The following is a 57,671-nucleotide window of genomic DNA, read 5'->3' on the forward strand; positions in this document are numbered from 1 at the left end:
TCGAAATTGCTGCCGCTCAGCGTGGCATTCACGTTATAGGCGCCGTTCCAGCTGCGGTTGATGCCGGTGCCTGGCGGGTGATGCGCGATGGTGCTGTCATAGATGGTACCGCGCAGGTACCCGGCCCCCAGTTTCAACATCATATCCCCGCGCAGATCAAAGCGATGTGACGCATTGAAGGCGAAATTCTCGTAATCGCCGTTGTTCTTGGGGCTGCTGACCACCCGCAACCCGCGATGCGCCGGCAGCAGTGACAGCGCCAGTTCGGTCCGCTCGGTGACATATCCCAGCTCGATCAGGGGATCGTCGCTCTGCGCCCAGAAATAGTGGCTGCTGTGGGTATGGGTAAACGGCGCATAGCTGGCGAAATTTCCGAAATTCACCGTCTTGCGCCCAATTGCCAGATAGAACGGGCTCTGGTTCAGGTCGCCCAGCGCGATCCAGTACTTGCGCAGCTGCGTCGCGTCCTGTCCGGGATATTCGACCTCGGTATACTCGCCCTGCACAAAGGCGGTGACCCAGGGCAGGGTCAGCGTCGCGTTCAGCGAGGCCTCGTTCACCACGCCATATGTGTCCGAGGTGCCCAGCGTGTGGGTCGGCGGCAGGCGCGACAGGATCGGGAACTTGCCCGTGGTATTGGTGCTTTCGTGGATGACGCTGCCCAGGAAACGACCGCCCAGATACAGGCGGTAATCCTGCAGCGCGCCGCTTTGCCGGGCGCGCAGGGCCAGTACCGTCTTGTTGGTCACATCGTCCTGACGGTCGAACATCCGCGCCGCATAGCCCGCATCGGTCGACACCGCCCCCGGCACGATGTCATAGCGACCGTCCCAGGTTTGCGCCTGCCCGGAACCTGCGGATAAAATTGTTGAAAAACAGACGGCAGATGCCATCGCCAAATGTCTGAACATCGCTTCAAACCCCTCTAATCACACAACAGAAAGTACAGACCCCAAGGACCGGGTATCACAGTACCGTGATCGAACCGTCCCCCTAATCCCCAATCCCGCGCCTCTACCTGTCAGTGTGACGTCAATGTATCGGTTTGGGTCGCGTCCAGAGAGCGCTGGATCCACGCCAAAGGATAGCGTTGGATACCGCCGGAATGCAGAAAGGGAATCGCTCATGGACCGCAAGCTTCTTCTCATCATCCTCGACGGCGTGCCCTATCGGAACTTCCGGCGTTTGTTCGGCAATCTCGAAGGCTGGGTGCAGAGCGGCGAGGCGCGGGTGTGGAAACTCCGCGCGGTGCTGCCCTCGATCTCGGCCAGCTGCTATGCCTCGATCCATACCGGGGTCACCCCGCAGGAACATGGCTGTACCGGCAATGGCAATGTGTTCCGCCTGTCGCACAAGGATATCTTCAGCCAGGTGCGCGCGGGCGGTGGTGTCACCGGCGCGGTCACCCACAGTTTCTGGTCGCAGTTCTTCAACCGTCACCCGTTCGACTACGTGCGCGACGTGGAATATGACGAGCCTGAAAGCGACACGATCAACCATGGTCGGTTCCACACCATGACCGGCTATGGCCATGACAACCAGATGACGCCCTCGGATGTGGACCTGTTCGCAACGCTCACCAATCTTTGCCTGCGCTTCGGGCTGAGTTACGGCATCCTGCACACCTGCACGCTGGACAGCATGGGGCACCGGTTCTTTCACGACTGTACCGAGATGGACCATGCCTGTTTCGTGATGGACGAGATGCTGGCCCCCTTCATCCCGCGCTGGCGGCAGTTGGGCTATGACGTGATCGTCACCGCCGATCACGGCCAGGACGAGCGTGGCCATCACGGCGGTCGCCACCCGCTGCAGCAGGAGACCGCGCTTTACTACTTCGGCGATGCCGAGGGGCCGGACCCCGAGACGGTGATCGACCAGCTGCAACTGGCGCCCACGATCCTGGACCGCCTTGGCGCGCCGATTGCCGAGACAATGAAGGCCGGGTCTTTCCTGACCTAACAGGGCGTGGCAGGCTGGCGGTGTTTCGATCAACCGCTTTGCACACGGAGATATCGCGATGCGCCGCCTGCTGCTGGCCCTGTTGCTTGCCCTGCCCCTGCCCGCCCTGGCCGATGACGGCTGTCACGACCTGTGGTTCACCCGCAATCTGATCATGGATCGGGCCGGGTATTGTTTCGGCTCGACGCTGGGTCAGGCAGCGTTCGACAATCGCGGCTGTATCGGCAAATCCGTCAGCCTAGGCGCCGCCGAACAGCGGCTGGTCGCACACATCCGCGCGCTGGAGCAAAGCCATGGATGCCGGGTGAATACCGGTCAGACCTGGTTGGATCTGGATGACGTGTTCTGGCGGCGCCAACTATGGGTCCTGCCTGTACGCGATGAGTTCGAAAGTGCCTGTCTGGGCTGGCTGGGGCCGGTGATCGCATTACGCGCCGGACCGGGCCATGGCACCGCGCAGATCGGCCAGATCCTGCCCGGTGACACCGTCGGCTATGCCCACATCCCGGTCGACGGCTGGACCTATGTCACCGCCCACGCCCCGGATTGGCAGGTCAAGAGCGGCGGCTGGCTAGACCTCTCGATCCCCGAGCAATGCCGGGATTTCGCGGGCTGAGCCTAATCGTAGGGCCAGAGCCCCTGTCCCAGCGCCTCGATCGCCAGGGTGATCCGCTCGAAACTGTCGGCGGCGCGGGTGACACTGGAGCGCGCCCGCAGATAGCCATGCACCAGCCCCTCTTCGTTGATCCAGGCGGCGCGGCCCCCGGCGGCGGCGATGGCGGCGCAATAGTCGCGGCCATCGTCGCGCAGCGGGTCGCAATCGGCGGTCACCGCAACAGTGGGCGGCAGGCCCGAGAAATCGCTGTCCGACAGCGGCGCCCAGGTGGAATCGCCCGCGGGCACAGGCCCATCGAAACGCACGGACTGGTAAAAGGCCACATCCGCCGTGCTCAGCATCGGCGCCTCGGCATGTTCGCGGTACGAGGGCGCCTCGGGCCGGGCCGACAGCAGCGGATAGATCAGCACCTGCCCCCAGATCTCGCGGCGCTGACCGCGCAGGCGATGCGTCACCGCGGCCATCAGATTGCCGCCGGCGCTGTCACCGGCCAGCACGATGGGATCGCCGAACTCGGTCTCGGCCCACCCCACGGCCGTCAGGCAATCGTCCAGCTGCACCGGGTGGTGATGTTCCGGGCAGAGCCGGTAATCAACCGCCACCACGCGATAGCCGGTGCTGGCACAAATCTCGGCGCAGACATCGTCATGGCTGTCGAGCCCACCCAGCACAAAGCCACCGCCATGGGCATAGACCACGGTGCGGGTGGGCTGTCCGGCCCAATAGAGCCGGACCGGGACGCCATTGGCGTCGCGATCCACGGCCTGCACCCCCTTGGGCCTGCCCGCATGAAAGGCGCGGCACATGGCGTCATAGACCTGCCGCTGCGCCGCGATGCTCAACCCGGTGGCGTCCTCGGGATAGCTTTCAGAGGTGCGCCGGATAAAGGCCCATGTCTCAGCGTCGATCAGCCGGTCATATGCCACCAGTTGCGCGGCCTCGCTCACTCTGCCCACTCCCAGGGCCGGGTATAGGCGCCCAGCACTTTGGCCACCTCATCCTCGGTGGCGCCATGTGCGGCAAGCTGCGCCACCAGCCCGCGTTTCTTGTCGTCGATGACCGACACCACCCGCGCGGCCAGGCCCGCCTCGGTCAGGGCGCCATTATAGACGCGGGTGATTGCGTTCTTGCGCAGGTCGGGCTTGAACACCTTGCCCACGGCGGTCTTGGGCAGTTCCGGCAAGATGGTCATATGCTTGGGATGGGCGGCGCGTTCATGCACATGCACCTTGCAATGTTCCAGCAGCTCGGCCTCGGTCACCTTGCCGCCCTCGACCAGTTCGACAAAGGCGCAAGGCACCTCGCCCGCATGGGCATCCGGCTGGCCGATGGCACCGGCGAAGGCCACCGCCGGGTGGCCCAGCAGCGCCTCTTCAATCTCGGCGGGATCGATATTGTGACCGCCGCGAATGATCAGATCCTTGGCCCGGCCGGTGATCCACAGATAGCCATCCGCGTCAAAGCGGCCCAGATCACCGGTGCGCAGATGGGTTCCGTAATAGTAGAGGTCCTTGTTCTTGTCCTCTTCGGTATAGGTATTGCCGGCATAGACGCCCGGGTTCGAGATGCAGATTTCGCCGATCTCGTCCACCGCGCATTCGACGGGGCCGTCGGGCGTGCCCTTGATGATCTTCACATCCGAATAGGGGAACGGAATGCCGATCGAGCCGATCTTCTTCTCGCCGTCCACCGGGTTGCAGGACACCAGGCAGGTTGCCTCGGTCAGGCCGTAGCCCTCGACGATGGTGACGCCGGTCGCCTTTTCAAAGCGGCGGAACAGTTCCACCGGCAGCGGCGCCGATCCCGAAAACGCGGTCTTGACGCTCGAGATATCGGCATCGACCGGGCGCTGCATCTTGGCCGAAATGGCGGTAGGCACCGTGATGATGAATGTCACCTTCCAGCGCTCGATCAGTTTCCAGAAATTGTCGAACACACCGTCGCCGCGATAGCCGGCGGGGGTCGGGAACACCACATGCGCGCCCGAGGACACCGCCGCCATCACGATCACGTGGCAGGCAAACACGTGGAACAGCGGCAGCGGACACATGATAGTGTCCTCTTCGTTGAACAGCAGTGTATGGCCCAGCCAGCCGTTATAGATCATGCCGGAGTATTTGTGTTGCGCCACCTTGGGCATGCCGGTGGTGCCACCGGTGTGGAAATAGCAGGCCACCCGGTCACCGGTGGAATCGGCGAAGGTCAGCTCGGTCGGCTGCTTGCGCATCTCGCGGTTGAAGCTGAGGTAATCGGCATGGGCCAGATGTTCCTTGTCCGCCATCTTGGGGCGCACCAGCGGCACGATCCAGGATTTCGGCGGCGTCAGATAGCGGTTCAGATCAACCTCCAGCACCGTATTCACATGCGGGGCGTGGCGCACCGCCTCGGCCACCTTCTGCGCGATATCGGTCTTGGGGAAGGGTTTCAGCGTGACCACCACCTTGGCATTGGTCTCGCGCAGGATCGCGGCGATCTGCTCGGGTTCGAGCAGCGGGTTGATCGGATTGACGATCCCCGCCACGGCACCGGCCAGCATGGTGATCAGCGTCTCGCTGGTATTGGGCAGCACATAGGCCACCACATCGTTTTCGCCGATGCCTAGGCTGCGGAACAGATTGGCGGTCTGGTTGACCTTGGACAGCAGCTGCGACCAGGTCAGGGTTTCGGCCTTGTCCGTGGGCCCCGAGAGCAGCTGATAGCTCATCGCCTTGTGCCCCGGGAACCGGGTGGCTGTCCGCGTCAGCAGCTGGTGCAGCGTGGCGGGAACGTCCCGCGCCTCCCACGGCATTTCGTTTTCGACACGTGCGCGGTCTTCGAGCCCGGCAAACGGCATGAGCAATCCTCCCCAAAGGCCCGTTACCCGGGCCATTCCATCCTTGTTCCCAAGATGCGAAGAAACGCATCCCGGCGCAAGCTGGCGCTTAGCGCGATGCACCCTGGAAAGCGCCCGTGACGCAACGGCGGATGACAGGTGACGTTACGACCCGGGCTCCGGCCGGGCGACAAGAAAGGGGCAACCCGATGGGCTGCCCCTTCCCTCCCCGCCCAGTGAGTGGTGTCAGTCTTGCGGGATACGCAGCATCTGGCCGGGATAAATCTTGTCGGGATGGCTGAGCATCGGGCGATTGGCCTCGAAAATCTCGGCATAACGGCTGCCCTTGCCCAGCGTCTTTTCGGCAATCGCCCACAGGGTGTCGCCCTTGGCCACGGTGTGAAAGACCGGCTCGCCGCCACCGCCGGTGGTCTGGTCGTCGACCGCGCCCACGCCTTCGACATTGCCGACCGCCAGGATGATCTTTTCCTTCAGCTCATCGCTGGCCGCCGCGCCTTCAAGCCTGACGGTATCGCCCTCGACCGAGATCTCGACACCGCTGGCATCCAGACCCAGATCCGCGATCTCCTTTTGCAGCGCCTCGACCTGCGGCTCTTCCTCGCCGCCGCCAAAGAGTTTCTTGCCGCTATCCTTCACAAAGCTCCACAGACCCATGCCGGTTCTCCTTCGGTTCCATCTGGCGCCGAAGATGCCCCTGCTGCTTGGCCCGGATAAGGGGAATTATTCGGCCGCCAAACCATCGGTGAACTGAAGCCGTGCCAGCCGGGCATATAGCCCGCCGCCCGCGACCAGCTCGTCATGGGTGCCCTGAGCGACGATGCGGCCCGCTTCCAGCACCACGATGCGGTCGGCCTTTTTCACTGTCGCCAGCCGGTGCGCCACGATCAGCGTGGTGCGATCGGCGCTCAACCGTTCAACCGCCTGCTGCACGGCGCGCTCGCTTTCGGCATCAAGCGCCGAGGTCGCCTCGTCCAGGAGCAGCACCGGCGCGTCGCGCAGGATGGCGCGGGCGATGGCGATACGCTGTTTCTGACCGCCCGACAGCATCACCCCGCGCTCGCCGACGAAACTGTCATAGCCTTCGGGCAGGGCCGCGATGAACTCATGCGCGGCAGCGGCGCGGGCGGCCTCCTCAACCTCGGCATCGCTGGCCGAAGGCCGGCCAAAGCGGATGTTCTCGCGCGCCGAGGCCGCGAAGATCACCGGGTCCTGCGGCACCAGCGCGATGTGGCGGCGGAAATCGGCGCGTGAGAGCGTGGTCAGATCCTGCCCATCGAGCAGCACCCGGCCCGATTGCGGATCATAGAACCGCTGAATCAGCTGGATCACCGTGGTCTTGCCCGCGCCCGAAGGCCCGACAAAGGCCACTGTCTCGCCCGGCCGCACGGTCAGGCTCATGCCGTCAAGCGCCACCTGATCGGGCCGCGCCGGATAGCGGAAGGTCACGTTGTCAAAGGCGATCTCGCCCTGCACCGGCAGCGCCAGCGCGGCGGGCTGCACGGGGTCGTTGACGGAATCGGCGGCATTCAACAGCTCGACAAGACGCTCGGTCGCGCCTGCGGCGCGCTGCAACTCGCTCCAGATCTCGGAGAGTGCCGCCACCGCGCCCGCCATGATCACCGAATAGATCACGAACTGGATCAGCGTGCCCTCGGTCATCACTCCGGCACGCACGTCGTTGGCGCCCATCCAGAGCACCCCGACGATGCCCGAGAAGACAAGGAAGATCACGATCACCGTCAGCACCGCGCGCGTGGCGATGCGGCGGCGCGAGACGTCATAGGCGGTCTCGGTCACCTCGGCGAACGCGGCGCGGCTGGCGGTCTCGTTGGTATAGGATTGAACGGTCTGCACCGCGCTCAGCGCCTCGCTCGCATTACCGGAACTGGCCGCGATCCAGTCCTGGTTCTCGCGGCTGATGGCGCGCAGGCGGCGGCCCAGCACAAGGATCGGCACCAGCACCGCAGGCACCAGAAGCAGCACCAGCCCCGTCAACTTGGCCGAGGTCAACAGCATCAGCACCAGACCGCCCGCAAACAGCAGCATGTTGCGCAGCGCGATCGAGGCCGAGGAGCCCAGCACCGACTGGATCAGTGTGGTGTCGGTGGTGATCCGGCTCAAGACCTCGCCGGTCATGATGCGCTCGTAGAATTCCGGACTCATGCCGATCACCCGGTCGAACACCGCCTTGCGGATATCGGCCACCACGCGTTCGCCCAGCCGGGTGACCAGCGCGTAACGGATGCCGGTGCCCAGCGCCAACACCGCAGCAATGCCCAGCGCGGCCAGGAAATAGACATCCAGCAGGTCGCCATTCTCGATGCGGAAATTATCGACCACCCGGCGCACCGCCAGCGGCAGGGCCAGCGACATGCTCGCCGTCAGCACCAGTGCCATCAGCGCGCCCGCCATCAGCGCCTTGTAGGGCATCATGAACGGCCAGAGCGCGGACAGAACGCCAACCTTCTTCGAGCCTGCGCGCTCTTCGCTGGCGACGGGGGAGGTGGGTCTGCGTGCCATTGGTTGCGATATCCTGCCTTGGGTCCGGATGCGCCCGGCAACCCGGGCTAGGTCCAGCTTCATGGCCGCGCGATCCATCAGGGTCAAGCAATCAGCGCGCACGGACCCCTCAAAAAGGTCCAAATGACGCAACCGGGCAGATAAGTCAGGGCTGATGCGTTGGAGCGGGCGGCGGGAATCGAACCCGCTTCATCAGCTTGGAAGGCTGAGGTAATAGCCAGTATACGACGCCCGCTCAGCAAGGGGATAGCTATGACATGCTCCCGGTGGCGTCAAGGCCCGGATTGAGCGGTTTCGCCCGCCGACATCCGGCCCGGATACACGAGTGAATTGATGGTACGGGCGGCCGGATTTGAACCGGCACGGCCTATACGGCCCAGGCATTTTAAGTGCCATGTGTCTACCATTCCACCACGCCCGCAACTCGTGAATCCGGAAGGGGAGGCCGGCATTGCTGCCGGCCGTCAGGTCCAGGTGGAACTCGATAACAAACTCTGGAAAAACAGCAAGGCAAACGCCCTGAAACTCGTAAGAAACTCTAACCAACCACCGGCCCCAACCGGATCCTCCTCCCTCTAAGCAGATAGCGGGCCAATCTCAATGTGACGCAGATCACGACGGGCGAAAAAAATGGATTTTTTCGGCCTTCAGATGTCTTTTCCCTTGGGTTCCAGGGGGCCGCCGGGGGCAACAAGACCACGTTCCGGCAGCCAGGGGTTAAGCTCAAGCGCCTGGTTCAGAACCGAACGGGCCTCGTCGATCCGCCCCAACCCCATCAGTGTCAGCGCCCGCCCACTCATCGCCGCGACATGGTTTGGCGACAGGGCCAGCGCCCGGTCGAGGTCGATCAGCGCGGCGGCAAAATCCTGGCGCAGAAAATTGGCAAAGGCGCGCTGATTATAGCCCTCGGCATAATCGGGGCAGTAGGCGACCAGCCGGTCGAACTCACTCAAGGCCCCCAGCAGATCCCACGCGCGCCGCCGCGACATGCCATTGTCTAGGATTGCCTGCGCCGCCTCGTCCGGCGCATCGGCCCAGATTTCCCACATCCGGTTCGAGATGGTCCGTGCCTGCATCTCGTTGGGTGCGGCGCGGATATCCTCGATCAGATGTGCGATCCGCTCCGAATGGTCGGGGGCGGTGGGACAATCCGACGCCAGCGCGGCGCCGGGAGCGAGCAGGAAACAGGCAAGGGCAAGATGTCTCATGCGCCAATGCTGACGCAAACGGGGTTTGGGTCAAGTAACGCTTTCGAGCGCGCCCAGCATCCCGGGCTCCTTCACCGCCTCCATCGCAACAAAGGTTGAGGTGCTGGACACATGCGGCAGCGACGAAATCCGCTCGGCCAGAACCGCGCGATACTCCGTCATCGAGCGGGTGCGCACCTTGAGCAGATAGTCGAAATTCGACGCGATCATATGGGCCTGCTCGACTTCGCCGATCCGGCGCACCGCCGCGTTGAACTCGGCCAGCGCCTTTTCCCGGGTATCGCTCAGCCGCACCTCGACAAAGGCCACGTGATCCAGGCCCAGCCGGATCGGATCGACCAGCGCCCGGTAACCCGTGATGATGCCGGTGGCCTCTAGCCGCTTCAACCGCGCCTGGGTGGGCGTTTTCGACAATCCGATTCGCCGCGCCAGATCGGCGACCGAGATGCGCCCGTCGCCGGCCAGCTGGTTCAGAATCGCTCGGTCGTAGCGATCCAGGTCAGGAAGGTCCATTTGCACCAGTGTATCCCCTCTCTTTGGTTTATTCGCCTATGGCTTGGCAGTTTTCAGGCGAAAATACCTGCCCTTTCAAAGTATCTTACGCCAACTGAACCGGAGGCACCATGACCCACGCCCTGCGCACCCATATCGACAGCCAGACCTATGCCGATCAATCCGCCCTGCTCGACCAGTTGGTCGCGCAAGCCGCCCTGTCCGAGGTCGACCGCGCCGCCATCTGCGCCGCCGCCGCCGGGCTGGTGCGCGATATCCGCTCCAGCACCGCGCCGGGGCTGATGGAGGTGTTTCTCGCCGAATATGGCCTGTCGACCGACGAGGGCATCGCCCTGATGTGCCTGGCCGAGGCACTGCTGCGTGTGCCCGATGCCGACACGATCGACGCGCTGATCGAGGACAAGATCGCGCCCTCGGACTGGGGCAAGCATCTGGGTCATTCCTCCTCCTCGCTGGTGAATGCCTCGACCTGGGCGCTGATGCTGACGGGCAAGGTGCTGGACGAGCGCAAGGCAAGCCCGGTGGGCGCGCTGCGTGGCGCCATCAAACGGCTGGGCGAACCGGTAATCCGTACCGCAGTATCCCGCGCGATGAAGGAGATGGGCCGCCAGTTCGTGCTGGGCGAAACCATCCAGTCGGCGATGAAACGCGCCTCGGGCATGGAGGCCAAGGGATATACCTATTCCTATGACATGCTGGGCGAGGCCGCGCGCACCGAGGCCGACGCCGCGCGGTATCACCTGAGCTATTCGCGCGCCATTGCCGCGATTGCCGAGGCCTGTACCCATGGCGATATCCGCGCCAATCCGGGTATCTCGGTCAAGCTGTCGGCGCTGCATCCGCGTTACGAGCTGGCACAGGACGCCCGGGTGATGGACGAACTGGTGCCGCGCCTGCGCGCGCTAGCGCTGCTCGCCAAGGCAGCCGGCATGGGGCTGAACGTGGATGCCGAAGAGGCCGACCGGCTGTCGCTCTCGCTGCAGGTGATCGAAGCGGTGATGGCCGAACCCGCACTGAAAGGCTGGGACGGGTTCGGCATCGTGGTACAGGCCTATGGACCGCGCGCCGGTCTGGTGATCGACACGCTTTACGAGATGGCCCAGCGCCACGATCGCAAGCTGATGGTGCGGCTGGTCAAGGGCGCCTATTGGGATACCGAGGTCAAGCGCGCCCAGGTCGAAGGCGTCGACGGCTTCCCGGTCTTCACCCAGAAGTCCGCGACCGACGTGTCCTATATCGCCAATGCGCGCAAACTGCTGAGCATGACCGACCGGATCTATCCGCAGTTCGCCACCCATAACGCCCATACCGTGGCCGCGATCCTGCATATGGCCAAGGACGGCCAGCCCTATGAATTCCAACGCCTGCATGGCATGGGCGAGACGCTGCATAACCTGGTGCTGACCGCCAACAAGACCCGCTGCCGCATCTATGCGCCGGTGGGGGCACATCGTGACCTGCTGGCCTATCTGGTGCGGCGCCTGCTGGAGAACGGCGCCAACAGCTCATTCGTCAACCAGATCGTGGACGAGAATGTACCGCCCGAGGTGGTCGCCGCCGATCCGTTCGAGACGGTGAAGGCACCAGCCAAGCCGCTCAAGCGCGGCCCGGAGCTGTTTGCGCCCGAACGCCCGAACTCGATGGGCTTTGACCTCGGCCACCAACCCACGCTGGATGCGATCGACGCGGCACGCGATCCGTTCCGCAGCCATCGCTGGCAGGCCGGGCCGCTGCTGGCCGAGGAGGCCTCGCCCGAGGCCGAGGAGGCCGTGGTCAACCCCGCCGACCCGCATGATGTGCCCGGCAGCGTGGCCCCCGCAAGTGCGGCGGATGCCGAACTGTCGCTGGCCCGCGCCCAGCCCTGGCAAGCCCCGGCAGCCGAGCGCGCCGCCGTACTGAACCGCGCCGCCGACCTTTACGAGGCGCATTATGGCGAGCTTTTTGCGCTGCTGCATCGCGAGGCGGGCAAGACCCTGCCTGACGCGGTGGCCGAGCTGCGCGAGGCGGTGGATTTCCTGCGCTATTACGCCGCCAATATCCCCGACGCGGCGTCTGCGGGCATCTTTACCTGTATCAGCCCGTGGAACTTTCCGCTGGCCATCTTCTCGGGCCAGATCGCGGCGGCGCTGGCCACCGGCAACGCGGTGCTGGCCAAGCCCGCGCCGCAGACCCCTCTGATCGCCCATCGCGCGGTGCAGTTGCTGCACGAGGCCGGAGTGCCGCGCGATGCGCTGCAACTCTTGCCGGGTGGTCCGGCGGTGGGTGCGGCGCTGACCTCGGACCCGCGGGTTTCCGGCGTGGCCTTCACCGGCTCGACCGCGACGGCGCAGAAAATCCGCGCCGCCATGGCCGCGAACATGCGCCCGGGCACGCCGCTGATCGCGGAGACCGGCGGGCTCAATGCGATGATCGTCGATTCCACCGCGCTGCCGGAACAGGCGGTGCAGGCGGTGATCGAAAGCGCCTTCCAGTCGGCAGGCCAGCGCTGTTCGGCGCTGCGCTGCCTCTACCTGCAGGAGGATATCGCCGAGGACGTGCTGACCATGCTCAAGGGCGCGATGGATGCGCTGAACCTGGGCAACCCCTGGGCGCTGTCGACCGACAGCGGCCCGGTAATCGACGAGGCCGCGCGCAAGATCATCACAGACCACGTTGCGGGTGCCCGTGCCGAGGGACGGGTCCTGAAGGAACTGGCGCTGCCGCCCGAGGGCACATTCGTAGCCCCCACCCTGATCAAGGTTGCGGGCATCGGCGCGCTCGAGCGCGAGATATTCGGCCCCGTGCTGCATGTGGCCACCTTCCGCTCGAACGAGCTGGACCAGGTGATCGCGGCGATCAACGCCACCGGCTATGGCCTGACCTTTGGCCTGCAAACCCGGATCGACGACCGGGTGCAGCATGTGACCGAGGCGGTGCATGCGGGCAATATCTATGTCAACCGCAACCAGATCGGCGCCATCGTCGGCAGCCAGCCCTTTGGCGGCGAGGGCCTGTCGGGCACCGGGCCCAAGGCGGGCGGGCCGAATTACATGGCGCGGTTCTGTGCGCCGGACCGGCAGCAGGCAGCGGCCGACTGGGCCGCGCCCATGGCCACCCTGCCCCGTGCGACCGGCACGCCCGCGCCAGTGCGGGTGCAGAGCCTGCCCGGCCCAACCGGAGAATCGAACCGGCTGAGCGAGATGGCGCGCCCACCGCTCCTGTGCCTTGGCCCGACGGCCGCGACGGTTGCCACGCAAGCGCAGGCGGTCGAGGCGCTGGGCGGAACCGCCATCCGCGCCACCGGCGCGCTGGCAGCGGAGGCGCTGGAGACAGTCGAGGGCATCTCGGGCGTGATCTGGTGGGGTGACGAAGAGACCGCGCGTGCCTATGAGCTGGCGCTATCGCGCAGGTCCGGTCCGATCCTGCCGCTGATCCCCGGCCTGCCCGACGGTGCCCGGGTGCTGGCCGAACGCCATGTCTGCGTCGACACCACCGCTGCGGGCGGCAATGCCGCGCTGCTCGGCGGTATGGGCTGAGAAAGGGCGCGCTCCCGCCTGCCGCCGGATCTTGCGATCCGCGGCAGTTGGGCCGGGCGCGCCGCCGACGCGGCGCGCCCGGCGCCCCTTGACCTCTGCCGCGTTTGACCGCAGCGTCGCGGAATGTTCCCGATCCGCGATCACAACCCCTCGGGCCGTACGCCCTATGTCGTCTACCTGCTGCTGGCGGCCAATATCGCGATCTTCCTGGCCACGCTCGGCATCATGGACGATCCCCGCCTGATCGGCAGGTTTTACTATGACTATGCGATCATCCCCGCCCGTATCTCGGACGGGGACGGATGGCAGACGCTGGTCACCTCGATCTTTCTGCATGGCGGCTGGATGCATCTGGGCGGCAACATGCTGTTTCTGTGGATCTTTGGCGACAATCTGGAAGACGAGATGGGGCATCTGGGCTTTGCGCTTTTCTATCTTGCCGCAGGCATTGGCGCCGGACTGATCCATGTGCTGAGCGGGCCGGGGTCGATGGTGCCGACCATCGGCGCCTCGGGCGCGATTGCCGGAGTGATGGGAGGGTATCTGCTGCTGTTCCCCCGTGCGCGGGTCGATATCCTGCTGATCCTGTTCGTCTATTTCCGCATTTTCACGATCCCGGCCTTTGTGATGCTGGGGGCCTGGCTTGGATTCCAGTTCCTGGGCGGGTTCAGTTCCGATCCCGATACCGGCGGTGTCGCCTATTGGGCGCATACTGGCGGGTTTGCGGTTGGGTTGGTTCTGACGCTACCGCTGTGGTTGAAGCGTGGCGGACGCGGATTCTGGCAGTGTACCGACGGCCACCCGCCACATCCCGAGCAGAAGTACCGCCTGTCGCCCAGCCGAATCCCGAAGATACCGCGCAGCTAAAAGGCGCGAATGCAAAAACCCGGCCATCGGCCGGGTGCAAGATTTTTCGACGAAAAATCTCTGCCGCGGCTCAGCCGCGGATCACCTTGGCGAAAGGATCGAAGATATTGCCATTGGCGCAGATCACCTCGCCGCTGTCGAGGATCGAGTCCTCGGGATCGAGCGCCTCGATCAGGCCGCCGGCCTCCTTGACGATGATGATGCCCGCCGCCACATCCCAGGCATTGAGGCGCCGTTCCCAGAAGCCTTCGTAGCGGCCCGCCGCCACATAGGCCATGTCGAGCGCGGCCGAGCCCCAGCGCCGCACACCGGCGCAAACCGGCATCAGCCGCGCCAGATCCTGCAGCGTCAACGGCAGGTCGGCACGCCCGCCAAAGGGCAGGCCGGTGGCAAAAACCGCCTCGATCATCCGATGCCGACCCGAGACGCGGATGCGCTGGTCGTTCATCCAGGCGCCTTCGCCCTTTTCGGCAAAGAACATCTCGTCCTTGGCGGCGTCATAGATGACACCCGCGACAACCTTGCCCTTGTGCTCGAGCGCGATGGAGATCGCCCAATGCGGCAGGCCGTGCAGGAAGTTGGTGGTGCCGTCCAGCGGATCGACGATCCAGCGCCGGGTCGGGTCCTCGCCCTCCTCGACGCCACCTTCCTCGGCAATCCAGCCATAAGTCGGGCGGGCATTGCGCAGCTCTTCCTTGAGGATCGCCTCGGCGGCGATATCGGCCTTGGACACGAAATCACCCGCGCCCTTCATCGACACCTGCAGGTTCTCGACCTCGCGGAAGTCCTTCACCAGCGACCGGCCTGCCTTGCGGGCGGCCTTGATCATGATGTTGAGGTTCGCACTGCCAATCATCGGGGAGCTCCTGTTCGGTCAAGCCGCGCGTATACTCGTGCAGACACGGCTTGCCAAGGGGCTGCATGTGCAAGGCGGATACCGTACCGGCGCATGGCGCGGCGTCATGGGAACGTCACGGTTTGCAGCGCCGGTGCCGCACCCTAGACTGGTTGGGCATAAAGGAGCTTTCCCATGACCGACCGCATGTATCGCATCGCCCTGGCCAGCCGCCCGACCGGCGCGCCCGAGGCCGCCAATTTCTCGCTCGAAGAGGCGCCCGTTCCCACCCCCGGCCCCGGAGAGGTGCTGGTGCGCGTCCATTACATGTCGCTGGATCCGTACATGCGGGGCCGGATGGACGATGCCAAATCCTATGCCGCGCCGGTACCGATCGGCGGCACGATGGAGGCCGGCGGCGTGGGCGAGGTGATCGCCTCGAACGATCCGGGGTTTGCGCCCGGCGATTTTGCATTCGGCATGTTCGGCTGGGCCACCCATGGGGTGCAGCCGGGCAAGATGCTGCGCAAGATCGACCCCAAGGTGATGCCGATCACCACCGCGCTGGGGGTGCTGGGCATGCCGGGGTTCACCGGCTGGTTCGGGCTGATGGAACATGGCCGGCCCAAGGCGGGCGAAACCCTGGTGGTGGCTGCGGCCACCGGGCCAGTAGGGTCGATGGTGGGACAGGTTGCCCGCCTGGCCGGGTTGCGCACGGTGGGCGTCGCGGGGGGCGCCGACAAGTGCCGCATCGCCACCGAAACATTCGGCTTTGACGCCTGTCTCGATCACCGCGCCTATGACAGCGCCGCCGATCTGCGCCGGGCGCTGGCCGCAGAATGCCCGGACGGGATCGACATCTATTTCGAGAATGTCGGCGGCAAGGTGTTGGAGGCCGTGCTGCCGCTGATGAACAATTTCGGCCGTATCCCCGTTTGCGGCATGATCAGCTGGTACAATGCCGGCGGTCTGGGCGCAGGTGCATCGGATCCGGGGCTGACCGGCCCTGCGATCTGGCGCTCGATCCTGGTGAAGTTCCTTTCGGTCAACGGGTTCATCATCTCGAACCATTTCGACCGTTACCCTGCCTTCCTGGCCGAGATCGCTCCGAAACTGGCCAGCGGCGAGATCCGCTATCTCGAGGATGTGGCAGAAGGGCTGGAAAACGCGCCTGCCGCCTTCATGGCCATGCTCAGGGGCGGCAATACCGGCAAACAGATCGTCAAACTGATCTGACCCTATCCGGGCTGCGCTTTGGGTCTTTGCCCCGAGAGACCGAAGCGCAGCATCCATAAATTGCAAATTTGAACGATTCTCTACCACAGGATGTGATCCCGGTCACATCCCCATCCTCCTTTTCCTGTCATCGTGCCCCTGCTCGCACCCAGATTTGAGCGAGCGCAAAGTCTAAAGTTCAAGTCAATTTGGGCAGCGGCATTGCCGTTTCGCGCCCGGAACCGGAGGAAGAAACATGACGACATATCACGAGTTTTCCCAGGAAGACATCCAACACATCATCGATGCCGGTCAGGCCCACCATGACAGCGTGAACCTCAAAGCGATGGGGCCGTCCGATGCGATGCTGCACGCCTCGCCGCTGGTGTTGGGCGAGACCTGCATCTCGGTCACGGTCGAAAATCACTCGGTCTGCCTGAACCTGCCGATCATCGATAAGAAGATCTGCTTTCCGATCCCGGTGTCGGTCCCCAACGGCACCGCAGCCAAGGCCTGTCTGAAGATCTGCACGACCATCGGCATCCCGACCGGTGTCTGCGTCACGATCTCGGCTCTGGGCATGCAGATCGTGCATCAATGCTTCGGCAAGTGCTGAGCCAGTAGCGTCAAACGGGGCCTTGTCCTGGACAAGGCCCCTCTACCGGCTTTGCAGCTTGCGCGCCTCGCTGCGCGCCAGCGTAACCAGTTCCTGAACGAATGGCTTTTCCAGATCTTCGCTGCGCACCGCCGCGTAAAGCCGCCGGGTGATACCCGTCTCGGTCAGGGGGCGGGTGACATAGTCCGAGCTGTATTTCACCTCGCGCACCACCCAGTCGGGCAAGACCGACACGCCCCGGTTCGACGCCACCAGCAGCAGGATCACCGCCGTCAGCTCCACCTGGCGCACTTGCGCCGGTTCCACCCGCGCCGGGATCAGCAACTGGCTGAACACGTCCAGCCGCGTGCGCTCCACCGGATAGGTGATCAGCGTCTCACCCCGGAAATCCTCGGCCTCGACCCAGGGTTTGGCTGCCAGCGGATGGGTCGAGGCAGCGACAAAGACCGCGTTGTAATCGAAAAGCTCGACAAACTCGACACCGGCGATCTCTTCGGGGTCCGAGGACACCACCAGATCCACCTCTTCCTTTTGCAGTGCGGGCAGCGCGTCAAAGGCAAGTCCGGGGCGGATATCCACATCCACATCCGGCCAGTTCTTGCGAAAGGCCTCGAGCACCGGAAACAGCCATTCGAAACAGGCATGACATTCGATGGCGATATGCATCCGCCCCGAACGGCCATCGCGCAGCGACGAGAACTCGGCCTGCATCGCCTCGACCTGGGGCAGGATCTGTTCGGCCAGCCGCAGCAGGCGCATCCCCGCCGCCGACAGTTTCATCGGCTTCGAGCGGCGCACGAACAGCTCCACCCCGGCCTGATCCTCCAACCCCTTGATCTGATGGCTCAAGGCCGACTGGGTGATGTTCAGTTGATCGGCGGCACGGGCCAGCCCGCCGCAATCATGGATCGCCTTGATGGTCCGCAAATGCCGGAATTCGATATGCATCCTAAAGTATCACTCATGTTGTTCTTGAGTATTATGAAGTTGTCTCACAATGCTGCGAGTGCGACAAGAGGCGAAACACCGCCCCTTGCGCAGGATGACCGCCCAAATGACCGCCCCTCAGATCTCCTTCGAATTCTTCCCGCCGAAAAACCTCGAAGCCTCGTTCCGGCTGTGGGATACGGTGCAGGTGCTGGCGCCGCTGGCGCCCCGTTTCGTCTCGGTCACCTATGGCGCCGGCGGCACCACCCGCGAGCTGACCCGCGATGCGGTGGCCACGCTGCACAAATCCTCGGGCCTCAACGTGGCCGCGCATCTGACCTGCGTTCAGGCCAGCCGCGAGGAAACCCTCGCCATTGCCGACAGTTTTGCCCAGGCCGGTGTCACCGACATCGTCGCCCTGCGCGGCGACCCGCCTCAGGGCGAGGGCCGCTTCACGCCCCATCCCGGTGGATTTGCCAATTCGGTGGAATTGATCCAAGCCCTGGCCGAAACCGGCAAATTCGCCATCAGGGTCGGCGCCTACCCGGACATCCACCCCGAAGCCAGCAACGCCCAGGCCGATATCGACTGGTTGAAGGCCAAGCTGGACGCAGGGGCGGATGAGGCGCTGACCCAGTTCTTCTTCGAGGCGGAAACCTTCTTCCGCTTCCGCGACGCCTGCGCCAAGGCGGGCATCGACAAGCAGATCACGCCCGGCATCCTGCCGATTGAGAACTGGAAGGGCGCGCGCAACTTCGCCCGCCGCTGCGGCACCCACATCCCGGCCTGGGTCGAGGACGCCTTTGACAAGGCCACCCGCGACGGGCGCGAGGACCTGCTGGCCACCGCCATCTGCACCGAGCTCTGCTCGGAGCTGATCGAGGGCGACGTCGACAAGCTGCATTTCTACACGCTGAACCGCCCCGAACTGACCCGCGATGTTTGCCACGCCCTTGGCGTCACGCCCAAGGTGGCCCTCCAGAACGTCGCGTAACGGTTGAGCATCTCGCACCCCCTGATAGCGTTCCTGCGACCCTGACCCGGAGGAACGCGCCATGACTTTCGCCAACGGACCCGAAGAGCTGCTGGGACCGGCAGACATGGCCCATATGTCGGGCCTCGACTTCATGCAGGGCATTCTGGACGGGCGCCTGCCCGCGCCCCCCATCGCCCGCACCATGGGGTATCATTTGCATTCGGTCGACATGGGGCGCGTCGCCTTTCGCGGCACCCCGACCTTCGATGTCTGCAACCCGCTGGGCGCGGTACATGGCGGCTGGTACGGCACCCTGCTCGACAGTGCGATGGCCTGCGCGGTGCAGACAATGGTGCCGCAGGGCGCCGCCTATACGACGCTGGAATACAAGATCAACATAATCCGCGCGATCCCGACAGGAACCGAGGTCGAATGCACCGGTATCGCCGATCATGTGGGCCGTTCCACTGGCGTCGCCCATGGCGAAATCCGCGGCGTCACCGATAATCGCCTCTATGCGACCGGATCGACAACCTGCATCGTCCTGAACCTGCCGCGCGGTTGAATTCGAGTATTTCCGACCAGAAAGAAGCAGCAGGTCCTGCCCTTCATTTCGCTGCAGATACTCCCGCCGGTGGCGTCCGCCCCATCAACCGGGCCCCGGATCGAACACCGGATGCAACCGCGCAACAGACGCCCGCCCGAGGCGGCGGCACGCCGCCGAGATATCGTCTTGCGCCGCAGGCGCGCAATCTGGCAGCGGCCCGCTCAGCCGAAACTGCGAGAGCGCAGGTAGGGGGCCGGCAGGCCCTCGGGCAGCGTGTCGCCGATCACACTTTCATGCAACCGCTCGCTGGGGTCGCGACCCACGGTACGGGCCGAGCGCAGCAGGAAAATCTTGCCCCAACCACTCCAGGTACCGACCGATGGCGCGTTGGGGTCGGTGGGAAAGCGCGCGTGCCAGTCCTTGGGCAGCGGCAAGCCCAGATGTTCGGCGCGTTCCAGCATCCAGACCAGCGAGAGATTGGCCAGCGGCCGGGCACGCTCATCCCCGCCCAACTGCCCGCCCACATCGCCATGGGTGCCCCGGAACCACACCTGCTCCACATGGCCACGAAACTCGGGCTTGCAGTCCCACAGGATGGGCTCGAACACGTTGCGCGTTTCGTTCAGCGCCAGCGCGTGATAGCCATGGCGCACGCTGCGGCCCAGGTGGTGACTGTGAAAGGCGTGCCGCTGTTCCGACAGGCGCCACAGCACCGGCAACCGCAGGCCCAGCGCCTTGACCGTGTCCCAGACCCCGACCATTTCGATCATGACATCCCGGTGACAGTAGAGGTCGCGAAACACCTGTGCATGCGGTCCCTGGACGTCGCATTCGTAATGGCGATAGGCCTGCCGGATATTGCGCACGGTGGCATGTTCGGCCTTTAACAGCCCCACCATGTCGATCACCCCGGCCAGGCTGCGCACCGCATAGGCACCGCGCGAATACCCGATCAGGAAAATACGATCCCCGGGCCGATAGCGCGAGGCGAGATAGCCATAGGCCCGGCGGATCTGGCGGTTCAGCCCGCGGCCCATCATCACGTCTGGCGTGGTGCGCCAGCTGGTCCATTGCACACCCGCCTCGTAGAAGACCGAAACCCGCGCGCCCATCTCGCACATCAGCCGATAGGTCTGGCCCGCATGGGTCTCGCGCCCCGGCTCCAGCGTCGACATGGTCCCGTCGAGGATGATCACATGGGTTTGCGGTCCGCGCTGGCGCACCTCGCCCGAATGGGCGGCGCTGAGCGGCCGCCCGAGCCATCCCAGGAGCTTCCTACTCAGCCGCGACAGGTTCAGCATTCAGCATTTCCCATAGCCTGAGGGGGGTAAAGGGCATATCGGCCTGCCGCACCCCCCGATCCCAGATCGCATCCTGCACCGCGTTCGCCACCGCGGCCAATGCACCGACCGTACCGGCCTCGCCAGAGCCTTTCATCCCCATGGGATTGGCAGTCGACGGAACCGGCACCGAGGTGAATCCGATGATGGGAACCTCATGTGCCCGCGGCAAGGCATAATCCATGAACGTTGCCGTGAGCAGTTGTCCCTCACCGTCATGCACCACATGTTCGCAAAGCGCCTGACCGATCCCCTGCGCCACCCCGCCATGCACCTGCCCCTCGGCCAGCAAGGGGTTGATCAGGTTGCCGAAATCGTCCCAGACCCGGTAGCGGTCCACATGGGCCTGGCCGGTTTCGGGGTCGATCACGATCTCGGCAAGATGGGCGCCGTTGGGATAGGAGCGCCCCGGCAGTTTGGCCCGCGCCGCATGGCGCAACAGGTCGGACCGCCCATCGGCCCGCGCCATCGCAGCGGCCTCCAGCAGCGAGGGGGTCAGGTTCGATCCCGGCGCGCGGAATGTCTCGTGGTCGAAATGCACCGCCTCGGGCGCCACCCCCATCTTGTCGGCCAGATAGGGGGTAAAGGCCGCCACCATCGTGTCGACCGTCGTCAATGTCGCATTGGTCTGCACCGTCACAGAGCGCGAGCCGCCGGTGCCGCCGCCCTGGGCAATCCGGTCGCTGTCGCCCTGCACCACCCGGATTCGATCCATCGGCAGGCCGGTCTGGTCGGACAGAAACCGGGCATAGACGGTTTCGTGCCCCTGTCCGTTCGATTGCGTGCCCACCATCAGATCCACGGTGTCATCCTCGTTGAAAGCGATCTCTGCGCCTTCGGAAGGATCGCCCAGAATGCTTTCGATATAGTAACACAGCCCGATGCCGCGCAGCAGGCCACGTTTGGCATCGGCGGCGCGGCGCGCGGCAAAACCCTGCGCCTCGGCCTCGGCCAGCCGCAACAGGCGGTCGAACTCGCCCACGTCATAGGTTTCACCGGTCGCGGTCTGGTAGGGAAAGGCCTCGGCCCGGATGAAGTTGCGCCGCCGGATCTCCCAGGGGCTGACCCCCAGGTCACGCGCGGCCCGGTCCATGACCCGTTCCAGCACATAGATCGCCTCGGGCCGGCCCGCCCCGCGATAGGCATCGACCTGGGTCGTGTTGGTGTAATAGCCCTCGACCTGCAACCATGCGGTCTGGATATCGTAGACCCCGGTCAACACGCGCGAGAACAGCTGTGTCTGGATCGCCTGGCCAAAATGGCTGTTATAGGCACCCAGGTTACAACGGGTGCGGACCCGGTAGGCGGTGATGCGCAGATCGGCGTCAAAGGCCAGCTCCGCCAGCGAAGTCAGGTCGCGGCCGTGATTGTCGGACAGCATCGCCTCGGTCCGGTCCGAGATCCAGCGCACCGGGCGGTTCAGCACCCGTGCCGCATGGGCGACGGTGAAATATTCGGGGTATGGCATCGCCTTCATGCCGAACCCGCCGCCCACATCGGGGGTGGTGACACGCAGCGCCTCGGGGTCGATCCCCAGCTTCTCGGCCAATTGCGCCTTCATCCCCCAGACGCCCTGCCCGCCATAAGCGAAATGCAGCCGCCCCTCGGCCATCTCGGCATAGCAGCCGCGCGGCTCCATCGAATTTGCGATGATCCGGTTGTCATCGACCCGCAGCGAGACCACATGCGCAGCACTGGCAAAGGCGACCTCGGTCGCGGCCTCATCCCCCAGCCCCCAGTCAAAGGCGCGATTGTCGGGGGCCTCGGGGTGGATCGCCGGGCCGCCGGGCACCGGTTTCGTCACCACCGGTAGATCGCGGATATCCATGCCCATCGCCTCGATCGCGTCGCGGGCCTGATCGGCGGTTTCGGCCACCACCATGGCCACCGGCTCACCCACAAAGCGCACATGATCTCGCGCCAGCATCGGCCGTTCCGGCGCCGCGCCCTGGCTGCCGTCGCGATTGGCCATGGTGGTGCCGCTCAGCCCTACCTTGACCCCTGCCGCCTCGAGATCGGCAAGCGTAAGGACCAGATGCACGCCCGCCATCTGGCGGGCGGCGCCCAGGTCCAGATCAAGGATTTCGCCATGCGCCACCGGCGAGCGAAAGAACATCGCCACCAGCGCATCACCCGGTGCCGCATCACCGATGTAACGCCCCTGACCGGTCAGAAAGCGATGGTCCTCGACCCGGGTAACCGGTTGGCTCTTGCCGAATTTTTCCATTGGGTTCCCTTTCGCTGCCTGCCTGCCTCACCCGAGACTAGCCTGACCTCCGGGCTTGTCCAGCCGTCCCGCCGCGGCACAGGCATGCACATGCTGAGACCTGGACGGATCGACATGCGCAAGCGCATGGATTTGTATCAGCAAAAGGCGTATAAGCCCGCATGTCCAGTTGGAACTCGGATGCGTGCTTCCCTTTTATCGCCCCGCTGAGCGGCGGGGGGGAGAGCCGCCATGATGTCCATGTCAAAGGCTCTGGCCCGCCCATCCTGGTGTTGCAGGAGCTGCCCGGGATCGGCCCCGAGACGCTGGCGCTGGCCGATCGACTGGTCGCGGCGGGGTTTACCGTCTACCTGCCGCATCTCTTCGGCACGTTCGGCAAGACCACCCCCCTGCGCAACATGGCCCGCCTGTTCTGTGTCCGACGCGAGTTCAACATGTTCCTCAAGGGCCGGCAAAGCCCGGTTGCCACCTGGATGCGGGCCCTTGCCCGCCACATCCGCGAGCGCGAAAACGCCGCCGGGATCGGCGTGATCGGCATGTGCCTGACCGGCAGTTTCGCCCTGACCCTGATGGCCGATGACGCGGTCCTGGGCGCGGTTGCCAGCCAGCCCGCCCTGCCCCTGTTCGGCGGCGATGCCCTGCATATGGATGCTGAGGACATCGCCGCGGCGCGCGCCGGCATGTCCGCCAGGGGTCCGGCGCTGGCACTGCGGTATCGGGGGGACAAGATGGCCCCGGCGCGGCTGATGCGGAACCTTGAAACCACCTTTGGCGACGGGCTGGACACCGTCGAATACCCCGGCAACCAACATTCCCTTCTGACGCTGCATTTCCACCAACCGGCCTATACGCGGGTCGAGGCCTATTTCCGCGAACGGGCTGGGCGCCTGACCGGGACCCGCGCCCAGATGATCAAGAAGCCACGAGCGGAACTGCCGCGCGGGCCTGCGCAGGCGCGCGCGCTCTTCGCAGACAAGATGATAGCGTTCCAACCCCGGCGCCTCGACGCCAGGCAGGCAGCGCACCAGCCCATGCCGCGCCATCAGCATGTCGCTGGCAGGTGCGCGCGCCAGCGCCAGCCCCACCCCCTCGGCCGCCAGCGCCGCCGCCATCACCGTGTTGTCGACAAACAGGAACTGCCCCGCCGCCGGTGACAGGCGCAGCGCCTCGAAGAGGCGCAACCACCCCGCCCGATGGGCCGAAACATCAATCAACCGATGCCGCAACAGATCCTCCGGACGGGTGATCCCAGCCGCCAGATCGGGATGCGCCACGGGATAGAGCCGCTCGCCCATCAGATCGTCGGCCTGCCCCCCGAACAGCGCCGGGTTGCCGAACACGATCTGCATATCCGCCACCGAGCCCTGGAAATCGGCCACGTCATTGCCGGTGCTCAGCCGCAGGTCGATACCTGGATGCGCCGCCATAAACCCGCCCAGCGCGGGCGCCAGCACGCCTTGCGCAAACAGCAGGATCGAGCGGACATAAACGATCTGCTCGCCCCCAGCCCCGAACAGCCCCGCCGTCGTCGTCTCCAGCATCAGCAGCGACTGCTGCACGCCCGGCAGATAGGCCCGGCCCGTTTCGGTCAACACCACCGAATGCGCACGCCGCTCGAACAAGGCCGCGCCAAGGTGCCCCTCCAGCGCCTTGACCTGCTGGCTGACGGCCGCCGCCGACATGTTCAGCTGCGCCCCCGCCCGGGCAAAGCTCTGCGTGCGCGCCGCCGCCTCGAAGACACGCAACCAGTTGAGCGAGGGGATCCGCGATACCATGCGCACAAGGCTAAGCTGAACTTATGCTGACCGGCAAGACTTACCGTTCTGAGCCCGGCCTCTGCACCGCTACCCTCCAGCACAGCGAACAGACGGAGACACCGATGCCCAACCCGATCCCGACCGACCAAGGCCGCCTTTCGACCACCCAAACCGCGCAGTATTGGCAGGATGGTTTCCTGCACCCGCTCCGGGTGATGTCCGAAGGTGAGGCCGCCACCCTGCGCGCCGAACTAGAACAGATCGAACGCGACTGGCTCGCCGCCGACCTGCCGCTGCCGCTCAACATGTACAAGCGCGTGAATGCCCATGTGGTGATGCCGCTCGCCGCCCGCATCGCCCGCGACCCGCGCATCCTCGACCTGGTTGAAGGTGTACTTGGCCCCGACCTCCTGGTCTGGTCGGCCGAATTCTTCATCAAGGAACCGCGCACCACCCATGTGGTCGGCATGCACCAGGACCTGACGTATTGGGGCATGGGTGAAACCCCCGATCAGGTCACCGCCTGGCTGGCGCTGTCACCCGCGACGGTGGAAAGCGGCTGCATGGATTTTGTGGCGGGCAGCCACAAGAACCCGATCCTGCCGCATACCGATACCTATTCCGAACACAACCTTCTGTCGCGCGGGCAGGAGATTGCCGTCGACGTGGCCGAGACCGACAAAACTCATATAGAACTCGCGCCGGGACAGATGTCGCTGCACCACGGGCTGACCATCCACGGCTCCGGCCCCAACCGCTCGGACGACCGCCGCATCGGCATGGCGATCCGCTATCTTAACCCAAATGCCCGCCAACTGGTGGCCGAGCGCGACTATGCCATGCCCGCGCGCGGCACAGACAGTTCGGGCAATTTCATCCCTGTCGAAGCACCCGCACGCCTCTTCGCCCCCGAGGCGCTGGCGCTTTACGAGCGCATCCGCGCGGATCAGGCCAAGGCCCTGGCCCAGGGCGCCAGCAGCGCGGTGCCGCTGTACCAGACAACCGGATAAACCCCCAGCGGTGCATCCGGACCCAGGGGTGCGCCGTTTGAGTATTTGTGACCAGAAAGAAGCAGGAAACGAAGCGCCCCGATCCGGCGGCCGTCCGTCCGCAAGGGGATAATCCTGCCGCGGGATGGGGGCGGCTTCTTCCTGGTGCGGTCATCGGCTCTCCAGACTGTACCGCTCTCCCAGCCTGTGGCGATTCCGGTTAACAAAGACTTGCCGCTTCTTTCTGGTCAAAAATACTCATTTCCGACCCCTCCACCCGCGATCCGGCCCGAAGCAACAAGAAAACATGACCAGCCGCCTTTTCCTTCGCCCCGCCATTGGGTAATTGATGCCTCGATAGACCGAAGGGATCCCCACGATGGCGATGGAAAAGACATTCGACGCGGCCGAGGCCGAGGCCCGCATCACCAAGGCCTGGGAAGAGGCCGGCGCCTTCAAGGCGGGCGCCAACCGTTCGCGTGACGAAAGCTTCACCATCATGATCCCGCCGCCCAACGTCACGGGCGCGCTGCATGTGGGCCATGCGTTCAACAACACGCTCCAGGACATCCTGACCCGCTGGCACCGGATGCGCGGTTTCGACACGCTCTGGCAGCCCGGTCAGGACCATGCGGGCATCGCCACCCAGATGCAGGTGGAAAAGATGCTGGCCGCCACCCAGCAACCCTCGCGCCGCGAACTGGGCCGCGAGGAATTCCTCAAGAAGGTCTGGGAGTGGAAGGGCCAGTACGGCGGTACCATCGTCGAACAGTTGAAGCGCCTCGGCGCCTCCTGCGACTGGTCGCGCAATGCCTTCACCATGGCGGGCGCCGCCGGCGACCCGCGCACCGGCCATGAAAATTCGCCGAATTTTCATGATGCGGTGATCAAGGTCTTTGTCGACATGTACAACAAGGGCCTGATCTATCGCGGCAAGCGGCTGGTCAACTGGGACCCGCATTTCGAGACCGCGATCTCGGACCTCGAGGTCGAGAATATCGAGGTCGCGGGCCATATGTGGCATTTCAAATATCCGCTCGCGGGTGGCGCCACCTATACCTATGTGGAAAAGGACGAAGACGGCAACATCGTGCTCGAGGAAGAGCGCGACTATATCTCCATTGCCACCACCCGGCCCGAGACCATGCTGGGCGATGGTGCCGTGGCCGTGCACCCCTCGGACGAACGGTATGCGCCCATCGTGGGCAAACTCTGCGAAATCCCGGTCGGCCCCAAAGAGCACCGCCGCCAGATCCCGATCATCACCGATGAGTACCCGGACAAGAATTTCGGCTCGGGCGCGGTCAAGATCACCGGCGCGCATGACTTCAACGACTATGCGGTGGCCAAGCGCGGCGGCATCCCGCTCTACCGCCTGATGGACACGCGCGGCCAGATGCGCGCCGATGGCGCGCCTTACGCCGCCGAGGCGGGCAAGGCGCAGGACTATGCGCGCGGGCGGGCGTTCACCGAAAACGAGATCGACGTGATCAACCTGGTCCCCGACCACCTGCGCGGCCTCGACCGGTTCGAGGCACGGGCGAAAGTGGTGGACGAAATCACCAGCGAAGGCCTCGCCGTGATGACCGTGGCCTCCGACCCGCGTCTGGGCACCACCGCGTTGAAACCCGGCGCCGAGGGGGCGGATGCCATCGTGCCGCTGGTCGAGGCGAAGCCCATCATGCAGCCCTTCGGTGATCGCTCCAAGGTGGTGATCGAGCCGATGCTGACCGACCAGTGGTTCGTCGACGCCGAAAAGGTCGTGGGCCCCGCGCTGGACGCGGTGCGAGACGGCACGGTCAAGATCATCCCTGAATCGGGCGAAAAGACCTATTACCACTGGCTGGAAAACATCGAGCCCTGGTGCATCTCGCGCCAGCTGTGGTGGGGGCACCAGATCCCGGTCTGGTATGGGCCGAATAGAGATGATCTGGGCGCTTCATATAAAGCGTTTTGTGCCGCAAGCGAGCAGGACGCGCTTTTGCTCGCTCAAAACTACTATGGCGCGAACGTCGAAGTGGATTTTGACTCAGGTCCCGAGGAACTTTCCGGAGGAATTGCCTTCGGAACGATTGAGGGTCCGGGGGGGCAAAAGACACTGCAAAGCGTTTCTCTAACACGCGACCCCGACGTGCTCGACACCTGGTTCTCCTCCGGCCTCTGGCCCATCGGCACGCTGGGCTGGCCCGAGGATACCGACGAGATGCGCCGGTACTTCCCGACCTCGGTCCTGATCACCGGCTTCGATATCCTGTTCTTCTGGGTCGCCCGGATGATGATGATGCAGCTGGCCGTGGTCGATCAGGTGCCGTTCCACACCGTCTATCTGCACCAGCTCGTCCGCGACGAGAAGGGCAAGAAGATGTCCAAGACCACCGGCAATGTCATCGACCCGCTGGAGATCGTCGACGAATTCGGCGCCGACGCATTGCGCTTTACCAACGCCTCGATGGCGGCGATTGGCGGGGTGCTGAAACTGTCGAAAGAGCGGATCACCGGCTATCGCAACTTCACCACCAAGCTGTGGAACGCCATCCGTTTTGCCGAGATGAACGAGGTCTTTACCGACGCCGTGCCGCAGCTGAGCGCCGCCGAGCTGGCGCCCAAGGCCGCCGTCAACCGCTGGATCATCGGCGAAACCGCCCGTGTGCGCGAAGAGGTGGACGCGGCGCTGGACAGCTATCGCTTCAACGACGCGGCCAACGCGCTTTACGCCTTTGTCTGGGGCAAGGTCTGTGACTGGTACGTGGAACTGTCCAAACCGCTGTTGCAGGGCGAAGACACCGAGGCCCAGGCCGAGACCCGCGCCACGATGCGCTGGGTGATGGATCAGTGCCTGGTCCTGCTGCACCCGATCATGCCCTTCATCACCGAAGAGCTTTGGGGGCTGACCGCCGAGCGGGCCAAGATGCTGGTGCATGCCGACTGGCCCACCTACAAGGCCGCCGATCTGGTCGATGACGCCGCTGACCGCGAAATGAACTGGGTGATCTCGGTGATCGAGAACACCCGGTCCGCCCGCGCCCAGATGCGCGTGCCCGCTGGCCTCTATGTCCCTATGATCGTGACGGAAATCGACGATCACGGACAGGCCGCCTGGGACCGGAACGAGGCGCTGATCAAGCGTCTGGCGCGGATCGACAGCCTGACCAAGGCCGATGCGATGCCCAAGGGCTGCATCTCGATCGCCGCCCCCGGCGCGGCCTTTGGCCTGCCGCTGGCCGAGATCATCGACATCGGCGCCGAAAAGGACCGGCTGGAAAAGGCCAAGGGCAAGCTGGCCAAGGAGCTGGGCGGCCTGCGCGGACGTCTCAACAACCCCAAATTCGTGGAATCTGCTCCCGACGAGGTGGTTGAAGAGGCGCGCGAGAACCTTGCCGCCCGCGAAGAGGAAGAGGCGCGGCTGAACGAGGCGCTGGCGCGGCTGGCCGAACTCGGCTGATCCTGTCTCGGTGCCACAAGTGGCCATGAATACCCCCATCGGTGTCGCCACCGGTGGGGGTTTTTGTTATGCTGCCCGCATGCTGAACACATTGCGCAGCCTGATCGAACGCCAGATCCTCAAGGCCCGGGCCGAGGGCAAGCTCTCGGGTCTTGAGGGCGAGGGCAAACCCCTGCCCGACCGCAGCCAGGAGGCCTTGAGCGACCCGGCTGTTGCGGCCGGTTTCCGGATCATGGCGCAGGCCGGTGTGATCCCCGAGGAGTTCTCTGTGAAAAAGCAGCTCGATGACGCACGCGCGGCCTTTGCCCAGCTGAGCGACCCGGCAGAGCGCAAAGCGGCCATGGCACGGATCGCCGATCTCGAGATGCGCTACAACATGGCGCGTGACGCACGGCGCGCCTTTCTGAAATAGGATCACGCAAGTCGGAGTTATCCATGTATGATCGTCCGCAAGGGTGTAGGGCACTCAACGGGGGATCGGATCATGGAGCGTCGTCTCTGCGCCATTCTGGCCGCCGACATGGCAGGCTACAGCCGCCTGATGGAGCGCAACGAAACAGATGTTCTGAACCGTCAAAAGCTCTATCGGCGCGAGCTGATCGACCCGGCCATCGCGCAGGCCGGCGGCCAGATCGTCAAGACCACTGGCGACGGCATGCTGGCGCGCTTCGATACCGCGCAGGCAGCGTTGCGCTGCGCCCTGGAGATCCAACAGGCGATGCAGCAGCGCGAGGAGGATACCCCCCGTAAGGAGCGCATCCAGTATCGTATCGGTATCAACATCGGCGATATCGTCCTGGAAGACGGGGATATATTCGGCGACGCGGTCAATGTCGCCGCCCGGCTGGAAGCGATTTCCGAACCCGGCGCGATCTGCGTCTCGGATATCGTGCACCAGATAACCCAGGACCGTGTATCGGAGCCGTTCACCGATCTCGGCCTGCAAAAGGTCAAGAACATCACCCGCCCGATCCGGGTCTGGCAATGGGTGCCCGATGCCGACCGGGACCAGAGCCACGACCCGCAGCCCTCTCATGTCCAGCATGTCTCGTTCTGTATCGCAGGGGACGGCACGCAACTCGCCTGGGCCCGGGTCGGCAAGGGCCCAAGCGTCCTCAAGGCGCCGAACTGGCTCAACCATCTCGATTATGAATGGCGCAGCCCGCTCTGGGGGCCATTCCTGGAACAGATGTCACAGCGCTGCGATCTTGTCCGCTTCGATCAGCGCGGCAACGGGCTGTCGGACCGGGACCCTCACGAGATTTCCGAGGATGCGATGATCTCGGACATGCGCAGCATCGTCCAGGCGGCCGGACTGGACCGTTTCCTGTTGTTCGGCATTTCGCAAGGCTGCGCCTTTTCGGTCCGCTATGCCGCCGAAAACCCGGACAAGGTCGCGGGCCTGATCCTTGTCTCCGGCTATCTTCGCGGCTCGCTCAAACGCGGCTCGCCCGAGCAAGCGGCGATATCCGAGGCGACCAATGTCCTGATCCGCGAGGGTTGGGGCTCACCCAACCCGGCTTATCGGCACCTGTTCACCGAAAGCATGATGCCCGATGCCACCGAAGCGCAGAAAGCGGTCTTTGACGAATTGCAGCGCGTCTCGTGCTCGCCCGAGGTGGCAGCCCGGATCAACACGATGAACGCCACTGTCGATGTTTCGGGGTTTGCACCCCGCATCCGGGTACCGACGCTGGTGCTGCATTCCGAGGGAGACCGCCGCGTGCCTGTCGCCGAGGGGCGCCGGATGGCGGCAATGATCCCCGGCGCGCGCTTTGTCACCCTGCCCGGAAACAACCATGCGCTCATCGATAACTCACCCGCGTTGGACCTGTTCCTTTCAGAATTCTCGTCGTTTCTGGCAGAGATTGTCGAAAGCTGAGACAGAAGACTGGCGGATATCATCGCCACATCGCTCATAGTGAGCCTGCACACTTGCAGATCGCAACCGATGAGAACGGCCCATATTTTGAAGCTCAGCCCAATTCCTGAAAGGAATTGCTACAAATCCTCGGCGAGGATTTGTCTTCAGACTTTCGTGAAAGTCTGAGCCCGCTACTTGAAGACCGGTGCGCGCCCCTGCATCTGGGCGGCGATCACTTCCATCTGATCCGGCTTGCCGATCAGCTGCGCCTGTTCCTGCGATTCCGCCAGCAATACCTCTTCTCGGCTCATGGCTTCGGCCTGATCGATCAGACGCTTGGCCGAACGGATGGCCGAGGGGCTTTTGCCCGCGATCTCTTGCGCCAGCGCTGTGGCCTCGGCCAGTGGATCGTCGGCCAGGTCGGTCACCAGCCCCCATTCAGCGGCCTTTTCGGCACCGATCGGGCGGGCAGTATAGGTCAGCAGGCGCAGCACATCCGAGCGCACCAGCTGCGGCAGCAGCACCATGCCCCCCATATCCGGGATCAGGCCCCATTTCATTTCCAGCACCGACAGGCGAGTATCGGGGGCGGCGATGCGGATATCGGCGCCCAGGGCGATCTGCAAACCACCGCCGTAAACCGCGCCATGCAGCGCCGCGATTACCGGTACCGGCACCCGGCGCCAGACCATCGCCACCTCCTGGAAATCGTTGGTGTCGCCATGGCTGCGCGGCATCAGCATCTCGACCGGGTCTTGCCCGGCAAAGGCCGCGAAATTCGCCACATCAAGCCCCGCGCAGAAGCTTTTGCCCTCGCCCGACAGCACCACCGCACGCGCATCCGAGGCCGCAACCTCTTGTCCCGCCGCGATAATTGCCTGAAACATCGCCTGATCCAGCGCATTCATCTTGTCTCCCCGGGTCAGGGTGACAAATGCGACATGGTCCTTGTATTCGACGGATACGCGCGCCATCGGGGCCTCCATTCCTGTTTCGCAACAGACTGCCCGCTCTCGCTCCGTCACGCCAGCCCGACGTGGGGGCAGATCAGCGAAGGTCGGCCGAGTCCATGCGGGCAAAACCGGGGCTGTCGAGCGTCATGACATAGAACCGCGCGCCCACCTGCTTGCCGCCGGTGGTGATGCCCAGCCGGCCATCCGGGTCCTGCACCGTGCGCAGGATGCGCCCCGTGCCGTCGAACTGGATCAGCATGCCGCGATGGATCGGCGCGGGCCGCACCTTGGGGCCAAGCCGCCAGACCACCTTGCGCAGGAAGGGATAGGGCATCAGCGCCTCGGCGGGCACCCGCGGGCTGGCGAAGGCCAGCCAATAAGTGCCGTCGCCCTGCGCCTCGATGTTGTCGGGATAGCCCGGCAGGTTGTCGAGGAAAACCTCGCTCTGGCCCGCCTTGTCTCCCGTCAGCCACAGCCGGTGCACGCGTGCGCGCCCGGTCTCGTTGATCAGCAGGAAATCCTCGTCCGGCGACAGGGCAACACCGTTGGTATAGACGAAACCAGTCGCGATCTTCTCGACCCTGCCATCGGGGGTGCGCCGGGCGACATAGCCGGTATCGGACTGCTCCCAGACAGTCATGACCGAGGTGGGCTTGGTCCCGCCCAGCGTCCTGGGGTCGAACCGGTCGGTCGAGTTCGAGAAATAGATGGTGCCATCGCGCCCCAGATCCAGCTGGTTGGCATAGATCACCGGCGCGCCGTCGATCTGATCGACCACGGTCTCGACCTCGCCGGGCGCGGTCCAGCGCAGGATGCCCCGGAAACTGTCAGCGATGTAAAGCGCGCCATCCGGACCCGCCTTGAGGCCCAGCGGACGCCCGCCCAGCCGGTCGACCAGCTGTGGCACAGCGCCGTCGATGCGATAGAGATTGCCCGCCAGCGAGGTCGTATAGACCGTGCCGTCGGGCATCACGGCCAGATCCTCGGGGCCGATTTCACCATCGGGCAGGGTCACGAACTCGGCGCGGTCGAGCACCCGATTCTCGGCAAAATCGCCGGTAAATCCGGGGGTCTCGGGCGGGTGATAGGCCACTGGCGCCACCGGGATCGGCCAGAACAGAAGATAGCCAAACAGGGCAAGCAACAGGATCAGGACATAACGCATGGGCACCTCTGTGTTTTCGCGCGCACCATGCGAGGCGAGCGCGCCAAAGGCAAGTCTTGCCCGGCGCCCCGCCTTGCGCTTATGTGGCGCGCATGACCGGACCACGCTATACCCCGCTTGCCCAATCGCTGCCCGCCACCGTGCCCTTTGTCGGCCCCGAGACGCAGGAGCGTCAGCGCGGCGCGCCCTTTGCCGCGCGGCTGGGCGCGAACGAGAATATCTTTGGCCCCTCGCCCCGCGCCATCGAAGCGATGCAGCGTGCGGCGGCTGAAATCTGGATGTATGGCGACCCGGAAAACCACGACCTGCGCGCCGCACTGGCGACGCATCACGGGGTGCGCCCCGAGAATATCGTGGTGGGCGAAGGCATCGACGGGCTGTTGGGCTATCTGGTGCGTCTGATGGTGGGTCCGGGCGATGCGGTGGTCACCTCCGAAGGGGCCTATCCCACCTTCAACTATCACGTGGCGGGCTTTGGCGGGGTGCTGCACAAGGTGCCCTATGCGGGCGATCACGAGGATCCGCAGGCACTGTTCGCCAAGGCGGCTGAGGTGGGGGCCAAGCTGGTCTACCTTGCCAATCCCGACAACCCGATGGGCAGCTGGCTGACGGGCGCCGATATCGTGGCCGCGATGCAGGCGCTGCCCGAAGATACGCTGTTGGTGCTGGACGAGGCCTATGTGGAATGCGCGCCCGAATGCACCGCCGTTCAGGTGGATCTGGATGATCCGCGCCTGATCCGCATGCGCACCTTCTCCAAGGCCTATGGCATGGCGGGAGCACGGGTGGGCTATGCGCTTGGCGCGCCGGAGCTGATCGCCGCCTTCAACAAGGTACGCAATCATTTCGGCATGAACCGCGCAGCCCAGGCCGGGGCACTGGCGGCGCTGGCCGATGGTGGCTGGCTGACCCATGTGCAGGAACAGATCGCAGCCGCGCGCACCCGTCTGGGTGAAATCGCGCGCGAGAACGGGCTGACACCACTGCCCTCGGCCACCAATTTCGTGACCATCGACTGCGGCAGTGACGGCAACTTTGCAAAGTGCGTGCTGGATAACCTGGTTTCATCGGGCATTTTTGTGCGGATGCCCTTTGCCGAGCCGCAAAATCGCTGCATCCGGGTCAGCTGCGGACCCAAGGCCGATCTGGACGCCTTTGCCGCTGCCCTGCCCGGCGCCCTGGCGGCGGCGCGGAGCTGATCGCAACGGATTTACCTGACTTTTTGCCGGTATGGCCTAAAATGCGGATGATGGATGATCGCCGCATCGGGCGCGCGCCCGACTATACCGTCCCGGCCCTGGTGATGCTGGGGGTGAACCTGACCTGGATCCTGGTGCTGGTCTGGGCGCTTTGGGGGTTTGCCGCCGCATTGCTGCTGGCGGCACTCGTTCACCATGTCATCACCCGGCTTGCAACGCGGGCACGCTGAGCCGCACTCAGCCCGCCGCGAGGACCTCGGCCGCGGCCTCCAGGGCGCCTTTACCACAAGGCACATCCAGCGCGCGCAGCCCCGCCTCGACCCCGCCAAGCAGGCCCATCACCATCTGCCCGTTCAGATGCCCCATATGACCCAGGCGGAAGAACTTGTCATAGGCCGGGTCACCCGGCGCGGCCATGCCCAACCCGATGCCCAGCGTCAGGCCCAGATTGGTCTCGGTCCATTGGCGCAGCGCCGTGCCCTTGCCGCTGTCCAGCCGCAAGGCAGTCACCGCATGGCTGCGATGGGCCGGGTCGGCAACGTTCAGAACCAGATCGCCCCCCTCGGCCCAGACCGAACAGGCAGCCCAGATCGCCCGCGCCAGCACCGCGTGACGGGCCCAGACATGTTCGATCCCCTCGGCGTGGATCATGTCGAGCGCGGTGCGCAGCCCATAGAGATGATGCGTCGGCGCGGTGCCATCGAAATACTGGTAGAAATCGGTTGGGTTGGCGCGCGGCACCCAGTCCCAATAGCGCGAAACGCGTGGCATGGATGCCCGTTTTGCCGCCGCCCTTTCATTGAAGAAGACAAAACCCACCCCCGGAGGCACCATCAGCCCCTTTTGGCTGGCGGTGACCGTCACATCAACGCCCCAGCCATCCATCTCGAACACGTCGCACCCCAGCGAGGCGATGCAATCGGCCATCAGCAAAGCAGGATGTCCCAGCGCATCGAGAACCGCGCGCAGCCCGGCGATGTCATTGCGGATCGAGCTCGAGGTATCCACATGCACCGCCAGCACCGCCTTGATCCGGTGCGCCGTATCTGCCTTGAGCGCCTCGGCGATCCGATCCATGTCCCAGGGCGCGGATTTGCCAAAGTCGATGACCTGGCATTCGGCGCCCAGCCCCTCGGCCATCTCGGCCCAACCATGCGCGAACCGCCCCGAAGCCGGCACCAGCACCACCTCGCCCGGCGCGATCACGTTGGACAGTGCCGCCTCCCAGGCGCCATGACCGTTGCAGATATAGATGGTCGCGTGATGGGCCGTCCGTACCACCCGGCGCAGATCGGCCATCAGACCGGGCATCATGTCGACCAACTCGCCGGCATAGATATTGGGCGCCGCGCGATGCATGGCGCGCAGCACCGCGTCCGGCATCACCGAAGGCCCCGGAATCGCCAGATAGCCGCGCCCCTGCGCCAGAGAGATATTGCCTGTCATGGGTTTACCCGTTTCGTGAAGTCGCGCACAGCCTAGCCCGCGCCCGGGCGGCGTCAATCCGTGCCGCGACCTCGGTCTCGGAGAATCTGCATCCATGTCTTCACAAGCCCGAGACCGCCCCGAACACTTGCACCCTGCCCGCCACCTGCTTAAATGGGCCGGTCATGGTTTCTATCCTGCCCCCTCTCCCCCACATGAAGGCCGAAAGATGAGCGCTAAACCGATGTCCTCGCGCGAGCTGGTGGGCTGGCTCTGGCAGAATTATCTAAAAAGCCGGATGGGCCTCTTGGGCGTGGCCTTTCTGTTCATGCTGCTCGAAGGTTCGATGGTCGGCGCGATCAGCTACATGATGCAGCCGATGTTCGACGAGATCTTCGTCAACGGCAATGGCGATGCGCTGGTCTGGGTCAGCCTCGCCTTTCTGGTGATCTTCTCGCTGCGGGGCATGGCCAGCGTCGGGCAAAAGGTGCTGCTGGCGCGCATCTCGCAGGAAACCGCCGCTCATCTGCGCTTCGACCTGCTCAAACGGCTGATCCAGCAGGATACCGCCTTTCACCAGACCCATCCGCCCGGCTTCCTGATCCAGCGGGTGCAGGTGGATGTTGGCTCGGTCAATCAGGTCTGGCAGGTGATCATCACCGGCGCGGGCAAGGACCTGGTCTCGCTGGTGGTGCTGATCGGGGTGGCGATCAATGTCGATCTGATCTGGACGCTGGTCATGCTGGTGGGCGTGCCGATCGCGTTTCTGCCGATTGCGGCGGCACAACGATATGTGCGCAAGAAGGCCGCAATGGCGCGCGACCAGGGCGCGACGCTGGCGACCCGGCTGGACGAGATTTTCCACGGCATCGTGCCGATCAAGCTGAACGCGCTGGAGCGCTATCAGCTGGACCGGTTCGACGGCCATATGAAGACCTATGTCCGCTCCGAGGTGCGCGCCTCGTTCGGGACCGCCTCGATCACCGGTTTGGTGGATGTGATGGCGGGCCTGGGTTTCATGGGCGTGCTGCTTTATGGCGGCGCCGAGATCATCGCCGGGGAAAAGAGCGTTGGTCAGTTCATGAGCTTCTTCACCGCCATCGGGCTCAGCTTTGACCCGATGCGGCGACTGGCCTCGATCTCGGGCACCTGGCAGGCGGCGGCGGCGGCGCTGGAGCGGATCAAGGATCTGCTCGACGCGCCGATCCTGCTGCTGTCGCCGCCCAAACCGGTGGCCGCACCCTCGGGCCTGCCGGCGATCCGGCTTCAGGATGTCTCGCTCTCCTATGGCGACGCGCAGGTGCTGCGCAACCTGTCGCTGACGGCCGAGGCCGGCAAGACCACCGCGCTTGTGGGCGCATCGGGGGCGGGAAAATCGACCATTTTCAACCTGCTCACCCGGCTCGTCGACCCGCAATCGGGCGCCGTCACCGTGGGCGACGTTGCGGTCGAGAAGATGTCGCTCGAAAAACTGCGCAGTCTGTTCTCGGTGGTCACGCAAGAGGCGCTTCTGTTCGACGAAACCCTGCGCGAAAACATCCTGCTGGGGCGCACCGATGTCAGCGAGGCACGGCTGCAAGAGGTGCTGGATGCCGCCCATGTGTCGGATTTCCTGCCCAAGCTGGAACATGGGCTCGAAACTTTGGTGGGGCCGCGCGGCTCGGCCCTGTCGGGCGGACAGCGGCAACGGGTGGTGATCGCGCGCGCCCTGCTGCGCGACACGCCGATCCTGCTGCTGGACGAAGCGACCTCGGCGCTCGACGCGCAATCGGAAAAGGTGGTGCAGGCCGCGCTCGATCAACTGTCGGGCGGGCGCACGACCCTGGTCATCGCGCACCGGCTGTCGACCATCCGCAACGCCGACAAGATCGTGGTGATGGAGCGCGGCGAAGTGGTGGATCAGGGCAGCCATGAAGAGTTGCTGGCTCGCGGCGGCATCTATGCCGATCTTTACCGGCTGCAATTCGAAGGCGGCAAGGAACTGGTGGACCCGGTCGGCGTTGCTGCCCAGGAACGCCCCGGCACCGAAGAACCGCAACGCGCCTCGGCCTGGTACCGGCGGCTGATGTCACGCATCCTGGGCTAAGCGCCCCGCTCTTCTTCTGTTCCGAAATACCTCGGGGGAGTCGCGCCTGCGCGACGGGGGCAGCGCCCCCGCCCCGCCTAGCCCCGGCGCAGCGCCGCGGCGTCTCGCGCGAGCGCTTCGATCCCGGCCCAGTCGCCAGCCGCCACCAGATCCTTTGGCGCCACCCAGCTGCCCCCGGCACAGACCACATTGGGCAGGCTCAGATAGCTCTCGGCATTCTGCGGCGACACACCGCCGGTGGGGCAGAACGCGATCTGCGGCAAGGGCGCCCCGATCGCCTTCAGCGCGGGCGCGCCGCCCGAGGCCTCGGCGGGAAAGAACTTGAGCATGTCATAGCCCCGCTCCAAGAGGCGCATCGCCTCGCTGGCGGTGGCGGCACCCGGCAACAGCGGTAGGCCCTCTTCTTCGCAAGCAGCCAGCAACCTGTCGGTGGCTCCGGGCGACACCCCGAACCGGGCACCGGCGGCCTTGGCGGCGCGCACGTCTTCCGGGGTAATCAGCGTCCCGGCGCCGACCACACTGCCAGGCACCTCGGACATGATGCGGATCGCCTCGAGCGCCGCCGGGGTGCGCAGGGTCACCTCCAGCGCGGGCAGACCACCGGCGACCAGCGCCTCGGCCAGCGGGCGGGCATGGGCTGCATCGTCGATCACCAGAACAGGAACGATGGGCGCCATCTCGCAGATGGCGCGGGTGTCGCGGGATGTCATTGTTTATCCTCCAAAAACGCTGGCGCCGGTATCGGCCGAACCGACCACGGCGCGAAACGCGGCAAACAGGTCGCGCCCGGTGCCGAACTGATTGCCCGACAGGTCCGCGGTGGCCGGTGCGCGCGCCAGCACGCCCTCGGTCAGGATATCGAGCACACCCGCCTCGGCATCGACCCGCAACAGGTCGCCGTCGCGCAGCCGCGCGATCGGCCCACCCTCCAGCGCCTCGGGCACCACGTGGATCGCTGCCGGAACCTTGCCCGAGGCCCCCGACATGCGCCCGTCGGTCACCAGCGCCACCTTTTGCCCGCGCCCTTGCAGGATCGACAGGATCGGCGTCAGCGAGTGCAACTCGGGCATACCGTTGGCCTTGGGCCCCTGAAAGCGGACCACCACCACCATGTCGCCGGTCAGTTCGCCCGCCTTGAAGGCGGCCTTGACCTCGTTCTGGTCATGAAACACGCGCACAGGCGCCTCGACCACCCGGTGTTCCGGCGCCACTGCCGAGACTTTCATCACCGCCGTGCCCAGCGACCCCGAAAGCCGCGACAGCCCGCCGCTGGCCTGGAACGGGTCCGAGGCCGGGCGCAGGATCTTGTCGTTGAGACTGGTCTCGGTCCCGGCCTCCCAACTCAGCACGTCGCCGCGCAGCTTTGGTTCGCGGGTATAGAGCTCCAGCCCCCGGCCCGCCACGGTCAACGTGTCGGGATGCAGGAACCCGGCCTCGAGCAGGGTGTGGATGGTATAGCCAAGCCCCCCCGCCGCGTGGAAATGGTTCACATCGGCCAGCCCGTTGGGATAAACCCGCGCGACCAGCGGCACCACCGCCGAAATCTCTGCAAAGTCCTGCCAGTCGAGCAGGATGCCCCCTGCCCGCGCCATGGCAACCAGATGAATGAGCAGGTTGGTCGAGCCGCCGGTCGCCATCAGCCCGACAATCCCATTCACATAGGCGCGTTCATCCAGCACATGCCCCACCGGAGTATAGTTGTCGCCCAGCGCCGAGAGGCTCAGCGACCGGCGCGCCGCCTCGGCGGTCAGCGCCTCGCGCAGGCCGGTGCCCGGCGGCACGAAACTGGCGCCCGGCAGGTGCAGGCCCATGAACTCCATCAGCATCTGATTGGTGTTGGCAGTGCCGTAAAAGGTGCAGGTGCCCGGCCCGTGATAGGCTGCCATCTCGGCGGCCATCAGCGCGGCATGCCCCACCTCGCCGGCGGCAAAGCGTTGCCGCACCTTGGCCTTTTCATCATTGGGCAGGCCGCTGGTCATCGGCCCGGCCGGCACGAAGACCGCCGGCAGGTGGCCAAAGCTCTGTGCCGCGATCACCAGCCCCGGCACGATCTTGTCGCAGACGCCCAGGAACACCGCCGCATCAAAGGTATTGTGGCTGAGCGCTACCCCCGCCGCCATGGCGATCACGTCGCGCGAGAACAGCGACAGTTCCATGCCAGCCGCGCCCTGGGTGACGCCGTCGCACATGGCCGGAACCCCGCCTGCCACCTGCGCCGTGCCGCCGACAGAACGGGCCGCCTGTCGCAATACATCCGGGTAGCGCTCGAACGGCTGATGCGCCGAAAGCATGTCGTTATAGCTGGTGACGATGCCCAGATGCCCGGTCGAACCGGTGGCCAGCGCCTGTTGATCCGCCCCCGCCCCGGCATAGGCATGCGCCTGTCCCGAACAGCTGAGATGCGCCCGCGCCGGGCCCTGGTCGCGGGCCTCATCGATCCGCGCCAGATAAGGCCCGCGCGTCGCGGCGCTGCGCGTGACGATCCGAGCCGTTACCTGCGCTATGGTCGCATGTACCATGGTCATCCTCCGATCTGCCGCCAGCGGCGGCCGTCACGATGCAGCAGCATCAGTGCCTCTTCCGGTCCCGAACTGCCCTGATCATAAGGATAGGGCCGGTCGCGGTTCTTTTCCCATTCGGCGATGATCGGATCAACCCAGGCCCAGGCGGCCTCGGCCTCGTCTCCGCGCATGAACAGGGTCTGGTCGCCCCGGATCACATCCATCACCAGCCGCTCATAGGCATCCTGAGGCCGGACATCGCCGCCCAGCGCCTCGGCAAAGCTCATGTCCAGCGGCACCTCGGCCAGCCGGAAGCCGCCCGGGCCCGGATCCTTGATCGTGGTGCGCAGGGTGATGCCCTCGTCCGGTTGCAGCCGGATAATCAGCTTGTTGCCATGGATCGGTCCCACATTGGGAAAGATCGAATGTGGCGGATCGCGGAACTGCACCACGATTTCCGACACCCGCGCCCGCAGCCTCTTGCCCGTACGCAGATAGAACGGCACCCCGGCCCAGCGCCAGTTGGCCACGTGAACCTTGAGCGCGATGAAGCTTTCGGTACGGCTCTGGGCGTCACCCACATGATCCAGATAACCATCGCCACCCTTGTCGGCGCGATACTGTCCCCGGGCGATGTCGCCGGGCGGAACCGGGTCAAGCGCCTCGATCACCTTGACCTTTTCGTCGCGCACCGCGTTCGGAGTGAATTTCGATGGTGGCTCCATCGCGGTCAGACAAAGGAGCTGCACCAGATGGTTCTGAACCATGTCCCGCATGGCGCCGGACTGGTCGTAATAGGCCTCGCGCCCCTCGATCCCCAGGCTTTCGGCCACGGTAATCTGCACGTGGTCGATATGGGTCGCGTTCCACAGCGGTTCGAACAGCGAATTGGCAAAGCGCAGCGCCATCAGGTTCTGCACCGTCTCCTTGCCCAGATAATGGTCGATCCGATAGATCTGGTGCTCTTCGAAACAGGCGCGCAGACCGGCATTCAGGGCGCGTGCGGTTTCCAGATCGCGGCCAAAGGGTTTTTCGACCACGATCCGCGCCTCGGGCGTGGCCATGCCGTGGCAGTCCAGCTGGCGGGCTATACCGGCAAACAGCGACGGTCCGACCGACAGGTAAAAGGCGCGCACCACATCCGGGCGCAACATTGCGGCCAGCGCCTGCCAGCCCGCGTCTCCGCGTGCATCCACCGCGACATAGTCAAGCTTTAGCAGGAACCGCTCCAGCACCGCAGCACGGGTCGGGGTTTCGGGCGTGAACTCCTCGATCGCCTGACGCACGTCAGCGCGGAAGGCCTCGGTGCTCAACTCAGTCCGGGCCGAGCCGATGATCCGCGCCTCTTCCGGCATCTGCCCAACCTCGTAGCGATGGAAGAGGCCCGGCAAAATCTTGCGGCGAGCCAGATCGCCGGTGGCCCCGAACAGGACCAGATCGAAAGCGTTGACCGGAATGACGCGCGATACCATGCTGTCTCCTTTGGAGCGGCAGGCTTGCCCGAGTTACCCTGTCGGCAATGTTACCGCTAACATGTTCTACGTTCTCTTTACGGATACCCAGCAAAATAGCAAGCCCATTGGCGCGCAAAACCGTTTTCTGTCGTCGCGCTCGCTAGCAGTCTATGACGAAACCCGGCGCGAACGCCATCAGAACAGCTTGTGGATTTCTGTCCGTGAGCCATGGACGAAAAATCAGAGGTATTATTTGAAATCAAATAGATAATGCCAAGAAAGCTCTTCGAGCCGATTGTGAATAACTTGGTGCATAACTGAGATTTTTGGTGCCACTTCAAAAGTTTGCCGAGGCACTTTTGTCCAAATCATCAAATACCCTTGTTACCTTCTGAGATCTTTGCGGATTCTCCCCTTGTTTCTCAGGGTCAAATGCTTCCAAACCAAGCCATCGGTAAGCGCCCCCGTGCCAGGGCAGCTCTGGGGGTGCCGCGACCGCGTATCTGAGCTGTGAGGCGTTTTGGGGCAGAAATGTACTTAGATCGTAATTCATCAAAAAAATTGAATTCTTTGAGGGCAAATTAGCCAGCTTGAACGTATTTCATCTATCGAATCTGGTGCTTCGTCCACGGCAAATATCCCCATCGCCTCCCAAAAAGCCGATCTCAAGGCCTTTCCACAAGACTGCAACAGTTTGGGTTAACAAACTGAAAAGATGCACAGACCCGCACAACGCCCTCGGGCGCTGAATCCTGCATGACATCAGATCTAGATGGTCAGGAAATCAGGGACGCTGGCTCAGCCAGTCCATCACCGCCGGGCGCACCGATTGTACACCGCGATGGCGAGCGTCGGTGATGATCTTGCGAAGCTCACCCAGATCCGTGCGCAAAAGCAAGCTCTTGACCGGCCCAATTGAAGCGGGGCGCATCGACAGGGTGCGGATACCCATCGCCGCCAGACAGATCGCCTCGATCGGGCGCCCGGCATCCTCGCCACAAAAGCTGAGCGGCGTCCCGGAGATGCCACAACGCTCGACAATCCGCTCGATCAGGCTGAGAAAACTGCTGTTGAGGGTGTCATAGCGCCGGCGCACCCGCTCGTTCTCGCGGTCGGCGGCAAAGAAGAACTGTTTCAGATCGTTGCCGCCGATCGAGAGAAAGCCGACATCGTCAAAGAATTTCTGCGGCGCAAAGGCCAGCGAGGGCGTCTCGAGCATGGCGCCGATTTCCAGCGTCTCAGGGAGCGGATGCCCCAGCACCTTTTCGCGCGCGATTGTCTTGTCCACCTCGGCGCGCGCGGCGTGATATTCCTCGGCCTGGGCAACAAAGGGGAACATGATCGTCAGCGCGCGCCCGTTGGCGGCCCGGATCAGCGCCTGCAACTGCATCCGCATCACCCCGGGCTTGTCCAGCCCCACCCGGATGGCACGCCAGCCCAGCGCGGGGTTCGGCTCGTCCGTGGGCTTCATATAGGGCAGCACCTTGTCCGACCCGATATCGAGCGTACGGAACACCACGCGCTTGCCCTTGGCTGCGTCCAGCACGCGGGAGTAAAGCGCGACCAGCTCCGAGCGTTTCGGCATCTGGTTGCGCACCAGGAATTGCAACTCGGTCCGAAACAGCCCCACCCCCTCGGCGCCCGAGCTTTCGAGCGAGGGCAGATCGGCCATCAGGCCGGCATTCATCACCAGATTGATACGCTGGCCGTCCTGGGTGACGGCGGGGGTTTCCCGGATGGAGGCATAGCGCGCCTGCGCATCAGCCTGCATCGCGATCTTGTCGCGAAAGGCCGCGACTACGCTGTCCTCGGGGCGCAGATGCACCACGCCCTGATCGCCATCAACCAGGATCTGATCGCCGTTCAGCGCCTCGGTGGTGATCCGCTCGGCATGCACCACCAGCGGGATCGCCAGCGCCCGCGCCACGATGGCTGCATGGCTACCGACCGAGCCCTCTTCGAGCACGACCCCCTTGAGAGAACGGCCATATTCCAGCAGATCGCCCGGACCGATATTGCGCGCCACCAGGATCGGATCGGGCGGCAGTTCGGCGCCCGTCTGCTTGCCCTGACCGGTCAGGATGCGCAGCAGGCGGTTCGACAGGTCATCCAGATCGGCCAACCGCTCGCGCAGATAGGAATCCTGCACCTGCCCCATGCGGGCACGGGCAAGGGACTGTTCCTTTTCAACCGCTGCTTCGGCGCTGAGGCCCCGGGCGATGTCCTCTTCCATCCGGCGCATCCAGCCCTTGGAATTGGCGAACATTCGGTAGGCTTCGAGAACCTGCAACTGTTCCTTGTCGCCGTTCTGCGACATCTCTAGCATCTTGTCGACGCCGACGCGCAGCTCGTCCACCGCCTCGTTCAGGCGTTCCAGCTCGCGTTGCGGATCATCGGCGATCGGATTGGTGATCACCACCCGCGGCTCGTGCAGCCAGACATGGCCCGCGGCGGCGCCTTCCTGGCCGGTACTGCCCCGGAACAGCGCCGATTTCTGGTGCAGCGGCGACAGCGCCGCCCCCTCGCCGACAAAGGCGCCCAATTCGGCCATCTCGGCCAGCACCATGGCCACCACTTCCAGCGCATAGACCTCGTCGGCCGAAAACTCGCGTGCGTCACGCGACTGTACGACCAGCACGCCCAGCTTCTCTCCCAGGCGCTGCACCGGAATGCCCAGAAAGGAGGAATACCGTTCTTCCCCCGTTTCAGGCATGTAGCGGAATCCCTTGGCCGCGGGCGCATTGGGGGTGTTGACCACCTTGCCCGACTTGGCGACGCGGCCGACCAGCCCCTCGCCCAGCCGCATCCGGGTCTGGTGCACCGACTCAGGCTTCAACCCTTCGGTGGCACAGAGTTCCAGCGTGTCGGTATCGCGAAACAGGTAGATCGAGCAGACCTCGGTCCCCATACTGTCGGCGATCAGATGCGTGATACGGTCCAGACGGGCCTGTCCGGCCTCGTCCGTCGCCATCGCTTCGCGCAGCCGCCCCAGCAGCTTGCGGGATTCGCTTTCGGTTCCGTCCGCCATGGGCCCTCATGCCGTTGCAGGGTCAGGCGCGCCCGGTTCCGGTTGGATCAGGCCGCCTTGTCCAGTTCAAACGCATCATGCAGCGCCTGCACCGCAAGTTCCATGTATTTCCGGTCAATCAGAACGGAAATCTTTATCTCAGAGGTTGTAATCACCTTGATGTTGATCCCCTCATCCGAGAGTATCTTGAACATCTTGGCGGCCACGCCCGACTGGCTGCGCATGCCGATACCGACGACCGAGACTTTGCAGACGTCATAATCGACCAGCAGGTCCTCGAATTCCAGCTCGCCAGCGTCCTTGACCGCGTTCATCGCTTTTTCCGCGCGCGCCACCTGATCTGTCGGGCACGAGAAGGTCATGTCGGTGATGCCTTCCTCGGACACGTTCTGCACGATCATGTCCACGTTCACGCCACCCTCGCTGAGCGCGTTGAAGATGGTGGCCGCAACGCCGGGGCGGTCCTGGACCGAAACAACGGTCATCTTGGCCTCGTCGCGGGAATAGGCAACGCCGGAGACTACATTGGATTCCATGATTTCCTCCTCATCGACAACCAGCGTACCGGCGGTGTCGGATTGTTCCTCGAAACTGGAGAGGACACGCAGTTTGACCTTGTAGCGCATGGCCAGTTCGACCGAGCGGGTTTGCAGCACCTTGGCCCCCAGCGAGGCCAGTTCGAGCATTTCCTCGAACGAGATCTTTTCCAGCTTGCGCGCCTTGGTGCAGATGCGCGGGTCGGTGGTATAGACGCCGTCCACATCGGTATAGATGTCGCAGCGATCGGCCTCGAAGGCGGCGGCAAAGGCAACGGCGGTGGTGTCCGACCCACCTCGGCCCAGCGTGGTGATACGGCCCTCGGGGCTGACGCCCTGGAACCCGGCGATCACCGCGACCTTCATGCCTTCGGCGAATTTCTGGTTGATGTTATGGGGCGGGATCTCTTCGATCCGGGCCTGGCTGTGGGCGCTGTTGGTCATCAGCGGCACCTGCCAACCCTGCCAGCTGCGCGCCGGGATATCCATCTCTTGCAGGGTCAGCGCCATCAGACCGGCGGTGATGTTCTCGCCCGAGGACACCACAGCATCGTATTCGCGCGCATCAAACAGCGGCGAGGTTTCGTTGACCCAGCCCACCAGCTCGTTGGTCTTGCCAGCCATTGCCGAAACGATGACGATCACGTCATAGCCCTTGGCCACTTCGACGCCGACACGCTTGGCCGCGCGGCGGATACGGTCGAGATTGGCGACCGATGTGCCGCCAAATTTCATCACGAGCGTTGGCATGGGGGCATCGACTCCGCGCCTGTGGAAAATGATCCCGAGCCTCTTATGCGAGGGGGGGTGCAAGAGCAAGAGGGCAAAGCTGCCGCACCCCGTGGCGGGCCCCGTCGAAACTCGGACCACTTTGAGCGTCACGCCGGCAACTGACCCCGGATGTGCTGAGTTGGGGACCCCTTTGGGAACAGAACCCCTTGGACCCGTGCCGCGCCTTGAACAAATGATTGCTTCCTTCACACTGGTGCCGCGAAGGTCAGATCTGGCACGCCGCAGCATGCCAGATGTCCGGCCAAGGTCACCTTTGGGCTGATCCTGCGGACCTAAGAAACAAGCATGTCGCAGATGCTGCGATACATCTGGGGTCGGCTGTAAGACCGAAACAGGCGCGCAGCCAGGTCATTCAAATGCTTAACCCTGAGAACTCAATTGCGAGCCCGTCGAGATATCTTGCTCACCACAAAAGAGCGGGCCCCGGGGAAAATGCCCTGAAGCCCGCGAGAATGCGCGCCTGTTTTAACCGCCAGATGTGTCCGCCGGCTCAGGCTGTTGAAAGGCATTTGCTTCAGGCGTGAGATCTTGCTCGCCTGTTCCCGGTAGGATCTCGAAGCCAAGATCAAACTGAACAAGCATCGCTTTCAACTCGTCAATGATACCGGTGTCTCCGGCAAGTGCGACCTTTCCAGCTGCGATCTGATCCTCGATCGTCGCCATCCCCATCATCACCGGTTCAAGATCGGATCGGTTCAGAACCATCGTCAGGTCAGGGTCATCCGCAAGATAGCCTTGAAGATTGGTCAGAGTTCCATTGGAAAGCTCGATCACGAACTTTTCTCCATTGTCCGGCGTGATCATGTTGATCGTGAACGACCGGTCGCCCGCCTTTGCACTGTCCAGTCGCACGCCAAGGAAATCGAGCCAGAGATAGGTATCCATAGCCCGGACCATGTCCGGCCCGGAGGATTTCGGTGACGCACCGGACGGAATGCCGTTGCGAAGTTCATACGCACCCGCAAGGAACGAATTCCGGACACTGGGGCTTTCCTGCTGGTAACCGATCTGCTCGAAGACGTCCGCGAGAAGATCCTTTGCTTCCTGGTTTTCCGGTTCGGCATAGACCAGCTTGTTCAGAATTTCTTGCGCAAGCTTGTACTTGCCGGAATCGTAAAGGTCCTGGCCACGTGCCATGATCGGACCCGCGCCGCCCATCATCTCGACGAATAACGGCGCAGACTCCGACGGCGACAGCGGAATCAGCGTGGCCGGATTTGCGTCCCAATAGCCAAGATAACGGTTGATCACCGCGCGGCTGTTGTGCTCGACCGACCCGTGATAGCTTCGGGCCGACCACTGTTGTTGCAGGCTTTCGGGCACGCTGTACTCGTTGTGCATCTCGTTGATCGTTACGCCCTGGTTGGCAAGATGAAGCACGCCATTGTTGAGGTTTGCATATGTATCCCTCTGTGCGCGCATGACTTCCTGGATGCGCTCGTTCCCCCACCGCGGCCAGGAGTGGGATGCAAACATGACCTCCGCATCCTGCCCGAACAGATAAAGCGCGGCGTTGATCTGACGTGACCATTCGAGCGCATCCCGGACCAGGGCGCCCCGCAACGTGTAGATATTGTGGATGGTACCGGTGATGTTTTCAGCTGCCCAGAACGCCTTGAAATCCGGGAAGTAGGTATTCATTTCGGCCGGCGCTTCGGTCCCGGGCGTGTTCTGGAACACCATTCGCACGCCGTCGACCGTAAGTTCCTTGATGTCGTCTTCGATGACCACCGTCGGAGCGATCAGCCCCAGATTGCCGGCTGCCGTGTTTTTGCCGATGGACTGATCCACGTGCCCGAACGGGCTACGCGGCAACAGGACGCCATATTGATAGAAAAGGCGCCGGTTCATCGCATTGCCGGCATAGACATTTTCCGCCACCGCGTGATCCATGAAGCCAACCGGTGCGATGATGGGAACGAGGCCCTCGCGCACATCGTCTTCTGCCACCACCCCGCGCACACCGCCGAAATGATCGGCGTGGCTGTGCGAGTAGACCACACCGGTCACTGGCCTTTCACCCAGCGTATCGTTCACGAGCTTGAGGGCGGCCGCCGCGGTCTCCTTCGCAGTCAACGGGTCGAAAACGATCCAGCCGGTGTCACCCTTGACCACGGTGAAGTTGGCAAGGTCGAAGCCGCGCACCTGATAAATGCGGTCAGGCATCACCTCATAGAGGCCATAAGACATGTTCAGAACGGCCTGCCGCTGAAGCGACGGGTGGATCGTGTCGAAATCCTCGCCCTGCAGAAGAAAATCGTAGCTCCCGATGTCCCAGGCCACGTTTCCTTTTTCGGCCATGATCTGGGTAAAATCTGGCTTCGCGATGAACCCCTTTCGGGCTTCCTCAAAGTCGCGCTCATCTTCGAAAGGCAGAGACCCGCGCAACGCCTCGATAATTGCGATTGTTTCCTGTGATGGAGGCTTGCCCTTCGGGTCGAAGTGAGACGCCTCTTGCGACAGCGCCACTGACGCAGACGCTGCTATGACGGCGGTTGCGGTCAAATTGGCCAGTAAGTTTTTCAACGATTGTCCCTCCCAGGCTTTAAGTTCGCGCGCTTCGATTATTCAAAGCATAAAACCGAGGGGTCCTGTATGCTACCTATACCGACGAGTATTCGTTGATTTGCATCAATTCGGATGTCGGCGCTGCTGCAAGCGCCTCATATCGCGAATGGCGGGTTGTTCCCGCGTTGCCGATCTCGGACAAAGCTTCGATCTTGCGAGAGCCGCAAATTGCTGGCGCGGAGAGGCCGCACTGCTGCGAGACGTGACAGGGCGAACGGCAAGTAAGGACCGAAAACGACGCCCGTTGTCTGGGAAAACCAGCGGGAACCTCCAACTTCAAACGATCCAGTAGTTAGGGGCAGAGCGCGCCTCTGGTGAGCGGGCTGTAGAAACCCGGTTTCCTGCTTGCTCCTTTGCATCCATCCGCCAATGACGTCGCCATTTGTGAAACCCACCCCAACCGCCTATGGTAGGCTGACAGGACCGGACCACTTTCGTAACACCTTTTCAAAGGCCGGTTCCATGAGGTCCTATCCAAAACAGCGGCCGTGATTTCCGGCCCCCAAATATGCGCGGCATCCCGGAACGCACAGAATGAAACACCTCAAACGCCATTTGCCGCCTCTAACTTCTCTGCTTGCATTTGAAGCGGCTGCCCGCCTGGGCAGCTTTACCGCCGCAGCAGAAGAGCTGAATGTCTCACGCGAGGCTGTCAGCCGACAGATCCGGGTGCTGGAAAGCCATCTGGGCATTTCATTGTTTGAAAGGGATGCAAACCGGGCGCTCATGGGGGCGGCCGGGGCGCGTTTCTTTGCGACGGTGTCCCCCAATCTTAACGCCATCGCCGTAGCGGCCAAAGAAATGGCGGGCGAGGTCAGCAATGGTCCTCTGCCGGAAAGCGCGACCCAGCCGGGAGATGATGAGGAGCTGCCATCGCTTCTTGTCGTCGATGACACGCCGCAAAACATCCACCACTTGCACGGCCTGCTGAAGGATGCCTATCGGATCATTCCGCAGACCTCTGGCAAAGGCGCCCTGTCTTTCCTGTCAGGAGAGCTTGCAGACCTGATCCTGCTGGATATCCGGATGCCGGATATGGATGGCTATGAGGTTTGCCGGCAGATCAAATCAACGGCGAGCCTTGCTGATATACCAGTGATCTTCCTAACCAGTCTTGATGATCCTATGGACGAAACCAAGGGGCTGGAAATGGGCGCTTGCGACTTTATCACCCGACCGATCGTGCCCGCCATTCTGCGGGCCCGTATCCGCAGTCATATCGAGCTGCGCCAGGCACAGACGGCCTTGGAAAAGCTGCTGGCACGGCGGGCGGACCGGCTCGAGAAAGCCGAGCAGCTGCTGACCGGGATATGTGCAGATATCGGACAGTTTCAATCGTCGTGAAGCGCTTCCCTGAGCTGTTCCACGATTTGGTCGGCCGTTTCGAAATCCAGCGCCGTCAAGGCAGCCGTCAGGCTTTCAAATGCCGCGGCTGCGGGCTCCAAAAGACCGCGCAATGCCGTGTTCTGGGTTTCCTCGAGGGCCAGAATGTCACGGTTTCTGACAAGCGCGCCTATCCTTTCCAGCCTGTCCGAGTTCAGCGGCAGCTTCTTGGCGACATGAGGGCTGAACGCGTCGAATTGCTCCAACATCCGGGACAGGGCCTGTGCCACTTTCCCGATAGAGACGGCGCCCGTCTCGGCGCCCGCAGCAAGTTCGGCCAGCCCGTCGGCGCCCACGGTGCTGGCGGCTCCCTTGATGGCATGCAGAAGATCGGCCCTGCCTTGGCTTTCCGGTCCATCAGCCAGGGCCTCCAGAGCGGCGAACCATTCACGCAAGCTGGCATGAAACCGGCGCAGCGACGCTTCATAATGCTGCCGGTTACCGCCGGCGTAGAACAGCCCCTTTTTCTGATCTACTCCTGGATATTTTCCACTGCCGCAAAGGTCGGCCAGAATGCTGTGCAATTTCGAGGGGTCGATCGGTTTAGGGACAAAACCGGCAAAGCCGGCAGCGATGCAGCGCTCGGCCTCGTCCTGCGTGGCGTTGGCCGTCGCAGCAACAACAGGGGCCAAGCTTGCCTGATACCTGCCCTGAAGGTTTTCCAAAGCACGGTACCCATCCATCAGGGGCATGTGCAGATCCATCAGGATCACGTCCGGCATCGCCTCGGCGACCTGTTCGACTGCCTCGATACCGTTTGTCGCCGTGCGCACCTTGGCACCAAGCGCCTCCACCAAAGAAACGAAGACGTAGAGGTTGACGGGATTGTCCTCCACCACCAGCACATCACGGCCTGCCAGAAATACGTTCTTTGGGAGGGTCGGGCCGGTGCCCGTTTCCAGCTCCGATAACGCTGCGGCAAATTCCCCATGCGTGATCGGAAGAGCAAACCGCTTACCTGCCATGCTGCCGGAAGACCGCAGAGCAAATTCAGCATGTTTCGCCGTGACTGTTACCGTGACCGGCCGAATTTGAGAGGTGAGGGCGGCCGCTGCCCGATCTGCCATTATCTGAAGCTGCCGAACCGGTCCGCCAGTGCCCTCAACCTTGATCAAATCCTTGGTTTCGCCTTGCTGAGGCGCGGGCCGGGTTGGCAGGCACAGAACCATCGTAAACTCAGCCCCCCGACCAGGTTCGCTGTCGACCTGAATCTTGCCTTGCATCTTGTCCGCGAGCTTTTGGGAAATCGAAAGGCCGAGCCCGGTCCCCCCGTATTGGCGCGTGGTTGAACCGTCGGCTTGCCCAAAGGCCTTGAAGATGCCTTCGATCTGTTCCGGAGAGATTCCGATCCCGGTATCTCTCACGCCCAGGCGCAAAGCCCCGTCATGATATGAGGCCAGCAGGCGGATCTCCCCCTCTTTGGTGAACTTCACCGCGTTAGAGGCAAAATTGACCATGATTTGCCGCAGACGCAGAGGGTCCGCACAAAGCTCGTCCGGCAGGTCCGGGGCATAGTCCCAGGTCAACAGCACCGGTTGGCCGACCATCAGCGCTCTGGTCTGCATCAGAACATCGTCCAGAAGATCGTCAAGCCGGAACCAGACCTGCTCCAACACCAGTTCCCCGGCCTCAATCTTGGAGAGGTCCAGAATGCTGTCGATATTCTCGGACAGCTGCTTAGCAGCGGCCCTCAGATCAGTCAGGTTTCGGGTGTTGTCGTTGCTTTGCCCGTCCCGCAGAAGAATGCCGGACAATCCGATAATCGCATTGAGCGGTGTGCGCAGCTCATGGCTCATGTTTGCCAAAAAGATCGATTTGGCCTGAGAGGCTTCAACGGCTTCGTTGCGCGCCTCAAGCAGTTCGCGAGTGCGTTCGTCCACAAGCTCTTGAAGATTGTCGCGACTGGCCTCAAGTTCGGTCACCGTGCGCCGGAATGCACGGGCCAGGCGGGAAATCTCATCCTGCCTGTTTACATCGAACATTCGTTGGTCGCGCCCCTTCAGTCTGAACGAGTACCCATCGCGCACCCTGAGGGCAGCCGCCTGAAGCCGGGCAAGAGGGCGGATTACAATCAACTGCACGATCAGGAAAATGGCCGCAGTCACCAGCAGGGCCTGAAGAATGCTTGAGCCGAGCACGACATAACTGCGGGCAACCATATCTTCCTGAACAGGACGAAAGGAAAGCTCCAGTGCCAGCCGGCCGATCTCGCTGCCATCCCGCGGGTTACTCAGAGCATAGGATAGTTTCTCCGCCTGGCTGCCCGACTGAAACAGGAAGCCCAGCCAAGGCGGCTCGGACAGTGGCTGGCGTGACACGGACAGGTCGATCAAGCCGCTGCTGTCGCGTTGCGCCTCGGTCAGAAGCGGGTCTTCCACGCTGGCGCTCAGGATCACAGGATCTTCGAGCAGCCCGTTCAGGATGGCGCGGACCGCGGGGACGTCCACCTCCCAATATGCGCCGGCGATCTGCGGCAGCGTGGCGCGGACGATCCGGTCCGCATTGAGGCGCGCCGCACCAATTCTGAGGGAATGTTCAGCCAACAGGGTATACACCCCCAGCAACAGGCCGGAGAAAACACCCAGCAGCGCTGCCGCCAGCGCAATCTTGCGTGTGATGCCCGCGGGTTTTAGCTTTAACCTCATCGCGAGAAGTAATAGCGCAGATATTCAGGCGGGATACGGTTTGCCTGCATCCTCTCCAGCTCGGCCTGCAGGCGACGGGCCATATCATCGCCCTCTGGAGTGCGGTGAAAACCGATGTAGCGGGCGTGTTCGGCCAAAGGGGTTGGCAGAAACTTCAGCTTGTCCAGCGCATTCAGTTCACTTGCGACGTAATGCAGTGTCTCGTAGCCGCCGACAATCAGATCAGAACGACCGAGAAGCAGCTTGCGAAGGTTGGTGAAATCATCAAGCGAGGCTTCGCGTTGAAGAAGCTGGTAACTGTCGAACCGTGCTTCGTATGTGAACCCGGAAACCACGCCGACAACGAGGCCGTCCAGATCCGAGAGAGAGCGGATATCCTGGATCGGAGAACCTTTCAAAGTCGCAAAAACGGTGCGTGTCCTGCGCAGCGGGCCGACCATGTTCCATTTCTGAAACCGCTCCGGCGTCGGCGCCAACTGAAAGACGGCATCCAGCTGGCCGGTCTCGAAATCCAGCAGCGCGCGTTTCCAAGGCAACGGCCTGTGGTCCAGCGTTACTCCGATCCGCTCGGCGGCCTCGTTCAGGATCTGCACGTCAATTCCCGAGTATTCGCCGTTGATCGAATAGTTGAAGGGTGCAAATCCTTCCATCGACCCGACCACCCAGGTTTCTGCATGGACGGGGCGCATCATTATGCCAATGAGACAGATGGCCTCTAGGATCTGGAAGAGCCGGTTCATCAGTCGTCCACCGCTGGTTTCGCGCTACAGCCAGAGTATCCGCGCCCGTCCGGGGCGGGCAAGCAGGCCGCTTGTCAAAAAAGTTCCGGTGCCAGGGGAACTTTTTCGTCTCTCACACCGAAAGCTTCCCGCCTGCTAGCCATTCGGCAGAGGAAAAGGGAGAAGTACATGAAACACCTGATTGCCACCACAGCACTTGCCAGCCTTACCCTGGCCCCAATCGCCGCGACGGCCGCAGAGTGCACCAATGACGCCTGGAACCGGATCCAGGAGCGCGGAAAGATCGTTGTCGGCGTCAAGGCCGATTACAAGCCCTGGGGCTTTCGCGACACTGACGGCTCGATCATCGGGATGGAAATCGACATGGCCGCGGAGGTCGCCAAGACCCTTGGGGTCGAGCTGGAACTGACCCCGGTCGTTGCATCGAACCGGATGCAGTTTCTTGAACAGGGGCAAATCGATCTGATGATTGCCACAATGACCGACCGCGCGGACCGCCGTGAAATCGTCGGCATTGTCGGCCCGAACTACTATACTTCCGGCACCAATATCCTTGCGCCAAAGGCATTGGGGTTCTCTTCCTGGAACGAGCTGAACGGGAAACCGGTCTGTGGGGTACAGGGGGCATTTTACAATCAGATTGTTGAGGACAAATACGGCGCCCAGATCGTGGCCTTCGCAGGGGCCGCCGAGGCGCGTCAGGCATTGCGCGACAAGAAATGCGTTGCCTTTGTCTATGACGATTCTTCCATCGGCTCGGCAATCGCTTCTGGCGAATGGGAAGACTTCGAAATGCCGCTGGCGTCCGAGGACGACAGCCCATGGGGGCTTGCGGTGCCCAAGGGCGAAGAGAACTGTATCTTTGGCCGCTTCATGACCGGCATGCAGTACAGCTGGCACCAGAATGGCAGCCTGATCAATTGGGAAGCCAAATGGGGCATCAAGCCGACAGCCTACCTTCAGGAGCTGAACGCCAAGCTGGCGGACCAGGTCGCAGAGTAAGCATTGGCCATCGGGGAGATCGTCGGCATGACAGGTTTCGAAGCATTTTTTGTGCAGCTTGCCGAGGATTCCCCGCGCTGGAATTTCATCTGGCTTTATGACGAGAAGCAGGCCGGACGCATTTTGTCCGGCCTCTGGATGACGGTAAAGCTCAGCATTGCCTGTGTGCTGCTTTCCCTGGTGATCGGCATTGCAGGCGCCTGGCTGCAAGGGACCCGCAACCGCGCCCTGCGCGCGAGTGTTCAGGGTTACATCCAGTTCTTCCGCAACACACCGCCGCTGGTACAGCTGCTGTTTTTCTACTTCGCTTTGGGGCAGTTCACCCCGGTGGTAACGGGCACCGATGGTTGGACCGAGATACCGGTGATCTCCGCGACCGGCTGGGCCATCATTTCGCTGTCGTTTTTTGCAGGAGCATTCAACGTCGAAATCTTCCGCGCCGGGATCGAAGCCGTGCCCCATTCGACCCGCGAGGCTGAGGAAGCGCTGGGGATGAGCCGGACACAAACCTTCACCAATGTGGTCTTCCCGCTGGCATTGCGGGTGTCGATCCCGGCACTGAACAACAACCTTGTGAACCTGGTGAAGACCACCACCCAGGCTTTTGCCATCGCCGTGCCCGAGCTGCTGTATGAAAGCGTCTCGATCTGGAACGATTTTCCATCGGCGCAGAACCCGACGATGCTGCTTCTTTTCGTTGTCTATCTGGGTCTCGTCGGGGTGCTGGTCTTTGGCATGAACTCCTGGGAACGCAAGATGAGGATACCGGGCTATGGCCAGTAACAACTTTCCGGGCATCACCGGCCCAGCTCGCACCGATCTGCCGGTCCTGAAACCCTATGTCCTATCGGGCGGAACTTATGACGAGATGTTTCTGGTCCGCTGGCTGGCTGGCATGCCACCGCAGTTCATCTTGTTATTGTTGCTGGCCTGGCCGACCATGGCGTTTGCTCAGACAGCCAGTTACGGCATGGGTGATGCTTTTGCGGCTCTTTGGCGCTGGATTCCGTTTCTGACCTTTCAGGGCTTTGTTTTCAATGTCGTGATTTCGGTCTTTTCAATGCTGATCGGCACCGTCGCCGGCGCGGCTCTGGGGCTTGGTCAGATATCTCGGAACAATTGGCTTCGACGGCTGAGCTGGGGTGTCACCCAGCTGTTCCGCAATGCGCCCTGGCTGGTGATCCTGTTTATCGTGTTGCTCGCCTTTCCGTTTGAATTTGAGATCTTCGGCGTGGTGATCCCCGTTCCGGCCTGGATGAAGGCCGTCATCGGATTGTCCCTTCCGATCATGGCGAATATTTCCGAGATTGTGCGCGGTGCGGTGATGTCGGTGCCGTCTGCCCAATGGGAGGCGGCGGAATCGCTGTCCTTTACCCGAACCCAAACCCTCTGGCAGATCATCCTGCCGCAATGCTTCAAGCGGATGATCCCGCCCTGGATGAACTGGTACGCCATCCTGACAATGGCGACCCCGTTGTGTTCGATGCTGGGAGTCGGTGAAATCATCACCTTTTCGCGCCAGGCAATGGAGGCGGAAAACAATCGGCCCGAGCTTCTGGTGCCATTCTTCGGGTATGCGCTGGTTCTGTTCTTTGCCTATTGCTACCCGATCGCCCGCATCACGATCGCGCTGGAAAAGCGCTATGCCGTCAAACTCTGAAAGGTCCGGACAATGAATACATGGACATCTGATCAGCCGATTGTCTCCATCCGGGACGTCCGCAAATCCTTTGGACCCATCGAAGTCCTCAAAGGCGTCAGCATGGACATCATGAAGGGCGAAGTGATCTGTATCATCGGGCCTTCCGGGTCCGGCAAGTCGACGTTGATCCGCTGCATCAATGCGCTCAACGACATTCAGGGCGGTTCGATTACCGTTGAAGGTCAGGAAGTGCATGACCCAGAGCTCGACCGGCTGCAGCTGCGCAAGAAAGTCGGTATGGTGTTTCAACAGTACAATCTGTTCCCCCACAAAACCGCCTTGGAAAACGTGATGATGGCACCGGTAAAAGTGCTGAAGGAAAACAAGGTTGAAGTCGAGGAACGCGCACGTGCATTGCTGAAAAAGGTTCGGCTGGAGGGCAAGGAGCACAGTTATCCAGGCGAGCTGTCGGGCGGCCAGCAGCAGCGGGTTGCCATCGCGCGCAGCCTGGCGATGCGTCCGGACGTCATGCTGTTTGACGAGGTAACTGCTGCGCTGGACCCGGAAACCGTGAAAGAGGTTTTGGTTACCATCAAGGATCTGGCAGCGGATGGAATGACCTGCATCCTGGTGACGCATGAAATGGGGTTTGCCCGTGAAGTGGCGGACCACATCTATTTCACCGACAAAGGGGTGATCGTCGAACACGGTGCGCCTAACACATTCTTCGACAACGCCCAGGATCCGCGCACGAAAGAGTTTCTGAGCCAGATCCTATGACTGCTGCAGGGCCCCTGAAGACCGGACTGTCCTTCTCTGTTCTGAGATCTTTTGAGGAGTATGTTTCAGAAGCCGTTGCCCGTGCCCCTGAAAGGATGATCATTCGGGGGGTAGACAGATGAGCCGCAACAAGCCCTCGGACCAGCTTCCGGATTTTTCGCTCCTGCGGAACTTCTGTGTCATTGCCGGTTCGGCCAGTCTCACCGAAGCGGCCGCAAAATGCGACTTGTCTCAACCCGCGCTTTCCCAGCAATTGCAGCGGCTGGAAGCTGTACTGGGTGTTTCGCTGATGGAGCGGAACACCCGGCCGATCCGTCTGACCCGGGCCGGCAAGCGCCTTGCGGAGGGATTGCCCAGGCAACTGCAGGAGCTGGTCAGGCTGGTTGAGCACGTCCGCTCGACACCGGATGTCAGCCGCAAGAAGCTACGGATCGCGATGCCTGACAGCATGTCCTGCACCATGGGCGCGGAATTCCTGTCTGTCGCCAGTTCGCTTGCGCAATCGGTCGAGCTCAGCGCGGGCATTTCGCCTTGGGCCGACGATGCCCTGCTGGGGCGAAGTTTCGACCTGATGGTAGACAGCCCGCCCTATGACTCGCTGGGCTATGTGAATCCTGTCAGGATCTTCAACGACCCTTACGTTCTGGTGTACCCGGCTTCCTTGCCGCCAAAGCGGCCCGAGGATTTTGTGGTGACCGATCCGCAGATCGCCTATGCGCAGACCACGAAATTCGGTGTGCGTGCGGCCCGTATTGCCCGGAGCCTCGGTGCCGACGCCGAGCCCGCTTTCAGTTTTGACTCAAGCCAGAGCCTGCTGCGCTTTGTCCAGGTTGGCTACGGCTGGGCAGTGACATCGGTCCTGTGCCTCTATCAGACCCCGGCGGCATTGCGCGATCTGTTGATTTTCCCGGCCCCGCCCGATGCGTCCCGCAGTCTAATGCTGCTCAGCCGCACCGAGGAGATGCGCGATCTGTCGCAAGACGTCACGCACAGGCTGATCAAG

At 63.3% G+C, this 57,671-nt stretch carries 43 protein-coding genes, 2 tRNA genes and 2 pseudogenes (2 of these 47 running past the window's edge); 22 read left to right on the top strand and 25 right to left on the bottom strand.

From position 1 onward, the window contains the following. On the bottom strand, window positions 1-893 hold the 5' portion of the coding sequence (locus tag SPO_RS15205; RefSeq protein WP_230981745.1) for a hypothetical protein. 340 nt of this gene lie to the left of the window's left edge; only the first 893 of its 1,233 coding nucleotides appear in the window; it begins with the start codon at window positions 891-893; the stop codon falls past the left edge of the window. 232 nt (window positions 894-1,125) lie between these two features. Here SPO_RS15205 and SPO_RS15210 point away from each other — a divergent pair, with 232 nt between their 5' ends. Next, window positions 1,126-1,962 (top strand): alkaline phosphatase family protein, encoded by an 837-nt coding sequence (locus SPO_RS15210; protein ID WP_044028625.1) that lies wholly within the window; start codon window positions 1,126-1,128, stop codon window positions 1,960-1,962. A 58-nt stretch (window positions 1,963-2,020) separates the two neighbouring features. Then, window positions 2,021-2,578, top strand: coding sequence for a DUF4453 domain-containing protein (locus SPO_RS15215; RefSeq protein ID WP_011048697.1), 558 nt, complete (start codon window positions 2,021-2,023; stop codon window positions 2,576-2,578). Window positions 2,579-2,580: 2 nt separating this feature from the next. Here SPO_RS15215 and SPO_RS15220 read toward each other — a convergent pair whose 3' ends face one another. The 8 genes from SPO_RS15220 to SPO_RS15255 all read right to left on the bottom strand — a co-directional run bounded on the left by SPO_RS15220 (window position 2,581) and on the right by SPO_RS15255 (window position 9,652). Beyond that, on the bottom strand, window positions 2,581-3,504 hold the full coding sequence (locus tag SPO_RS15220) for an alpha/beta hydrolase (protein ID WP_011048698.1): 924 nt from the start codon (window positions 3,502-3,504) through the stop codon (window positions 2,581-2,583). A gap of 17 nt (window positions 3,505-3,521) precedes the next feature. Next, window positions 3,522-5,411 carry an acyl-CoA synthetase gene (locus SPO_RS15225; RefSeq protein ID WP_030003249.1) on the bottom strand — a complete coding sequence of 630 codons (1,890 nt, stop codon included), beginning with the start codon at window positions 5,409-5,411 and terminating at the stop codon, window positions 3,522-3,524. 225 nt (window positions 5,412-5,636) lie between these two features. Beyond that, window positions 5,637-6,065 carry a peptidoglycan-binding protein LysM gene (gene lysM / locus SPO_RS15230; protein WP_011048700.1) on the bottom strand — a complete coding sequence of 143 codons (429 nt, stop codon included), beginning with the start codon at window positions 6,063-6,065 and terminating at the stop codon, window positions 5,637-5,639. Window positions 6,066-6,131: 66 nt separating this feature from the next. Further along, window positions 6,132-7,931 (bottom strand): ABC transporter transmembrane domain-containing protein, encoded by a 1,800-nt coding sequence (locus SPO_RS15235; protein ID WP_044028627.1) that lies wholly within the window; start codon window positions 7,929-7,931, stop codon window positions 6,132-6,134. Window positions 7,932-8,091: 160 nt separating this feature from the next. Beyond that, window positions 8,092-8,166, bottom strand: a tRNA-Gly gene (locus SPO_RS15240). Window positions 8,167-8,265: 99 nt separating this feature from the next. Beyond that, window positions 8,266-8,352: transfer RNA gene (locus tag SPO_RS15245), tRNA-Leu, on the bottom strand. Window positions 8,353-8,578: 226 nt separating this feature from the next. Continuing rightward, complete coding sequence (locus tag SPO_RS15250) at window positions 8,579-9,139, bottom strand: tetratricopeptide repeat protein (protein WP_051420392.1); 561 nt, start codon at window positions 9,137-9,139, stop codon at window positions 8,579-8,581. 30 nt (window positions 9,140-9,169) lie between these two features. After that, entirely contained in the window at window positions 9,170-9,652 is a 483-nt protein-coding gene (locus tag SPO_RS15255; protein WP_044028629.1) for an Lrp/AsnC family transcriptional regulator, read from the bottom strand. Window positions 9,653-9,762: 110 nt separating this feature from the next. Here SPO_RS15255 and putA point away from each other — a divergent pair, with 110 nt between their 5' ends. Both putA and SPO_RS15265 read left to right on the top strand, forming a co-directional pair. Further along, complete coding sequence (putA, locus tag SPO_RS15260) at window positions 9,763-13,167, top strand: bifunctional proline dehydrogenase/L-glutamate gamma-semialdehyde dehydrogenase PutA (RefSeq protein WP_011048704.1); 3,405 nt, start codon at window positions 9,763-9,765, stop codon at window positions 13,165-13,167. 123 nt (window positions 13,168-13,290) lie between these two features. Further along, window positions 13,291-14,034: a rhomboid family intramembrane serine protease gene (locus SPO_RS15265; protein WP_011048705.1), complete on the top strand. Its 744-nt coding sequence runs from the start codon at window positions 13,291-13,293 to the stop codon at window positions 14,032-14,034. Between the two features lie 70 nt (window positions 14,035-14,104). On the opposite strand, the gene SPO_RS15270 is transcribed toward SPO_RS15265, so the two are convergent. Then, window positions 14,105-14,890, bottom strand: a complete 786-nt coding sequence (locus SPO_RS15270) for an inositol monophosphatase family protein (protein WP_011048706.1) — start codon at window positions 14,888-14,890, stop codon at window positions 14,105-14,107. A gap of 174 nt (window positions 14,891-15,064) precedes the next feature. On the opposite strand from SPO_RS15270, the gene SPO_RS15275 reads away from it, so the two are divergent. After that, on the top strand, window positions 15,065-16,105 hold the full coding sequence (locus SPO_RS15275) for an NADP-dependent oxidoreductase (protein WP_011048707.1): 1,041 nt from the start codon (window positions 15,065-15,067) through the stop codon (window positions 16,103-16,105). Between the two features lie 235 nt (window positions 16,106-16,340). Beyond that, window positions 16,341-16,700 (top strand): hypothetical protein, encoded by a 360-nt coding sequence (locus tag SPO_RS15280; RefSeq protein ID WP_011048708.1) that lies wholly within the window; start codon window positions 16,341-16,343, stop codon window positions 16,698-16,700. Between the two features lie 42 nt (window positions 16,701-16,742). On the opposite strand, the gene SPO_RS15285 is transcribed toward SPO_RS15280, so the two are convergent. Continuing rightward, a complete protein-coding gene (locus SPO_RS15285) occupies window positions 16,743-17,648 on the bottom strand; it encodes a LysR family transcriptional regulator (protein WP_011048709.1) in 906 nt (301 codons plus the stop codon). Between the two features lie 106 nt (window positions 17,649-17,754). Here SPO_RS15285 and metF point away from each other — a divergent pair, with 106 nt between their 5' ends. Next, on the top strand, window positions 17,755-18,621 hold the full coding sequence (metF, locus tag SPO_RS15290) for a methylenetetrahydrofolate reductase [NAD(P)H] (RefSeq protein WP_044028631.1): 867 nt from the start codon (window positions 17,755-17,757) through the stop codon (window positions 18,619-18,621). Between the two features lie 61 nt (window positions 18,622-18,682). Then, window positions 18,683-19,168, top strand: a complete 486-nt coding sequence (locus SPO_RS15295) for a PaaI family thioesterase (protein WP_011048711.1) — start codon at window positions 18,683-18,685, stop codon at window positions 19,166-19,168. Between the two features lie 203 nt (window positions 19,169-19,371). Here SPO_RS15295 and SPO_RS15300 read toward each other — a convergent pair whose 3' ends face one another. Continuing rightward, window positions 19,372-20,451 carry a DUF2235 domain-containing protein gene (locus tag SPO_RS15300; protein ID WP_011048712.1) on the bottom strand — a complete coding sequence of 360 codons (1,080 nt, stop codon included), beginning with the start codon at window positions 20,449-20,451 and terminating at the stop codon, window positions 19,372-19,374. Continuing rightward, on the bottom strand, window positions 20,426-22,717 hold the full coding sequence (locus tag SPO_RS15305; RefSeq protein ID WP_011048713.1) for a xanthine dehydrogenase family protein molybdopterin-binding subunit: 2,292 nt from the start codon (window positions 22,715-22,717) through the stop codon (window positions 20,426-20,428). Before SPO_RS15305 ends, SPO_RS15300 begins: the two co-directional genes overlap by 26 nt. Before the next feature lie 161 nt (window positions 22,718-22,878). On the opposite strand from SPO_RS15305, the pseudogene SPO_RS23520 reads away from it, so the two are divergent. Beyond that, window positions 22,879-23,475: pseudogene (locus tag SPO_RS23520) on the top strand (dienelactone hydrolase family protein); the annotation flags it as partial. Between the two features lie 207 nt (window positions 23,476-23,682). Here the strand turns inward: SPO_RS23520 and SPO_RS23525 are convergent. After that, window positions 23,683-24,492, bottom strand: a pseudogene (locus SPO_RS23525) (LysR family transcriptional regulator); the annotation flags it as partial. Between the two features lie 104 nt (window positions 24,493-24,596). Between SPO_RS23525 and SPO_RS15315 the strand changes: the two are divergent. The 4 genes from SPO_RS15315 to SPO_RS15330 all read left to right on the top strand — a co-directional run bounded on the left by SPO_RS15315 (window position 24,597) and on the right by SPO_RS15330 (window position 30,787). Further along, window positions 24,597-25,484, top strand: a complete 888-nt coding sequence (locus tag SPO_RS15315; RefSeq protein ID WP_044029330.1) for a phytanoyl-CoA dioxygenase family protein — start codon at window positions 24,597-24,599, stop codon at window positions 25,482-25,484. Between the two features lie 358 nt (window positions 25,485-25,842). Further along, window positions 25,843-28,905: a valine--tRNA ligase gene (locus SPO_RS15320; protein ID WP_011048716.1), complete on the top strand. Its 3,063-nt coding sequence runs from the start codon at window positions 25,843-25,845 to the stop codon at window positions 28,903-28,905. A 79-nt stretch (window positions 28,906-28,984) separates the two neighbouring features. Further along, on the top strand, window positions 28,985-29,317 hold the full coding sequence (locus SPO_RS15325) for a DUF1992 domain-containing protein (RefSeq protein ID WP_044029331.1): 333 nt from the start codon (window positions 28,985-28,987) through the stop codon (window positions 29,315-29,317). Between the two features lie 72 nt (window positions 29,318-29,389). Beyond that, complete coding sequence (locus SPO_RS15330) at window positions 29,390-30,787, top strand: alpha/beta fold hydrolase (RefSeq protein ID WP_011048718.1); 1,398 nt, start codon at window positions 29,390-29,392, stop codon at window positions 30,785-30,787. Between the two features lie 173 nt (window positions 30,788-30,960). Here the strand turns inward: SPO_RS15330 and SPO_RS15335 are convergent, their stop codons facing one another. Both SPO_RS15335 and SPO_RS15340 read right to left on the bottom strand, forming a co-directional pair. Continuing rightward, window positions 30,961-31,743: a crotonase/enoyl-CoA hydratase family protein gene (locus tag SPO_RS15335; protein WP_011048719.1), complete on the bottom strand. Its 783-nt coding sequence runs from the start codon at window positions 31,741-31,743 to the stop codon at window positions 30,961-30,963. A 73-nt stretch (window positions 31,744-31,816) separates the two neighbouring features. Next, on the bottom strand, window positions 31,817-32,887 hold the full coding sequence (locus SPO_RS15340; protein ID WP_044028634.1) for an SMP-30/gluconolactonase/LRE family protein: 1,071 nt from the start codon (window positions 32,885-32,887) through the stop codon (window positions 31,817-31,819). A gap of 92 nt (window positions 32,888-32,979) precedes the next feature. Between SPO_RS15340 and SPO_RS15345 the strand changes: the two genes are divergently transcribed. Together SPO_RS15345 and SPO_RS15350 are read left to right on the top strand one after the other, a co-directional pair. Then, a complete protein-coding gene (locus SPO_RS15345; RefSeq protein ID WP_044028636.1) occupies window positions 32,980-34,086 on the top strand; it encodes a pyridoxal phosphate-dependent aminotransferase in 1,107 nt (368 codons plus the stop codon). 50 nt (window positions 34,087-34,136) lie between these two features. Next, window positions 34,137-34,316, top strand: a complete 180-nt coding sequence (locus tag SPO_RS15350) for a hypothetical protein (protein ID WP_044029332.1) — start codon at window positions 34,137-34,139, stop codon at window positions 34,314-34,316. A gap of 7 nt (window positions 34,317-34,323) precedes the next feature. Here the strand turns inward: SPO_RS15350 and SPO_RS15355 are convergent, their stop codons facing one another. Continuing rightward, window positions 34,324-35,532, bottom strand: coding sequence for a pyridoxal-phosphate-dependent aminotransferase family protein (locus SPO_RS15355; protein WP_011048723.1), 1,209 nt, complete (start codon window positions 35,530-35,532; stop codon window positions 34,324-34,326). A gap of 208 nt (window positions 35,533-35,740) precedes the next feature. Between SPO_RS15355 and SPO_RS15360 the strand changes: the two genes are divergently transcribed. Then, window positions 35,741-37,597, top strand: coding sequence for an ABC transporter ATP-binding protein (locus tag SPO_RS15360; protein ID WP_230981746.1), 1,857 nt, complete (start codon window positions 35,741-35,743; stop codon window positions 37,595-37,597). Between the two features lie 77 nt (window positions 37,598-37,674). On the opposite strand, the gene eda is transcribed toward SPO_RS15360, so the two are convergent. From eda to SPO_RS15390, 6 genes are all read right to left on the bottom strand, one after another. Then, on the bottom strand, window positions 37,675-38,307 hold the full coding sequence (gene eda / locus SPO_RS15365; RefSeq protein WP_011048725.1) for a bifunctional 4-hydroxy-2-oxoglutarate aldolase/2-dehydro-3-deoxy-phosphogluconate aldolase: 633 nt from the start codon (window positions 38,305-38,307) through the stop codon (window positions 37,675-37,677). A gap of 3 nt (window positions 38,308-38,310) precedes the next feature. Beyond that, window positions 38,311-40,116, bottom strand: coding sequence for a phosphogluconate dehydratase (edd, locus tag SPO_RS15370; RefSeq protein ID WP_011048726.1), 1,806 nt, complete (start codon window positions 40,114-40,116; stop codon window positions 38,311-38,313). A 2-nt stretch (window positions 40,117-40,118) separates the two neighbouring features. After that, window positions 40,119-41,570 carry a glucose-6-phosphate dehydrogenase gene (gene zwf / locus SPO_RS15375; RefSeq protein WP_011048727.1) on the bottom strand — a complete coding sequence of 484 codons (1,452 nt, stop codon included), beginning with the start codon at window positions 41,568-41,570 and terminating at the stop codon, window positions 40,119-40,121. A 766-nt stretch (window positions 41,571-42,336) separates the two neighbouring features. Further along, complete coding sequence (ptsP, locus tag SPO_RS15380; RefSeq protein ID WP_011048728.1) at window positions 42,337-44,580, bottom strand: phosphoenolpyruvate--protein phosphotransferase; 2,244 nt, start codon at window positions 44,578-44,580, stop codon at window positions 42,337-42,339. A 47-nt stretch (window positions 44,581-44,627) separates the two neighbouring features. Beyond that, window positions 44,628-45,866, bottom strand: a complete 1,239-nt coding sequence (locus SPO_RS15385; RefSeq protein WP_011048729.1) for an aspartate kinase — start codon at window positions 45,864-45,866, stop codon at window positions 44,628-44,630. Between the two features lie 507 nt (window positions 45,867-46,373). Then, window positions 46,374-48,377, bottom strand: a complete 2,004-nt coding sequence (locus SPO_RS15390) for an alkyl/aryl-sulfatase (RefSeq protein WP_230981747.1) — start codon at window positions 48,375-48,377, stop codon at window positions 46,374-46,376. A gap of 633 nt (window positions 48,378-49,010) precedes the next feature. Here SPO_RS15390 and SPO_RS22300 point away from each other — a divergent pair. Then, window positions 49,011-49,820 (top strand): response regulator, encoded by an 810-nt coding sequence (locus SPO_RS22300; protein WP_011048731.1) that lies wholly within the window; start codon window positions 49,011-49,013, stop codon window positions 49,818-49,820. Here the strand turns inward: SPO_RS22300 and SPO_RS15400 are convergent. Together SPO_RS15400 and SPO_RS15405 are read right to left on the bottom strand one after the other, a co-directional pair. After that, the gene (locus SPO_RS15400) at window positions 49,808-52,504 is read right to left on the bottom strand and encodes an ATP-binding protein (RefSeq protein ID WP_011048732.1); all 2,697 of its coding nucleotides are present in this window, start codon (window positions 52,502-52,504) and stop codon (window positions 49,808-49,810) included. The genes SPO_RS22300 and SPO_RS15400 overlap by 13 nt on opposite strands. Beyond that, window positions 52,501-53,244: a substrate-binding periplasmic protein gene (locus SPO_RS15405; RefSeq protein ID WP_011048733.1), complete on the bottom strand. Its 744-nt coding sequence runs from the start codon at window positions 53,242-53,244 to the stop codon at window positions 52,501-52,503. Before SPO_RS15405 ends, SPO_RS15400 begins: the two co-directional genes overlap by 4 nt. A gap of 168 nt (window positions 53,245-53,412) precedes the next feature. On the opposite strand from SPO_RS15405, the gene SPO_RS15410 reads away from it, so the two are divergent. The 5 genes from SPO_RS15410 to SPO_RS15430 all read left to right on the top strand — a co-directional run. Next, on the top strand, window positions 53,413-54,246 hold the full coding sequence (locus SPO_RS15410; RefSeq protein WP_011048734.1) for a transporter substrate-binding domain-containing protein: 834 nt from the start codon (window positions 53,413-53,415) through the stop codon (window positions 54,244-54,246). A 3-nt stretch (window positions 54,247-54,249) separates the two neighbouring features. Further along, entirely contained in the window at window positions 54,250-55,029 is a 780-nt protein-coding gene (locus SPO_RS15415) for an amino acid ABC transporter permease (protein WP_011048735.1), read from the top strand. A gap of 85 nt (window positions 55,030-55,114) precedes the next feature. Then, window positions 55,115-55,906 (top strand): amino acid ABC transporter permease, encoded by a 792-nt coding sequence (locus SPO_RS15420; RefSeq protein ID WP_144084021.1) that lies wholly within the window; start codon window positions 55,115-55,117, stop codon window positions 55,904-55,906. 12 nt (window positions 55,907-55,918) lie between these two features. After that, window positions 55,919-56,668 carry an amino acid ABC transporter ATP-binding protein gene (locus SPO_RS15425; RefSeq protein WP_011048737.1) on the top strand — a complete coding sequence of 250 codons (750 nt, stop codon included), beginning with the start codon at window positions 55,919-55,921 and terminating at the stop codon, window positions 56,666-56,668. Between the two features lie 118 nt (window positions 56,669-56,786). Further along, window positions 56,787-57,671: the 5' portion of a LysR family transcriptional regulator gene (locus SPO_RS15430; RefSeq protein WP_011048738.1), read on the top strand. 120 nt of this gene lie beyond the right edge of the window; 885 of the gene's 1,005 nt are visible here — the first part of the coding sequence; it begins with the start codon at window positions 56,787-56,789; its stop codon lies off the right edge, out of view.

It is taken from the genome of Ruegeria pomeroyi DSS-3 (assembly GCF_000011965.2).
GTDB lineage: Bacteria > Pseudomonadota > Alphaproteobacteria > Rhodobacterales > Rhodobacteraceae > Ruegeria_B > Ruegeria_B pomeroyi.

What these genes read in the sequence shown, in the direction of transcription:
- zwf (WP_011048727.1), bottom strand. Translation starts at nt 41,570, where the DNA reads ATGGTATCGCGCGTCATTCCGGTCAACGCTTTCGATCTGGTCCTGTTC.
- SPO_RS15400 (WP_011048732.1), bottom strand. Translation starts at nt 52,504, where the DNA reads ATGAGGTTAAAGCTAAAACCCGCGGGCATCACACGCAAGATTGCGCTG.
- SPO_RS15215 (WP_011048697.1), top strand. Translation starts at nt 2,021, where the DNA reads ATGCGCCGCCTGCTGCTGGCCCTGTTGCTTGCCCTGCCCCTGCCCGCC.
- SPO_RS15300 (WP_011048712.1), bottom strand. Translation starts at nt 20,451, where the DNA reads ATGCTGAACCTGTCGCGGCTGAGTAGGAAGCTCCTGGGATGGCTCGGG.
- metF (WP_044028631.1), top strand. Translation starts at nt 17,755, where the DNA reads ATGACCGCCCCTCAGATCTCCTTCGAATTCTTCCCGCCGAAAAACCTC.
- SPO_RS15385 (WP_011048729.1), bottom strand. Translation starts at nt 45,866, where the DNA reads ATGCCAACGCTCGTGATGAAATTTGGCGGCACATCGGTCGCCAATCTC.
- SPO_RS15355 (WP_011048723.1), bottom strand. Translation starts at nt 35,532, where the DNA reads ATGACAGGCAATATCTCTCTGGCGCAGGGGCGCGGCTATCTGGCGATT.
- SPO_RS15285 (WP_011048709.1), bottom strand. Translation starts at nt 17,648, where the DNA reads ATGCATATCGAATTCCGGCATTTGCGGACCATCAAGGCGATCCATGAT.
- ptsP (WP_011048728.1), bottom strand. Translation starts at nt 44,580, where the DNA reads ATGGCGGACGGAACCGAAAGCGAATCCCGCAAGCTGCTGGGGCGGCTG.
- SPO_RS15405 (WP_011048733.1), bottom strand. Translation starts at nt 53,244, where the DNA reads ATGAACCGGCTCTTCCAGATCCTAGAGGCCATCTGTCTCATTGGCATA.
- SPO_RS15340 (WP_044028634.1), bottom strand. Translation starts at nt 32,887, where the DNA reads ATGCGTTATGTCCTGATCCTGTTGCTTGCCCTGTTTGGCTATCTTCTG.
- eda (WP_011048725.1), bottom strand. Translation starts at nt 38,307, where the DNA reads ATGACATCCCGCGACACCCGCGCCATCTGCGAGATGGCGCCCATCGTT.
- SPO_RS15255 (WP_044028629.1), bottom strand. Translation starts at nt 9,652, where the DNA reads ATGGACCTTCCTGACCTGGATCGCTACGACCGAGCGATTCTGAACCAG.
- SPO_RS15315 (WP_044029330.1), top strand. Translation starts at nt 24,597, where the DNA reads ATGCCCAACCCGATCCCGACCGACCAAGGCCGCCTTTCGACCACCCAA.
- SPO_RS15335 (WP_011048719.1), bottom strand. Translation starts at nt 31,743, where the DNA reads ATGGCGCGCGTATCCGTCGAATACAAGGACCATGTCGCATTTGTCACC.
- SPO_RS15305 (WP_011048713.1), bottom strand. Translation starts at nt 22,717, where the DNA reads ATGGAAAAATTCGGCAAGAGCCAACCGGTTACCCGGGTCGAGGACCAT.
- SPO_RS15425 (WP_011048737.1), top strand. Translation starts at nt 55,919, where the DNA reads ATGAATACATGGACATCTGATCAGCCGATTGTCTCCATCCGGGACGTC.
- SPO_RS15330 (WP_011048718.1), top strand. Translation starts at nt 29,390, where the DNA reads ATGGAGCGTCGTCTCTGCGCCATTCTGGCCGCCGACATGGCAGGCTAC.
- putA (WP_011048704.1), top strand. Translation starts at nt 9,763, where the DNA reads ATGACCCACGCCCTGCGCACCCATATCGACAGCCAGACCTATGCCGAT.
- SPO_RS15320 (WP_011048716.1), top strand. Translation starts at nt 25,843, where the DNA reads ATGGCGATGGAAAAGACATTCGACGCGGCCGAGGCCGAGGCCCGCATC.
- SPO_RS15265 (WP_011048705.1), top strand. Translation starts at nt 13,291, where the DNA reads ATGTTCCCGATCCGCGATCACAACCCCTCGGGCCGTACGCCCTATGTC.
- SPO_RS15235 (WP_044028627.1), bottom strand. Translation starts at nt 7,931, where the DNA reads ATGGCACGCAGACCCACCTCCCCCGTCGCCAGCGAAGAGCGCGCAGGC.
- SPO_RS15225 (WP_030003249.1), bottom strand. Translation starts at nt 5,411, where the DNA reads ATGCCGTTTGCCGGGCTCGAAGACCGCGCACGTGTCGAAAACGAAATG.
- edd (WP_011048726.1), bottom strand. Translation starts at nt 40,116, where the DNA reads ATGGTACATGCGACCATAGCGCAGGTAACGGCTCGGATCGTCACGCGC.
- SPO_RS15275 (WP_011048707.1), top strand. Translation starts at nt 15,065, where the DNA reads ATGACCGACCGCATGTATCGCATCGCCCTGGCCAGCCGCCCGACCGGC.
- SPO_RS15420 (WP_144084021.1), top strand. Translation starts at nt 55,115, where the DNA reads ATGTTTCTGGTCCGCTGGCTGGCTGGCATGCCACCGCAGTTCATCTTG.
- lysM (WP_011048700.1), bottom strand. Translation starts at nt 6,065, where the DNA reads ATGGGTCTGTGGAGCTTTGTGAAGGATAGCGGCAAGAAACTCTTTGGC.
- SPO_RS15325 (WP_044029331.1), top strand. Translation starts at nt 28,985, where the DNA reads ATGCTGAACACATTGCGCAGCCTGATCGAACGCCAGATCCTCAAGGCC.
- SPO_RS15280 (WP_011048708.1), top strand. Translation starts at nt 16,341, where the DNA reads ATGACGACATATCACGAGTTTTCCCAGGAAGACATCCAACACATCATC.
- SPO_RS15345 (WP_044028636.1), top strand. Translation starts at nt 32,980, where the DNA reads ATGACCGGACCACGCTATACCCCGCTTGCCCAATCGCTGCCCGCCACC.
- SPO_RS15295 (WP_011048711.1), top strand. Translation starts at nt 18,683, where the DNA reads ATGACTTTCGCCAACGGACCCGAAGAGCTGCTGGGACCGGCAGACATG.
- SPO_RS15250 (WP_051420392.1), bottom strand. Translation starts at nt 9,139, where the DNA reads ATGAGACATCTTGCCCTTGCCTGTTTCCTGCTCGCTCCCGGCGCCGCG.
- SPO_RS15270 (WP_011048706.1), bottom strand. Translation starts at nt 14,890, where the DNA reads ATGATTGGCAGTGCGAACCTCAACATCATGATCAAGGCCGCCCGCAAG.
- SPO_RS22300 (WP_011048731.1), top strand. Translation starts at nt 49,011, where the DNA reads ATGAAACACCTCAAACGCCATTTGCCGCCTCTAACTTCTCTGCTTGCA.
- SPO_RS15210 (WP_044028625.1), top strand. Translation starts at nt 1,126, where the DNA reads ATGGACCGCAAGCTTCTTCTCATCATCCTCGACGGCGTGCCCTATCGG.
- SPO_RS15360 (WP_230981746.1), top strand. Translation starts at nt 35,741, where the DNA reads ATGAGCGCTAAACCGATGTCCTCGCGCGAGCTGGTGGGCTGGCTCTGG.
- SPO_RS15350 (WP_044029332.1), top strand. Translation starts at nt 34,137, where the DNA reads ATGGATGATCGCCGCATCGGGCGCGCGCCCGACTATACCGTCCCGGCC.
- SPO_RS15410 (WP_011048734.1), top strand. Translation starts at nt 53,413, where the DNA reads ATGAAACACCTGATTGCCACCACAGCACTTGCCAGCCTTACCCTGGCC.